This is a genomic window from Acidicapsa ligni, assembly GCF_025685655.1.
Lineage (GTDB): Bacteria > Acidobacteriota > Terriglobia > Terriglobales > Acidobacteriaceae > Acidicapsa > Acidicapsa ligni.
On the sequence record NZ_JAGSYG010000001.1, the window covers coordinates 980415 to 1037116 of the forward strand.

The window sequence follows — 56702 nt, forward strand, 5'->3', positions numbered from 1 at the left end:
ACTACGGGATTGACGAGGCGATCTTTACGGCGGGCGAGAAGCTGGCGCTGTTCAACGCGATCCAGGTGCTGGTGGAGCATGGCGATGAGGTGATTTTGCCGGTTCCTTATTGGGTGAGTTTCAAGGACATCATTCAATATGCCGGGGGCGTGGTTAAGTTTTTGGAGACGGATGAGGCGGAGAGCTTCAGGATCACGGCGGATGCGGTCGAGGCGTTGATTACTCCGAAGACGAAGGCGATTATTTTGAATTCGCCGTCGAATCCGGCGGGCAATGTGATTGCGGCTGAGGATCTGGAGCGGATTGTGCATCTGGCGCATGAGCGCGGGATCTACCTGATTCTCGACGAGTGCTATGTGTACCTGAACTATGAGTCGAAGCCGGTTTCGGGTGGCGCGTTTTCGTGGGCGAAGGAGCATTTGATCGTGCTGGGTTCGTTGTCGAAGACGTATGCGATGACGGGTTGGAGAGCGGGGTATGCGCTGGCTCCCAAGGCGATTATTGCGAATCTTTCGAAGCTGCAGTCGCAGTCTACTTCGAATGCGACGAGCTTTGTGCAGAAGGCGGCGATTGCTGCGCTGGCTGGTTCGCAGGAGTGCGTGAATGAGTTTCGGTCGGAGTTCAAGCTGCTGCGGGATCATATTATTTCGCGGGTGAGGGAGATTCCGAATGTTACCTGCACGGTGCCGGGTGGGGCTTTCTATGTTTATCCCAATGTGAGCGCTTATATCGGCAAGGGTGGGATCAAGACGGCCACGGAATTGGCTACTCGTTTGTTGCACGAGGGACATGTGGTGGCGGTGCCGGGTGAGGCGTTTGGTACTCCGCATCATATTCGGCTTTCGTACCCGGTTACGCGGGAGACGATTGATGAGGGTGTGCGGCGGCTGGGTGTGTTTCTTACAGATTTGAAATAGAACGTGTGAGTTGGGCATTGCTTGTTTTTGCGGACGGGGAGCGGTTTTTATGCGTATCCGATCTGTGACAGGCGGTGCCCATCTTTGTAGGAATGGCCGGGAGTTTTCGGGCCGTCCTGATCTTGTGCAATGCAAGATGTGGGCTTAATTATTTGTTTCAACTCTTCCTGATCTTTATCCAATCAAGACTGGTTTTTATCGGTGTATTTGCGTGGCTTGCATTTGCGGCAGGCGCCGATTTATATCACGCTTAGGCTTGCTTCGGCGAATGCTACTCTGTTTCGTCCCGACGCTTTGGCGGTGTAAAGAGCTTTGTCGGATGCGGACATGATGGATTCCAGGGATAGGGCCGATGGGCTGTACTGATAGGCTACGCCGATGCTGACTGTGATGTTCAGGGCGGTGCTTTTATCAACGGGGATGGAAGATGTTTCGACTTTGAAGCGGATTCTTTCCGCTACGTCTTTTGCTTCATCCAGAGTGATACTCGGGAGAATCACCGCGAATTCTTCTCCTCCCAGGCGTCCGAATAAATCACCGTCGCGCAGTGTGCTCCTGACGACCGAGGCGAAGGATACGAGGGCCTTATCGCCGACAGAGTGGCCGTACATGTCGTTCACCTTCTTGAAGTGATCGATGTCGAGCATCAGCACTGCGGCTGCCAGATCTACGGAAGCGTGAGACGAAAGTGAACTATCTCCGTGTTGCATGAATGCGCCTCGTGCCAGCGCCTGGGTTAGGTAATCGTGAGTGGCTGCGTGGTTGAGATTTTGCAGCAGCTCGTTTCTGCTTGCGTTGATGCATGCGACGGAGAGTGGGCCGATGGCCAAGAGGGCGATGCCGAGGCAGACCGACATCATCTGTTTCATCGCATCGCCGGAGAAAGAAAGGGCAAGTACGCTTGCGGTTACGTTGCTGATTTGCCACCAACTGAATAACAGTGTCATAGCAGCGGTTGAGAAAAGATCATAACTGAAGGCGCACCAGATTAAGGCGGGAACAGGGATGGCGATAGCTCCGGGGCCACCGACAATACTTGCCAGCACGATGGATAACAGGAAGATGCCGCCGGGGATCAGGCGTTTCTTCTTGATCCATGGTTGATCGCCGGAGCGTTGCCGTTTTAATACTTGAAGCGGCAGGCCTGGAGCTGCGAGAACGAGGGGGAGCATCATGATGCTGTTGGCGAGTTCTGTTGTGAACCACACGCCAAAACCAATCATGGGATTTCGTCCGTAGACGATTGGGGTTGCGCCCGCGCCGACCAAGGCTGTGACGCCAGCAGCCACTACGCAAATAACGAAGAGATACAGGACGGACTCGGGACGACGCAGGCGTCTATCGTCTGGTGTGAGTCGTTTGAACAGCGTCAAGCCGGTTAGGACTCCTGCGAGATTGGCTCCAGTTAGCCAAAGAGTAATCCAGATACTGTTGCCTACTAACTGGTCTGCGGCTACATAGGCCAGGAAGGCGCAGATCCACGCTAGTAGAGAGCTTCTTTCCGGTTTGCGAACGAGGAGTCCGAGGAGCAAGGCATTTGCCGGCCAAAACGCAGATAGAGGCCCCAGGGAACGAGTTAGAGTGCTGAAAGCGGCGGCCGCGAAGACCACGCCAAAGATCAGGGCTGCATGCCTGATCTGCCGGGGCGATCTGGATTGAAGTTTTTCCCCTTCTAGCTCTGCCATTCAGGGTAGTTACTCCTTGTTCGGTATTTCTATCCTTCGAGTTATATTTCGCAGCATCAAGAGCCTAGAAGCATGGCTCGTCCTTGTGCAAGGGCGAGCTATCTGCTGTCGCAGGCGGGAATAATCTGCCAGATGATCATGCCATAGTTTTCTCAAGTGAAAAACGTTACTGAGGGTTTGAGGGAGGTTATTTGTTTTGCTTGGGCGGGTGAAGCAGATTCCCTTCGGGAATGACAGATAGAAATGCAAGGGCTATGCGGCTGCTTGGCGTAGATTGGGTTCGCATTTTTAATTTGGCTTGTATGGTTGCGCTTGGGGGAGGGATTCTGTATTCTCCTGTCAATCACTGAGGGGAGACTTTGAGTGGCTTATGACTAAGTCGAATGAGCTTTTGCAGGGGACTTTGGATTTGCTGATTTTGAAGGTGCTGAGTCTGGAGCCTATGCATGGATGGGCGATTGCGCAGCGGATTCGGCTGCGGTCGAGTGATGTGTTGCGGGTGAACCAGGGGGCGCTTTATCCGGCGCTGCATCGGTTGGAGCATCAGGCTTGGATTGTGGCGGAGTGGGGCGAGTCGGAGAACAATCGACGGGCGAAATTTTATTCGCTGACGAAGGCGGGGCGGAAGCGGCTGGCGGATGAGGAAGAGTCGTGGGAGCGCTTGTCTGCTGGTGTTCAAGGGGTTTTGGGGACTATTTGAGGTAGCGGGCGGGGGCTGGTATGCGTTGGATGCAGAGTTTGTTGCGGCGGTGGAGATCATTGCGAACGAAGGATGCGAGCAATGCTGCGCTGAGTGAGGAGTTGCAGTTTCACCTGGAGCGGCAGGTGGAGGAAAACATTGCGAATGGGATGTTTCCGGAAGAGGCGCGGGCGGCGGCGCGGGCTGAGTTTGGCAGCGTGATTGTTGCGGCGGAGAAGAGCTATGAGGCGCGTGGCGTGAGGTGGCTGGACGATCTGTGGCAGGATCTTCGCTATGGTGTGCGGACGTTGTTGAAGCAGCGTTCTTTTACGGTGGTTACGGTGCTGACGCTGGCGCTTGGGATTGGTGCTTGCACGGCGATTTTCAGCGTGGTGAATGCTGTGATGTTGCGGTCGTTGCCGTATGGGGATCCGGAGGGGCTGGTGTATCTGTACACTCCGTATCCGCAGATGAGCCTGCCGGCGGGGATACTTGGGTCGGGAAATTCCGGTCTTCTTCCTGCGGAGGTTTTTGGGCCGAGTTATGGGGACTTTCTTGATTTCAAGAAGCTGAATCATTCTTATTCGGCGATGACTTTGTTCGATCAGGATACGTTCACTCTTGCCGGAGATGGGCGAGCGGATCGGGTGAACGCGGCGAAGGTGGATGAGGGGTTCTTTGGGACGCTGCAATCGATGCCGGAGATGGGGCGTGTTTTCAGCGCGAGTGATGAGCAGCCGGGGAACGACCATGTGGTGGTGCTGAGTTATGCGCTCTGGCAGCAGTTGTTTGGCGGCAGGGCGGATGTGCTGGGGCGAACGCTGCGGCTGGATGGTAGGTCGTACCAGGTTATCGGGGTAATGCCGCGTGAGTTTGGGTATCCGCACAAAAGCGAAGTGGCTTATGGGAATGGGCATATTCAAGTTACGCAGCTTTGGGTGCCTTTGGGGCTGACCTCGAAAGAGTGGGCGGATCGGGAGTTATCGAGTGGGAATGTTCTGGCGCGGTTGAAACCGGGGGTTACGGTGGCTGCGGCGCAGTCGGAGATAAGCGCACTTTCAATGCAACTGGGTAAGCTGCATAGCGCAGGGATGCAGGATATGACGGGGTTGGTGAGGCCGTTTCGCGAGATTTCGCTGGGGTCGGTGAAGCCGTTGATGGGGTTGCTGCTGGGGGCGGTGGGGTTTGTGTTGCTGATTGCCTGCGGCAATGCGGCGAATTTGCTGCTGGCTCGTGCGGCGAATCGGACGCAGGAGCTTGGCATGAGAGCGGCGCTGGGGGCGAGGCGAGGCAGGATTGTGCGGCAGATGTTGACGGAGTCTTTGCTGCTTGGTTCGGCGGCAGGGGCTCTTGGTGTGGTACTGGCGTACCTGTTTCAGCGGGTGCTTTTGAGGCTCGATCCGTCGGATATTCCGCGCATGCAGGATGCTTCGCTTGACCTGCGGGTGATGGGATTTCTGGTGGTGGTTACGATGTTGACGAGTGTGCTGTTTGGGCTGCTGCCTGCGCTCTCTGCGAGCCGGGTGAACCTGGTGGAGTTTTTGAAGAGCGGGGCTTCGCGGGGGATTGCGGGTGGGCGCAGCCGGGTGCGTAGCGGACTGGTGATTGCGCAGGTTGCGCTGGTGGTGATTCTGCTGACGGGCGCGGGGCTCTTTTTGCGGAGTTACGCGAAGATTCTTTCTGTGCAGACGGGGTTTTCTGCTTCGACGGTGGTGGCGAATGTGGGGCTGACTCCGAACTACGATACTTCGCCGAAGCGGCTGGCGTTTTTTAACCAGGTGATCGATCGGCTGAAGGCTTTGCTTGGGACTGAGGCGGTGGGTGCGGTGGATTATCTGCCGCTTACAAATTCGGAGAGCCTGACGTTTGTACAGGTTGAGGGCGATGCCGAGAAAAGGCAGAAGATGGTGGAGTCGCGGGCGATTACGGCGGACTATCTCTCGGCGATGCAGACACGATTGATCCAAGGGCGTGGGTTTACGAGTGCGGAGGAGGCGGGATTAAGGACGCCTGCGGTATCGAGTACGGCAGTGGGCGGGGCAGTGATTGTGAATGAGGCTTTTGCGAAGGAGTATTTTTCGGGGGCGAGTGCGATTGGGCATCGCCTTCGTTATTCGAAGAGCGAGCCGTGGGTGACGATTGTTGGAGAGGTGGCGGATGTTCGCAATGAAAGCCTGGAGATGTCGGCGGCATCGCAGATCTACACGCCGTTTGCGCCGGTGAATGGGGACAATGCTTACATCACGGTGCGATCTTTGCAGCCGAAGGAGGTTGTGGTTGCGGAGATTCGCGGGGTGGTGCGGAGCCTGGATGCGAGCCTGGCTGTTGCGGATGTGCATGGGATGAACGATCTGGTTTCGCAGGCGGTGGCTAGGCGGCGTTTTCAGACGACTTTGTTGACGGTGTTCTCGGGGATTGCGATGTTGCTGGCGATTGTCGGGGTGTATGGGTTGCTGGCGTATTCGGTGCGGCAGAGGACGGGGGAGATTGGCATCCGGATGGCGCTGGGTTCTTCGCGGGCGGGTGTGGTGCGCCTGATTCTGCGTGAGGGGCTGGGGTTGCTGGCGATCGGGTTGGTGCTGGGACTGGCGGGTGCGTTTGCTTCGACGCGGCTGCTGGGGAGTTTTCTGTATGGTGTACCGGCGCTGGATCCAATTACATTTGTGGTGGTACCGGCGGTGCTTTTTCTGGCGACGCTGGGGGCCTGCCTGATTCCTGGATTGCGGGCGGCGGCTGTTTCACCTGTGCAGGCATTGCGTCACGAATAATTCATGACAGATTTGGATAAGGGAAATTCCATCCACTGCCGGGCTACCTGTAAACTTTAATTTCTTGGCTTGGAATGTGTTCTGAAGATATTCGGAACATCTAGGCAAGTGCCTGGGTGGTGGGGTAGGATAGCGTCTCCATTACCCGAGAGGATGGTTACGTGACAATCGATTTTCGCCCTGTGATTCTGGCTGGAGGAAGTGGTACTCGCTTCTGGCCTCGTTCCCGTCGTGCCCGCGCTAAACAGGTGTTGGCGCTGGATGGGGACAGGTCTATGTTGCAGCAGACGGTGGAGCGGCTGCATCCGCTGGCTGGTTCGGAACAGGTTTGGGTTATTACGAACGAACTGTTGGCGGACGAGGTTCAGGCGCAGCTGCCGGGGGTTCCGCTGGGGCAGGTTGTAGAGGAGCCGGTGGCACGGAATACTGCTCCTGCGTGCGGGCTGGCGGCGTTCCTGGTGGAGAAGTCCAATCCGGATGCGGTGATTGGGGTTTTCCCTTCGGATCATGTGATTGGCGACGAGCCGCGTTTTTTGAAGGCGATTGAGCGTGGGATTGCGCTGGCTGCGTCGGGCGATGTGATGGTGGTGCTGGGGATTGAGCCGACGCGTGCGGAGACGGGCTACGGCTATGTCGAGACGGGCGATGTTGCTTCGGGTGAAGCGCTGCATGTGCGGCGGTTTACGGAGAAGCCGAGCCGGAATCGAGCGGAAGAGTTTGTGGCTGCGGGGAATTATTTCTGGAACTCGGGAATGTTTTTGTGGTCGGCCAGGACACTGGCCAATGCGGTGCGCGAGCATCTGCCGGAGACTGCTCCTCTGCTGGAGGAGATTGCTGCGGCGTTTGGGACAGAGCGGTTTGACGCGGTGTTTGCGGAGCTTTATCCGCAGTGCGAAAACATCTCGGTGGACTATGCGGTGTTGGAGCCGCGGTCGGCGAAGGGTGAGCATTTTTCGCGGCTCTACTGTCTGCCGGCGGAGTTTGGCTGGAACGATCTTGGCTCGTGGGAGTCGCTGTACGACTACCAGTTGGAGACGCGTTCGAGCGGGGATGAAACCGGAAATGTCACCGAGACGACGGGGGTAATAGCGATCGATTCAGATGACAATTATGTCTATAGTCCCAAGAAGTTTGTGGCGCTGGTGGGCGTGAGCGACCTGGTGATTGTGGAAACCGACGACGCGATTCTGATTGCGCATCGGAAGCATTCGCAGGATGTGGGGAAGATTGTGAAAGAGCTGCCCGGGTTGGGGCGGACGGATCTTATCTAATGGAGCTCACGATATATGCCGGGTGAACAGGGCGGTCAGATGGATGATCCGCGGGTTTATTTTGCGGCAGAGCGGACGTTTCTGGCCTGGATTCGCACCGGGCTGGGGTTGATGGGGGTCGGATTCGCGGTTTCGCGGTTCGGCCTCTTTTTGCGTGAGATGCGGGCGAGCGATACGCATGTTGTGGTTCACGCAACGGGACTCTCCGAGATCTCGGGAGTGGCGCTGGTGGCGCTGGGCGTGGTGGTCAATATCGCTGCGGTGAGCCATCATATCCAGACGGTGAAGCAGTTACAAACTGGAACCTGGGTGGCGAGTATTTCGCGGAATGCCGTGGTGCTGGCTTTGATTCTCGCTGCGTTTGGAGTGGGGATGGGCGCTTATTTAATTTATCTTCGGTGAGTTTTATTTCGGGTTAGATCTTATTCTGGCGCTTGATCGCATCCGCGTCAGGCATATTTTCAAGAAGATTTAAAGGCGGGATGGCGGCTGGCTTTCGTGAGGCGGTACGGCGGTGTTTTGTGCGCGATACACTGTCTGGAATGAGTTGAGTACCAGAGAGGACTAGCTGCTCGTATGGCGCATCCAGTAATCAAGTTTGGGACAGATGGTTGGCGTGGGTTGATTGCCAACGAGTTTACTTTTGAGAATGTGCGAATTGCTGCGGAAGCTGTGGCGGCTTATTTGCATGCGCAGACGGACGCGAAGCAGGCTGCGGCGAAGGGCATTTGCATCGGGTACGATTCGCGGTTTCTCTCGGCGGAGTTTGCGCGGGCGTGCGCGGAGGTGGTGGCTGCTACGGGTATTCCGGTGAAGCTGGCCGGGGAGATTACTCCGACGCCGGCGCTGAGCTACGGGGTGCGCGAGCTGGGTGCGGCGGGCGGCATCATGATTACTTCTTCGCACAATCCTTATCAGTGGAATGGAGTGAAGTACAAGGCGTGGTATGGCGGGTCGGGGAGTCCTTCGATCATTTCTGAGATTGAATCCTATCTTGGGAAGCCGGTGCCGAAAGTGGCGACGCCTGCGGCGATTGAGGAAGTGGATTTCATTGCGCCGTACATGGCGGCGATTGAGAAGTTTGCCGATCTCGATTTGATTGCGGGGTCGGGATTCAAATTTGGAATCGATTCGATGTTTGGGGCTGGGCGCGAGTTGATCTCGGGGATTTTCACGCGGCTTGGCGTGGAGCATACGCAGATTCGCGGGCATGTGGACCCGCTGTTTCCGGGGATCAATCCGGAGCCGATCGAGCCGAATATTCGGGCGCTGGGCGAGGCGGTTGTCGCGAACAAATGCGATGCCGGGCTTTGCACGGATGGCGATGCGGACCGCATTGGCGCGGTGGATGAGCATGGAGTGTTTGTCGATCCGCACAAGATTTTTTCGGTGCTGCTGAGCTGGGTGCTGAAGTACAAGGGATGGCCGGGGGATGTGACTCGCGCGTTCAACACGACGAAGATGCTGGATCGGATTTGCGCGAAGTATGGACGGACCATTCACGAGCATGGGATCGGGTTCAAGTATGTGGTGGATTACATGCTGGAGGGCGAGATTCTGATGGGCGGCGAAGAGTCGGGCGGGATTGGGTTTCAGCGGCATCTGCCGGAGCGCGATGGCTTGTTGAATGCCCTGCTGCTGGCGAATGTGATGGCGCAGGAGAAGAAGACGCTGGGGCAGTTGGTCGCGGATCTGCAGGCGGAGTATGGCGAGCACCAGTATGGGCGCATCGATCTGCATATTGCCGATGAGATCAAGAATGGGGCGATTGCGCGGGCGAAGGGACTGGCGGTGGGCGATGCTTCCTTTGCGGGGATGCCTATCCTGCGGATTGAGACTCTGGACGGGGTGAAGTTTTATCTGGATAATCCTGAAGCCAAGACTAAGCCGAATGCGGCTGAGACGTGGCTGCTGTTGCGGGCCAGTGGGACGGAGCCGTTGATGCGGATTTATTCGGAGAGCTGCTCGAAGGAGTCTGTGGCGAAGGTGCTTGAGGCTGGGCGTGGGTTTGCGCTGGGAAGCTAGGCGTTCTGCCGATTTTCAGCTTCGATCTTCTTTAGCAAATAGGCTGCGAGCTTGGGCTCACCTGGCATATTTGATTCTCGCAGCAACGAACGCCTGCGGAGTTGAAGGAACTCTTCGCATAGCGGATTGCTGTCGCCAAATACATGCCGAAGTGCCTGGATCTCCTCGGCTAGTTGATGTGTTCGGATAGCTTCAGGCCATGCAAGATAAGGGGCTTCTGCGTACAAGTGCTCATTTTGCCCGAACAGTCCATATCTGCCTTTGGCGCACCTTTGTAGGCAGAGAGTAAGAAGCTGCTCGAATTCTTCTTCAAGCTCTTCAAGACGTCGTTTTTGGATTCTGTCACTTCTGCTCATGGCTTCGATTGGGCTGTGTTTTTCTCATAGAAGCTTATCTCAAGGCTTGAAGATGTGTCTTTGAGGTCCGAGTCTGGACTACAGCAAATCAAGGCAGCACTTGGTGGAAAATTAACCTCATGATTTTCTGCCTGAGCAGGAACAAAGAGAGCCATCGCGTGTTCGAAGAGGAAGAGATCTTAATTCAATAAGTTCTGTGAGGTGTTTCTTGAGAAGACTTTGTGTTGCTTTGTTGCTTTGCTCTTGCTCGTTAGCGGTGTATGGGCAGAAGACGCGTTATGGGCAGTATCCACCTTATGCCAAGCAGGGTGTTGATTACCCGATACAAGTGCATGTTTCAGGACTTCGTTACCGTACGGAAGATATTGGCGGAGGGCAAATCGGAGACGTAATCTACGCAGATGCGGTCATAAACGGGAAAAAAGTAGAGTTGAGAGGGGATGGGGACGAGGTTCCTTTTCGGAAGTATCAATTGTCACTTGGAGATTTCCAGGCACGGCTGCTGAAGGACCTTAACAAAACGGGCGGGACATCCATATCTCAGGAATACGAAGTTGTTTTGCCGAACAGGATTGTTTGGCGTTGTGTTGTTTCTGGGCTTTTTGAATAGGATTTTGGGATGGTGGGTTCAGGCTAATGGCGGATTCACTTTGGGATGACAGATGGAAGGGTAAGGGTAAGGGCTAACAGTAGATTCCCTTCGGGAATGACAGACAGAAAGGCAAGTGCAAAGGCAACAGCAACTGCAAAGGCAACTGCAACTGCTAACAGCAGATTCCCTTTGGGAATGACAGACAGAACTGCAAGGGCAACTGCCACTGCAAAGGCAAGTGCTGGGCTGATTGAAAGGTGATATTGGGGTACCCGTTTGTTTTGGGGTACCCCTTTTGTTTTTGGTTTGTGGATTCTAGGTGGATTAAGCCATGCGGATTAGGCCAGACGGACCAGGCGGGCTTCCAGCAGGGCGTGGATGTTGCTTAGGGCCAGGACTACTTCCGGGCCTACGGGTTCATCTACCTGGACTACGGACAGGGCGCGGCCAGGTTGGGTGTTTGGAGGAGTTGGGGTTGCGCTGGAGCGTTCTCTGCCCAGGGCGAAGTTGGCGATGTTGACTCCGTGGCGGCCGAGGATGGTGCCGATGTTGCCGATTACGCCGGGGACGTCGAGGTTGCGGCAGACGAGCAGGCTGCCTTCGAGTGGGGCTTCGATATCGATGCCGTCGAGTTCGAGGAGGCGGGGTTGTTCGCCGTGCAGGACGGTGGCCGATGCGCGGCTTTCTCCGGCGGAGTCGTGCAGGGCGATGGTCAGGACGCTGGCTGTACCTCCGCGCGGAGATGCCTGCTTTTCTTCGTGGATGCGGATGCCGCGTTCCTGGGCTACGGTGGCGGCGTTGATGCGATTCACGTTCTCTGAGCCGGAGAGCAGACCGGCGATGGCGGCGTTGCGGATGAGCTCGGTTTTGCCTTCAGCGAGTGAGCCGGAGTAGGTGAGGTGAATGCTCTCGATGTTGCGCGTGGCGGCCTGGGAGAGGAAATTGCCGAGGCGTCCGGCTAGTTCGATGAAGGGCGAGAGTACGAGATACTCCTCGTGGGTGAGTGAGGTTACATTGACGGCGTTCTGGACGACGCCGAGCTTGAGGTATTCGCGGACCTGGCGGGCGATCTGGATGCCGACTGCTTCTTGCGCTTCTGCGGTGGACCCGGCGATGTGCGGGGTGAGGATGACGTTTTCGAGATTGAAGTAGGCGGAGTCTTTGAGCGGCTCCTTGGTGAAGACGTCGAGGGCTGCTCCGCCGACGTGGCCGGAGATGAGCGCGGCTACGAGGGCGTTGTCTTCAATGAGTTCGCCACGGGCGCAGTTGAGAATGCGGATGCCGGGCTTCATGGTGGCGATGGTGCGCTCGTTGATGATGCCGGTGGTTTGCGGGGTGAGGCCGACGTGGAGGGTGAGGTAGTCGGAGACGGCGAACAGTTCTTCGGTGGCTACGAGGCGGATACCGGCTTCGCGGGCGACGGCTGCGGAGACGAAGGGATCGTGGCCGACGATTTCGAGACCGAAGCCGCGGGCGCGTTTGGCTACTTCAAGGCCGATGCGACCGAGGCCGAGGATGCCGAGGGTCTTGCCGCGGAGTTCTACGCCTTGCAGAGACTTCTTTTCCCACTTGCCTGCGTGCATGGTGGAGTTGGCGAGGGGGAGCTTGCGGGCTAAAGCGAGCATGAGGCCGAGGGTGAGTTCGGCTACGGCTATAGCGTTGGCTCCGGGGGTGTTCATGACGACGATGCCGCGGCGGGTGGCTGCGTCGGCGTCGATGTTGTCGACTCCTACGCCTGCGCGGCCGATTACGCGGAGCTTGGGGGCGTGTTCGAGCAGGGCGTCATCGACCTGGACGGCGGAGCGGACGACGAGGGCGTCGGCATCGGCAAGGGCGTGTTCGAGGCCGTTGGGGAGCTGGTCGTGGGTGAGGATTTCCCAGCCGGGTTCGCTGTCGAGGACGGCCAGGGTTGCGGGTGAGACCTTTTCCGCGAGGATGATCTTCATTGGAACTCCTTTAACTTTTTCTACGGATTCGTATTCGTCGAAACGGATGTCGTTTTGATCGCAGAAGAGATCGAACATGCGCACGACCGAGGCCTGGGGCTTGCCTTCGCCCTGCTCGTATTTCCAGATGGAGTTGGGGTGGACGCCCAGCTTCTCGGCCATCTGGTACTGGTAGAGGTTTAGTTTTTTGCGGGCGATTATCAGCTTTTCGCCGAAGCTTAGGTCTGGCATTCGATTTACCTGGGGTGTTGAGTTAAGCCTCGCTGGAGAAGCAGATTTTTCGCTTCGCTCAGGATGACGACAGTTCTTAGCTGGATTTGGTAATCCCACATCTCCCGGCAAAAGCGCGGGAGATGTGGGCACCTAAGCATTGTTCCAATGCTGCTAGACGGTTACGGCGAAGGTTTCTTCGTAGGCTTGTTTGGGCTTGCGGGTGGCGAAAACCTGCTGTGCGGCAGCTACTCCCTGACCGAACTGGACGGGGAGTTTGAGGGTGTCGCGGGCGATGAGTTCGAGTGCGCCGAGCAGGGCTATGGTGTCCATGTAGTCGAAGAAGCCGAGGTGGGCGATGCGGAAGATTTTGCCCTTCATCTCGCCCTGACCGTTGGCGATGACGGCGCCGAAGCGCGACTTGAGTTCCTTGACGACGGCGCCGGAATCGAGGCCTTCGGGGACGGAGACGGCGGTGGCTGCTGCAGCGGGCGCGGTTGGCGCGAAGAGGGTGAAGCCGAGGGCGACGAGTCCGGCGCGGGTCATGGCGGCGCAGGTTTCAGCGTTTTCGATGAGGCTGATACGGCCTTCGGCGAGATCGCCATTGGCCTGACCGGCGATGTAGTCGAGGGCTGCTCCGAGGCCTGCGATGAGGGAAACGGAGGGGGTGTAGGCGGATTCGCCGAGCTTGGCGGACTTACGCTCCTTGCGGAGATCGAAGTAGTAGCGCGGATTCTTGCTGGTTTCCATGGCGGCCCAGGCGCGGTCGCTGACGCTGAGGTAGGCGAGTCCGGGTGGGATCATGACTGCTTTTTGCGAGCCGCCGATGAGGACGTCGATGCCCCAGGCGTCTACGTCGAAGTGGGTGGTGCCGAGGCCGGTGATGGCGTCGACTACCAGGAGAGCTTGTGAGTTCGCGGCTTTGAGAGCTTCGGCGATTCCGCGGATGTCGTGACGAGTGGCGGTGGAGGTTTCGGTGGCCTGGACGTAGACGGCTTTGTGCTCGGGCTTGAGGGCGGCCTTGATTGTGGCGAGGTCGAAGGTTTCGCCATAGGGGGCGTTGAGCACTTCGACGTTGCAACCAAAGGCTTTGGTGATGGCTGTCCAGCGTTCGCCGAACTTTCCGGCGGTCAGGACGAGGACGGGATCGCCGGGCGAGGTGAGGTTGCTGACGGCGGCTTCCATTGCTCCGGTGCCGGAGGAGGAGAGCAGGAGAACGTCATTCCTGGTGCCGACGAATTCTTTGAGCTGGGCGAGGACCTTGGTGTAGAGGGCGCGAAACTCGGCGGTGCGGTGATGGAGGTCGGCGGCAGCCATGGCGAACTGGGCGGCGGGGAGTAAGGGGGTTGGTCCGGGGGTAAAGAGGCGGGTTTTACGGAACATGATTGATCTCCTTCAAAATGTGGCCGGCGTCCACTGCGCGCCTGGGCTGCAATCACAGAATACACATAAATGTGATTTATGTGAACGATGTATTTGGAATTTTGGGGTGAAATGCGCGAATGGGTACAATCGTAGAGACCGAAAGTTGCAAGAGACAGAGGAGTTAAACGATGAGCGAGACATTGGAAGTACGGGTTAAGGCAGAGACGATTACGGCCATGAAGGCGCGGGACGGCGAGCGGACGACGACTCTGCGGCTGATTACGACGGCGTTGAAGAACAAGGCGATTGAGAAGCGCGAGGAGCTTTCGGATGCGGAGTCGCAGCAAATCCTGGCGTCGATGATCAAGCAGCGGCGGGACTCGATTGAGCAGTTCACCAAGGGCGGAAGGCCGGAGCTGGCGGCGAAGGAAGCTGTCGAGATTGCGGTGATCGAGGAGTTTTTGCCCAAGGCGCTGAGTACGGAAGAGTTATCGGTCCTGGTGGGGCTGGTGGTGGCCCAGATCGCTGAGGGTGCGGCGCAAAAGCCTGGTCCCAAGGAGATGGGGACGGTCATAAAGGCTGTTCAGGCGCGGTTGCAGGCGGATGGGCTGCGGGCTGAGGGACGGCTGGTGAGTGAGGCTGTGAAGGCTGCCTTGGCTTAGAGGCCGTTTTGCGCAGACTGTTTTTGCGCGAATGTGTGTTGGGTGAGGCCTTAGGATAGTCGCGAGGGATGCCATGATGCTTCGCCGTACTTTTCTCAAGAATGGATTGAAGACTGCCGGGGCTGCTTCGGCTTTGCTGGGGGCGAAATCCCGCGCTTTGGCGGTTGCCGGTGCGGGTGCTGCGCCGCTGCTGGAGTTTGGCTACGGGGATGTGCAGCTTGCTCCGGGGATTGCTCAGATGCAGTTTGAGCAGACGCAGTCGGTAATGATGGGTATGGACGAGGACTCGCTTTTGAGGCCGTGGAGGCTGCGGGCGGGATTGCCTGCTGCGGGCAGGCCGATGGGCGGATGGTATGACGAGGTTCCGCTGGTGAAGACGCCGAGCGGAGGGACAGGGTTTGCTCCGGCGCACTCCTTTGGGCAATGGATCTCGGCTCTTGCGCGGGGGTATGCGATCAATCAGGATCCTAAAACCAGGGCTAAGTTAGAACGGCTGCTGGCTTTGTATGAGCCGGCTATCTCGGATAAGTTCTATGCTAACTTCCGCTTTCCTGCTTATAACTACGACAAGATGGTGATGGGGCTGATTGATGCGCACCAGTTTGCGGGGATGCCGAAGGCTTTTGATCTTCTGAATCAGACTACGGATGCTGCGGAGATGCATTTGCCTCCGACGGCATTGGATCGCGATGAGCCGCAGCGAAAGTGGCGTGCTTCGGTTGGGGATAACACGACGGATGACTATACGTGGGATGAGTCCTACACGATGCCGGAGAACTTATATCTCGCGGCGCAGCGCGGTGCGGGTGATCGCTACCGGAATATGGCTCCGAGATATCTATTGAATGCGAGTTACTTCGATCCTCTATCGGAGGGCAGGAATGTGCTGCCGGGGCATCATGCTTACAGCTTTTGCAATGCGCTGAGTTCGGCGATGCAGGCGTACATGGTGGGTGGGAGCGAGAAGCATTTACGCGCCGCATCGAATGCCTTTGACATGATCGTGAATACGCAGAGTTATGCGACGGGCGGATGGGGTCCGGATGAGAGCTTTCGCGAGCCGGGAAGTGGCGCGTTGTATGCGAGTCTGACGAATTCGAAACATAGCTTTGAGACGCCTTGCGGGAGTTATGCGCATTCCAAGTTGACGCGCTATCTATTGCGGGTTACTCGCGATGGTAAATACGGCGACAGCATGGAGCGGGTGCTGTATAACACGGTGCTTGGCGCGAAGGAGCTGCAGCAGGATGGGCACTCTTTCTATTACTCGGATTACAGCAATACGGGGCATAAGTTCTACTTCGACGATAAGTGGCCCTGCTGCTCGGGGACGTTGCCGCAGGTGGCGGCGGATTATCGAATACTGAGTTACTTTCATGATACGGACGGGGTGTATGTGAACCTGTATCTTCCTTCTACTTTGAAGTGGACGGGAGGGAATGGTGCGCGGCTGGAGTTGACGCAGTCGGGCGGATATCCGCTGGAGGGCAGGACGAACCTGGTTTTGCGGGCCTCGAAGGCGGAGACGTTTGCGCTGCGGTTGCGGATTCCGGTGTGGGCCAATGTGGATGCGAGTGACCCTGTGATGATTCGCGTGAATGGGCAGCCGGTTGCGGCTCCGATTGCGACGGGTTTTGCTACGCTGCGGCGCAAGTGGAAGGACGGGGATCGCGTGGAGTTGAATCTTCCGTTGCCGATGCGGCTGGAGGCTATCGATCCGCAACATCCTGAGACGGTGGCGCTGGTGCGTGGGCCGCTGGTGTTGTTTGCCATGACGGATGAAGATCCGAGGGTGAGCCGCGATCAGTTGTTGAGCGCGAAACGCCAGCGTGGGCAGAGTGTGTGGATGGCGGAGAGTGGCGCGGGTCCGCTGCTGCTGACGCCGTTTACGGAGATACGGGAAGAGCGATATCGGACGTATGTGACGCTGACGTCAGCCTGATAAAAAAGCGTGGCGTTGCTGACTGGGTTAGAGTCGAGGCAGGCGGCATCCAATCCAGCAGCGGGGTTTTGCATGGCTTTCAGGTCGGGGCGTAGATCGGGTAAGGCGATGCCTGATGATGCTCGCCCGGGCAATTTGGGGGCTGGTAATTCCCGGACTGGCAATTCAAGGGCAAGTAATCATCTGAAGCGCATCCTGGGGCTTGGCTTTGGGGTTGCGGTGATCTTTGGCGGGACGGTGGGCGTGGGGATTCTGCGGCTGCCGGGGATGATTGCGGAGCAGTTGCAGAGTGAGTGGCTGATCCTGCTGGTGTGGGTGCTGGGTGGTATCTATGCGCTGCTGGGGGCAGTTTCCGTTGCCGAGTTAGGCGTGGCGATGCCGCAGGCGGGTGGATTTTATGTGTATTCGCGAAGAGCGTTTGGACCGGGAACCGGCTTTGCGATGGGCTGGACTGACTGGTTGAATAACTGCGCCGTGATTGCATACGGAGCGGTGGCGGCTGCGGAATATATAGCTTCTTTATTGCCGGGAGTTACCGAACAGGATACGACGCTGCAGAAGGGGATTGCGCTGGGGTTGCTGGCGCTGTTCTGTGGATTGCATTGGCTGGGGCTGCGGGTTAGCAGCGGCATTCAGAAGATCACGAGCGTTGTGACGGCGGTTACGTTTGTGGTGTTGGCTGTGGCTTGTTTTCTGCATCCGAGAGTGCCGCATGTTGCGCGTTTCTGGGGTGCTGGAACTGCGCCTGGCTGGGCGGGATGGATGGCTCTCCTGGTGCCGATGGTGGCCGCGTTGCGCGCGATTATGGTGACTTATGACGGGTGGTACGCGGCTATCTACTTTACAGAGGAAGATACAGATGCGGCGAAGCATTTACCCCGGTTGATGATTAGTGGCGTGTTAGTGGTGATGGGGCTGTACCTGTTGATGAACCTGGCATTTCTTCACGTGCTTTCAATTCCGGAGATGGCTAACTCCAGGTTACCGGCGGCGGAGGCGGCGCGGCTTGTTCTTCCTGCGTGGAGCGGCAAGTTTGTAACTGTGCTTTCGTTGCTGACGCTGCTGGGATTGATCAATGCGGTGTTACTGGGTGCGCCGCGTATCCTGCTTGCGATTGGGCGCGATGGGTTGTTTTCCAGGCGGGCTGCGTGGGTGAGCGAGAATGGAACGCCGGGGGTAGCGTTGCTGCTTTCGGCGGCGATGGCTGCGGTGTTTCTTGTGAGCGGACGGCTGGAAGAGATTATTGCCGTGGCGGCGATCCTGGTGGCTGGAATGTACTGCGTGAACTATATTGCGGTGTTTCGATTGCGAAGCCGCGAGCCGCGGTTGAAGCGGCCTTTTCGTGCGTGGGGATATCCGCTGAGCACGGGAGTGGTGCTGGCGGGGTCACTGGTGTTTCTGGTGGCGGCTATTCATGATGACCCGCTGAGTGCGGCCAAGGCGCTTGTGCTGCTGATGATCGCGGTGCCTGCGTATCTGTGGATGCGGGGACGCGCCAAACTTACATAGCGTACTCAGCTCACAGAGACTAAGCTCACATAGATTGATATTTATGTGAGAAGTTGCATTCCAGTGGCTTTTACTGCGTTTCGATCGAAAGTTACAACTGAATTACAGCCTGAGGCGCGAGCGCAGCCTGCGATGAGGCAGTCACTCAAGTCTGAGTTAGTCTGTTCGACAAGCAGGAGAGCGTCCCAGACGAGCGGCTCGGCTTCTATGACTAACTGCTGGCTGGCCAGGAGTGTCGCGGTTGCCTGGATGCACTGGGCCCGACTTAGTTTATAGCCACGACTTAATACCCACCAGAGCTCGACGATGGTCACGAGCGGGATAAACCCCGGCTTGTCTGCGGTGAGCGAAGCCATGAATGCATTGGCTATGGCTGATTGGTACGGATCATCCTGGGTAATGAAACGGACGAGGATGTTTGTGTCGATCCCGATCAAACAGCTTCCGTTTCTTCGTCCGATTTGTGGTGTTCGGCTCCGCTGCTGGCAATGGCTTCGTTCATTTCTTCAATGGATAAAGCGTGATGGAATTTGCCGAACATGCCTTTGAGTGCCTGGACACTGCCGTTTTTGGGAAGCAGGACGACTCTTCCTTGTTCGTTTCGTGCAAATTCGATTCGATCCCCGGCTTTTAAGCCCAGTTCTGTCCGTACCTCGATCGGGATGGTAATTTGCCCTTTTGAAGTCATGGTAGCGCTTGCCATGGAATCTTCTCCTTACATTTTAAACTTTATCTTACTTGATGAAGATTACAAGGAGAGCGGGCTTATTCGCGGACGATTTTTACGAAGATTCCGTCGGGGAGTTCGCCTTCGATCAAGTGGATTACGCCATTTTTTACGAAGCCTTCGAGGACCTGGCGGGGTTGGGAGAGTTTTGGCGGGGCGGTGCGTGCGGCTGGACTTGCTGCCGGACTTGCTGCCGGGCGGGCGGCTATGTGCGGTGTGGAGACGGACGGCAAGGAGGACGGCGATGGGGATGCTGAGGTGGCTGGGGTTCGGCCCATTCCGCGGTCCATGGCGTCGTTGGCTAGCTGGTCGGCTTCTTTGTTGCCGCCGCGCAGGGTGTGGGCGATTTCGAATTTTTCGAGCTTGCTGACGCGACGGCGGGCTTCTTCCCAGAGGGGGCGCAGGTCGGGGCTGTTGACTTTGTATTTGCCCTGCATCTGCTTGACCATCAGCTCGGAGTCGGCGACGACGCGTATGCGGGGCTGATTGTTTTCAATGCACCAGGCGAGGACGCCGAGCAGGGCGGAGTATTCGGCGTAGTTGTTGGTGCGCTTGCCGAGGTATTCGCTGAGGCGGGCGAGGACGCGGCCCTGCTGGTCTTCGATGACTGCTCCGTAGCCGGCTGGGCCGGGGTTGCCGCGGGAACCGCCGTCGCAATGGGCGATGAGGAGTTCGGAGGAGGATTTTGGCGTTGGATTGGAGCCTGGGAGGTCGGGAAAGAGGGTGGCGTTCATCGGATTCAGTGTATCGGGTTTGGGGTGGACTCTTAAACGCAGCTTTTTAACAGGTCGAAATTGCTCACCTCGCTGGTTTTATGTCGTCTATCTGGCACGCGGACAGGTGTTTTTCCCGGAGAACGAATACGTATGGCGACAGACGCAGTTCCTTTTGGTGATCCGTTGGTGACGGCATGGTCGAGTGTACGGAGCGTACAATCCTCCCAAGTGATGGAGACGAAAGCTACCAACGGGCGGGTCGGCCAGATGCGTCAGCAGGCCAGTTCTCAAAGCGAGACGGAAGATCGTCTGCGGGCGCGAGCCACGGAGATGGACCTGATTCGCGAGGCGCAGGCGGGTTCGCGGGCGGCTTTTGATTCGCTGGTGCGGCAGTATGAGCACCAGGTTCTGCGGCTGGCCCTGCATCTGACGGGCAGCGAGCAGGACGCGGAGGACATTTACCAGGAAGCCTTTTTGAAGGCTTACCGGTACCTGGGGAATTTCAGGTTCGAGTGCTCTTTCTATACATGGATTTATAGGATCGTTACAAACCTGTGTTTGGATATGTTGCGACGCAGGAAGACTCGGAAAGAGGATCAGTCGGTCGTTCTGGATCACTCGGGGGACGAGATTGATTTGATGGCTGCGGTGTCGGATGACCGGGCCTATTCCAATCCTGCGAAAGAGTTGGATCGCAAGGTGCTGGGCCAGCGGATCCAGGTTGCGCTGGAGACATTGACGCCGCGTGAGCGGACGGTATTTGAGCTGAAGCATTACCAGGGTCTCCGATTGAGGACAATCGGGGAGATGTTGAACACGACAGAAGAAACCGCCAAAAATACGCTCTTCAGGGCGACTAAAAAGTTGAGAAGTCAACTGGCGGGATTGCGGTAAACAGGTTGTCCGACGGATTGCTGGTGGGTGTTGACGCATCGATCAAGGCAATCGGGAGAGCCGAACTTTTGAGGCAGTACAGGACGTAAACATCATGAAATGTGCAGAGATTCACGAGAAGGTCGCACTCGCCGCCTATGGAGAGCTGCCAGATGACCAGATGCACGCGCTTGCGCAGCACCTGGTGAGTTGCCCGGAGTGTCGGGAGGAGCAGGAACAGTTGCTGGCTCTCAAGACGCTGGCGGGCGCATATCCGGTAATAGAGCCGAATGCCAACCTGGTAGCGCGTTCGCGGACGCGGCTGGAAGAGGCGCTGGATGCGCTGCCTCCGAAACGCTGGTATGACCGTGTGGCGGATTGGATGACGCGGACGGCGGCGGGCTTGCAGAATGCTCCGGTGGCGGCTTGCCTGCTGCTGGTAGCTGGGGCTGGATTGGGCAGTTTAGGCGGCTATGAGTATGCGGCTGGCCGGGCGGCGAATTCGGTGGTGGCTGCGGCTTCTGTTCGGAGCGATCGGCCGGTTGCGGTGGCTGAGCCTGTGGTGAGTCCTGCGGCTGCGGCTACGACTCGGGTATCGGCGGCGGAGATCTCGGGCGTTTCCAATATCTCCAATATTTCAAAGATCGTGCGCCAGCCGAATTCGAACCTGGTGGAGGTCAGCTATAACCAGGTGGAGCCGCGGCAGGTGCGCGGGACGCTGGAGAATCCACAGATACAGCAGTTGCTGATGCTGGCTTCGCAGAATGCGGCTAGTCCCGGGGTGCGCGATGACTCCGTTGGGTTGCTGGCGGCGGCGTGCAAGACGGGATCGGGTTGCCAGGGAGCGGATGCGCAGGGCACGGGGATTCGCGATGCGCTGATGGTGGCGCTGCGTTATGACCGGAGCGCGACGGTGCGGGAAAAGGCGCTGGCCGGGCTGGAGCCGTATGTGTCCGAGGATATGCAGGTTCGGAATGCGGTGCTGGAGGCGTTGCTGAATGATCCGGAGGCGAAGATTCGCTCGGAGGCGATCAGCATGTTGCAGCCGGTGGAAGCGGATACGAGTGTGCGTCAGGTGCTGTCGACGGTGGCGCTTTCGGATCAGAATTCCCATATCAGGACAGCTTCGCGGGCAGTATTGCAACGTGTCTCCGAAATTCAGTAACCTAAAGTAACCAAGGTCGGAGTAAGATCGTCTCACTTTCCCAACCCAGCATCGTCATAAGAATGCGGGTGGGATACGAAACACCGTGGGAGAAGCGCACGTGAAGTACTTTTTGAGGCCGTACAGAAGTTTATATTCGTTGCCGGGGGCGGTGGCTCTGGGGGCTCTGCTGGCTGTTGGCGGGTCGATGGCCGGTCTGACGGTTGAGGCGAGGGCGCAGGGTACGCAGGTGGGGCAGTTGGTGAAGCATGCCCGGTTGCTGCTGCATACTCCTTCTCAAAGTTATCTGGGCGTGGATGTGGGAGACATCGACCAGGAGCGCGCTGCGGCGCTGCACCTGAAGGATACCCACGGCGTTGAGATTACGGTGCTGGATCATGATGCTCCGGCGGGCAAGGTGGGTCTGAGGCTGCATGACGTGATTCTGCAGATGAATGGCCAGGTTGTGGAGAATGCGGAGCAGGCGAAGCGGATGCTGCGGGAAACTCCGGTGGGGCGCAAGGTGCATATTGTTTTTAGCCGGGATGGCGCGCAGCAGGCGTTGACGGTGCAGATGGCGAATCGGCGCAAGATGCAGGATGAGGCACGGGAGCAGATTGGGATGGTCGGCACGTCGGGGCCTTCGCAGGGGTTTTTGGCGAGTGGCGCGGATATTCCTTCTTCGGGTGGATTTCATTTCTGGGGAATGGGGAATTCGCTCAAGGTTGGCGCCCTGGTGGAGCCGCTGACGGCGCAGATGGCGGACTTTCTTGGTGTTTCAAGCGGGCTGATGATCAAGAGCGTGGCGCACAGAAGCGCGGCGGATGCTGCGGGATTGAAGCAGCATGATGTGATCCTGGGGATTGGCAGCGAGGCGGTTGTGACTTCGAGCGATTGGGAGCGGCTGCTGCGGACGAATGAAGGCAAGCCGGTTCAGGTAGAGATTTTGCGCGATCGGACGAAGCAGTTGGTGCTGTTGCAGGTGGATGGGAAGCGGCATAAGAGCTAGTCGCGTAGAAGCAGGACAGGAAAAAGGCGGAATGCTCATTGAGCATTCCGCCTTTTTATGCGTGCAGGATTTACTTGCCGGTTCTATTTGTTTAGAGGTTGCGCTTCAATTTGAATGTCAATCTTGTGGCCACTGACAGGATCGGTGGAGGAGTAGACATTGATCAGCTTACCCAACGGCAAAACCGGATTGACCGAATAGCGTCCCGTACGTCTTACCGGGCGAAGTTTGCCTCCCGGGTCGATAACAAAATCGTTGATTTCTATCCGCAGGCTGACTGCCAACTGAGAGCCTATGCTTTTAATGTCATTCAAATCGATGTTCGTGCCAGTTTCGATGGATTCAACATCTGTTCCGACACCAAATGGGACCTGAACGCGGCTGGAATCTCGTACAGAAGGATCGCCGCCTGAGGATCTGTTAGCGGAAGTAGCGATGGTGTAGCTCTGCTTGAGCGTGGTTTTGCCGTGGTCGCTTGCTTCGAGAGAGATGGTAAGTAAAAAGGGCTCCTGTTTAGGGCGTTCCTGGGCTGTTTTTTCCGCTGGTTGAAGGGACTCGTTGGATTGCGCATGTAGAAACGGCGCGGCGAGCAAGAGGGTGGCGACGACGAGACGGGCAACGGGGCGGGCAGCTAGGCGGGCAGCGGGCATTGGGTTCTCCTTCAAGGGGTGATGGGGTTCTTGGGGTCCATTTCAATGGGGTGAATGACGATTGAGTCGGTCTTAATTTGCTGTACCTTAATTTGCGGTACTGAGATGGGATTGTTGGGGATTGGTTTTTCCGAGTCGGCGCGCGATTTGATTGTGGCGAGAGCTTCCTCGGGGTGATAGGCGGCGAATTCTGCAAGCAGCCTTTCCTGGGCTGTGAATTGGGGCCTTGCGAACTGTTCCTCGGAGGGCTTGGGCGGCTTTACCTGAGGCCGCGAGGAGTTGGCCATGCGCAGCAGTCCAGAACGGTTATTGGGGTGGGCTGGTTGATGGGGTGTTGATGTGGACGATGGTGATTGGGCTGAAGTCTGGAGTTGAATGGGTTGTGGAGATTTAGAGGCTGCGGCGCTAGGGTTTTCGTCTCGATGCGAAATCGGGTGGTGCAGCAGGATTGCGCCGAGTGTGGCAACTGCGGCCAGTGTCGCTGCGATTGCAAATGCGGGCTGCCAGAGTGAGCGGCGGTGCGAATTCCGGGCGTTTTTGAGGGATTCGGCCTGGGCAATGGCTTCGGATGCGATTTGTGCGTGAATGCGCTGGGTCAGTCCGGGGCGCGGCTCGGCTGAGACGTAGCTGACGATTGCCTGGTCCAATATCTGGTCCAACATCTGGTCAGGTAATTGGTCCTGTACCCGGTCCAGTGAATTGCCTGTCGAGTTATTGAAATCGTCTGGTTCGTGATTCATTCCGTGCCTCCTTTTCTGTTTTGAAATCGCAGGTTTTCCCAGTGGTTTCGCAACAATTGTCTTGCGCTGTGAATGCGTCGGCGGACGGTGCCTTCAGGGATATTGAGAATTACGGCGATCTCGACGAGTTTCAGTTCGCCAAGGGCTGAGAGTGCCAGCGGCTGGCGGAGTTTTTCCGGGAGTTGGTCGATGAGGGCGTGAAGTTTGCGCTCCATCTGCTGGTCCATCACGAGATTTTCAGGGCTGGTGCCGGGCGCCTGCAGCGATGGGGACAGCTCCTCCTGGTGGGTTTGTGCTGGGGAACGCCGTTTGCGAACTGCGAGTCGCCATGCGGTGCGGGCGAGGTAGGCTTGTTCGTCGTCCAATTGCTGCCATCGGTCTCCTTTGTAAATTTGGAGGAATGTTTCCTGGACGACATCTTCGGCGTCCTGCGAGTCTCGCGTGACGGCGAGGGCGATCCTGAAGATCAGGCGGGAGTGCCGTTCAACGAGGGATGCGAACGCAGCCGATTTTTCCTCTGCCAGTTCCACGACTCGCGTCAACGGCTCTCCCAGACCTGCGATAGTGATCGCGTTTTGCATCTCTCAACAGTAAAGAGTGTTGGAGTGGCCGGAGCGTTCGGTTTGGGTGGGATTTATTTTTGGATGTCTGCCTGGCGGGGTAGAGATCGGTTCTCTTTACATAATCTTTTCGGCTTGCGGCCTAGAGTTGGTTGTCATGGGAGATCGCTCTGAGTTGTCTGTGTGGAAGGCTTTGCTGCTGATTCGCGTGAGAAGGTGGCGGAATTTTCTTGAGTCTGTTCGGCGTGAGGTTTTGGGTGGCCGGGGGGATTCTTGAGGTTTGTTGTTGTTTTTGGGTTGGGATTTTGGGGGCTTCTGTGCAGAGGGGTGGATGAAGCAGATTCCCTTCGGGAATGACAGCCAGAACAACAACTGCAAGGGCAACTGCTAAGGGCAAAGGCTAAGGCAGAAGCAGATTCCCTTCGGGAATGACAGACAGAACTGCAAGGGCAACTGCAACTGCTAAGGGCAAAGGCAAAGGAAAGGCTAAGGCAGAAGCGGCAGCGGCTTGGGCTGGGGTTGAGCTGGTATCTGGAAGAGGGTGGGATGGATGTGGATGCCTAAATGTGATTGAATAGTAAACATGGCTACACCCCGGAGATTATCGGTGCAGGGTCGCGCGAAGGCTGCGTCGCGTAAGGTGCGTGAGCTGGCGCTGGTAGGTCGGGCTTTGGCTTCGACCGGGCATCCGGTGATGGCGCAGATTGTGCCGATGCGGTTTTGCAATCTGTCATGCGGATATTGCAATGAGTATGACAAGGTTTCGAAGCCGGTGCCGATTGATGAGATGGAGCGGCGCATCGACCACCTGGGGCGGCTGGGAACAAGCATTATTACGATCTCCGGTGGAGAGCCGCTGACGCATCCGGAGCTGGATGATGTGATCCGGCGCATGCGCAAAGTTGGCGCGATGGCGGGGATGATTACCAATGGCTATCTGCTGAATGTGGAGCGCATCGAGCGGCTGAATGATGCTGGTCTGGACCACATGCAGATCTCGATCGACAACATCAATCCTGATGACGTGTCGATGAAGAGCCTGAAGGTGCTGGATAAGAAGCTTGAAATGCTGGCTGAGCATGCTGAATTTCATGTGAATATCAATTCGGTGGTGGGTGGCGGCATCAAGGATCCGAATGACGCGCTGGTGATCAGCAAGCGGGCGCTGGAGTTGGGGTTCAGCAATACGATCGGGATTATTCACGATGGCGACGGGCAACTGAAGCCGCTTGGTCCGGAAGAGGCGAAGATCTACTTCGAGGTGCGGAACCTGGAGCGGAAGAGCTATTCGCGCTTTAACCAGTTCCAGGAAGCGATTGCGCAGGGCAAGCCGAATGACTGGCGTTGCCGCGCGGGTTCGCGCTACTTGTATATCTGCGAAGACGGGCTGGTGCATTACTGCTCGCAGCAGCGGGGATATCCGGGTGTGCCGTTGTCGGAGTACACGACGGCGGATGTGAAGAGGGAGTTCCTGACGGCGAAGTCCTGCTCGCCGAACTGCACTGTGAGCTGTGTTCACCAGATCAGCTATATCGATCACTGGCGTGCTCCGCAGACTCGGCAGATTGGGCCGGGAAGTGGTTTGAGCGAGGGACATGGGGCGGGGCATGCGGCGCCAGAGCTGGTGACTATTCAGGGCGCTAATTAAAGTATTTCTCCGATTGCACTGCACCGGCCGAGACTCGCACAGCGTGACTTTTCTTAATGAAAAGCCACGCAATGCCCTTCGATTCAAAGCTGTACTCCCTGCCTGAGAACGCCTGTTCCTTCAAACTCACAGCAACTGGCTGAGTTTTGGTGTTGCTTTATAGCAGGATGTATTGCTTTGGTCCGGAGATGGGTTCGGGGACGCTTTGGCCTATCATTTCCTGCAGGGAATGCTCGATTCCGTAGGAGAAGTATTCGATGGCGAGGTCGTTGGGCAGGGTGCCGAAGGGTTCTTCGATCTCGTCGGCCAGGGTTTCGAGGGCGATGAAGGTGTAGGCGACCAGGACGGAGATGACCGGCGTCATATAGTCCAGCGTAGAGACCAGGCCGAAGGGCAGCAGCAGGCAATAGAGATAGAGTGTTCGGTGAATCATTACAGAGTAGGGATAGGGCAGTGGGGTGTTGGCGAGGCGTTCGCAGGCTCCAACTACCTCGGATAGATCGTTGAGATTGCGATCGAAGGCGACTGCCGTGATCTCGCCATATTCTCCTTTACGCAATCCGTCGGAGACCCACTTGCCTAATTCTGTGAGAAGGGCGATTGGGCGGAACTGTGTTTTCAGCGTTTGTGCGCAGATGTCGGGGGGAAGCAGGCGGTTGAGGTCCGGCTCCGGATTGGTGTTGCGGAGTTGATGGCGCAGGGCGTGGGCGAAGGCTGCGAGGAGGGCTACCCACTCCTTGTTACGCTGTTGGGTTTGCGGGGTGGATTGTTCGAGGCTGCCAATGGTGAGGGCCTGGCGAACGAGCGAGCGGCCTACGTTGAGTAGAGTGCCCCACTGCTTGCGTGCCTCCCAGTAGCGGTCGTAGCTGGCGCTGTTGCGGAAGCCGAGAAAGATGGCGAGGGATACGCCGAGCAGGGTGAAGGGAGCGACGGTCAGCTCGACCTGGTAGTGGTAGATGTAGCCGTGCGTCGCGGTGACGATGATGGAGATGACCAGCACGGTGAGGAGTTGCGGCAGGACGGAACGGATGACCGAGCCTCTCCAGATGAAGAGCATGCGGAGCCAGTTTAATTTGGTACGGACAATCATCTTTTCTCCGACATGGCAGCGATTTGCTGGCCGATGCTTTCAAGGATGAGATCTCTATGAGTGATTGTCGGCTATTCCGACGAAGCTGTCATTTTAGACGGGCCTGGTGACGAACTCATAGTTGGGATTATTTTCCAATATTCGATATCGCGGGATCTTCAGGGACGAAAATGGCGCAACCGGATTGGTTGCGCCATTTTTGCCTGAGAGGCCGGGGTGGTTATTTTGCGGATTTGGTGTCGGCTATGGCCTGGTCGATTATCTGGAAGAGCCGGGAGCGATCGACTACTTCTATGAAGGGAGCGCCTTTGGACTGGCTGGTGCTTATCCAGATGGTGGGGGTGTGCTGGATGCCGATGCGTTGACCGAGGGCGTAGTCCGCTTTGACGAGGGCGGCGAGGTTGCCCTGTGGATCGAGCGCGAATGGCAGCGGCGTTCCGTGGCTGGAGGCATAGCGCTGGGTGAACTGGAGCAGGACATCGAGGGAGGTAATGGAGCGCTGGTTCGCGAAGACTTCATCGCGGTAATCGTCGCCGAGCTTTTTGGACTTGGTGTCAAACCAGCGGGCATTGACCGCAGCCTGGAAGCTCCATGCGTGGAAGGCGAGTGGGAAGTCGTGGCGCACCCAGGGGATGTTGTATTTTGCCGCGGCCTGTTTGAGCAGAGGGTTGGCATTGGCGCAGTCGGGGCACTCCATGTCTTCAAATTCGACGATGGCGACGCGGGCTCCGGCGGGAGGCTTGATGGCGCTGGGGTCATGGACCTGGGTGGTGGGCGCGGAGTCCCCGAACTGGGCTTTTGCCGGCGTGACGAAGAGAACGGCGAGGGCCAGGGCGGCGGCGGGAAGCAGGACGCGGGAAGATTTCAAAATGGCGAGAGAGCGGGGCGTCGAAGAAATGTTCATGATGGTTGGACGTTGTCCTCGAAATTATTGTAACGGTCGGTCGGGGGAAGCTGCATTTTCTTGTTCAGGAGTCTGGGTTCGGAGCTTATTTTTTGGGGATTGATTCGTTGTCTCGATCGCGTTTGCGGGCGGCTATCCACTGTTTCCATTTGTAATCGGCGATTACGGTGAGGGTTACGAGGATGAGGGCGACGATGCCGAGGAGGATCTTCATGGCTGAGGATAGGATCGCATGGATGTGGTGGGGGAGATTCGCTTTGGGATTGTGGATGGAATGGTTGGGCGGAAGCAGAGGCAAGGGCGGAAGCAGATTCTCTTTGGGAATGGCAGACGGAACGGCAAGGGCAGCGGCAACTGCAGCGACAAAGGCAACTGCAAGGGCTAACAGCAGATTCCCTTCGGGAATGACAGACAGAAAGGCAGCGGCAAATGCAGCGGCAACTGCAAGGGCAAGGGCAACTGCAAGGGCAGCGGCAAAGGTAAAGGCAAAGGCGGGGCAAAGTATTTGAACCTGGATGCTGTATGCGGGCTGGGCTGCTGCCTGCTTTTGGCGGAGTATTGAGGGTTGAGGTTGAGTTGTGTTAGGCTTCGGGACCTCAAGAGACGACGCCGCGCGCTGGGACTGTGTTGAAAGATGCGCTGGCGCCTGCCGGGGTGATCCGTATGACGGGGATCGGCAGTAAGACGCGTTGGCTGCATCTTTGGGCGTGGTCTTCAACTCGGGAAGAGATACGAGGCGAGCAGGGAAATGTTCCTCGTATGACTCTCCTGCTTGGCTCTGTTACAAGCTGTCTTGCTCTGGCGTGCCGGGCGTATCTTTGCGCTCCGCTGGTGGATTGCGATCCGGTGAATGATCCGGACTGCGGGCCTACGGGGAAGAAGGTTCTGGTTTCGACGGCGGACGCTGGCGCTCGCTCTATGCCTGGCGATATGACGACTACGTTTGCCGGGGCTGGCAATTCTGAACCTGGCAATTCTGGTTCTGGACTTGCTGGCGCTGGGCTTGGCAGCTCTGGACTTAGCAGTTCGGGGCTCAAGGAGATTATGGATGAGAACTTATCTCGGAAGTGAGATTCGAAATGTGGCCGTGATTGGTCATGCGCACAGCGGTAAAACTACGTTGATTGCGGCTCTGTTGCATGCGGCGAAGATGACTTCGACGCAGGGCCGGGTGGCGGATGGTACTGCTGCGACTGCGTATGACGAAGAGGAAGTGGCGCGCGGGACGACGATGCAGAATGCGGTGGCTTTTGCGGAGTGGCAGGGGGTGAAGGTCAATCTTGTCGATACTCCGGGGTTTCACATGTTCAGCCACGAGGCTCGGTCGGCGATGCTGCCGGTAGAAGCGGCGCTGGTGCTGGTGAATGCGCAGTGCGGCGTGGAGGCGGTGACGGAGCGGGTGTGGTCGTATGCGGCGGAGTACAATCTGCCGCGTATTGTGGTGCTGAACCAGATGGATTCGCCGCGGGCTGGCGGGGGGCAGGGATTGTCGGCGCTGATGGAGGATCTGCATGAGCGCTGGGGGCGGACCTGCGTTCCGGTACAGTTGCCGATTACCGGGCCGGAGGGATTTACAGGTGTGGTGGACCTGGTGACGATGCAGGCTTTTTTTTACCAGCCGGGCGGGCAGGGCGCGGGCAAGATTGGCGAGGTTCCTTCGGGAATGCTGGCGTCTGCACGGGCGGCGCATGAGGCGCTGGTGGAGCTGGTGGCCGAGGGTAAAGATGAGTTGATGGAGGAGTTTTTTGAGCAGGGGACGATTCCGGAGCAGCACCTGATTACGGCGCTGCATGAGGCGATTCGCGAGGACCGGATTTTTCCGGTGTTGTTTACCAGCGGGCAGACGAATGTGGCGACGGATCATCTGCTGGATTTTCTGAAGGTGTATGCGCCGACGGCAACGGAGCGGGCTGCGATTGCGGTGAGCGATCCGGTGGTGGAGACTGCGGATGTGATGCAGAGCGTGGCGGTCAGCGGGGCGAATGGGAGTTCGAACGGGCATGGCGGCGACTTTGGGGTGGAAAAAGAGACGAGCATGAGCAATGGGCTGGAGCATTCTGAAAGCCGCCATTTATCGGGGATCGATACGGGGATTGTTTTGCGGGCGGTGACGGATTCTGAACCTGCGGCGTTGTTTGTCTACAAGACGATGGCCGATCCATTTACGGGGCGGGTCAGTTTTTTCAAGGTGGTGAGCGGGGTCGTCAGGACGGATGCTGTTGTGGAGAACTACACGCGCAAGGGGCAGGAGCGGCTTTCGCATCTGAGTGTGATGCAGGGGCGCAAGGCGGTTGAGGTTGCGGAACTGCATGCGGGCGACCTGGGTGCGGTGGCCAAGCTGCGCGAGACGTTTACCGGCGATACGCTTGGGCAGAAGGGTGCGGAGATTCGCGTGGAGTCGGTGCCTCGTCCGGAGGCGAGTATGACGTATGCGATTGAGCCGAAGACCAGGGCGGATGAGGATAAGCTGGCCGGCGCTCTGCATAAGGTGATGGAAGAGGACCAGATGGTGCGGTTCTTCCGGGATGCGGAGACGAACGAGTTCCTGGTGGCGGGCGCGGGACAGCAGCATATTGAGGCGATCGTTGCGCGGCTGAAGAGGCGATATCACACCGAGGTGACGCTGAAATCTCCGAAGGTGCCTTATCGGGAGACGATTCGGGGTAAGGCGGAGGCGCAGGGACGGCATAAGAAGCAGTCGGGCGGTCATGGGCAGTATGGGGATTGCAAGATCCGGCTGGAGCCGTTGCCTCGCGGGGCGGGCTTTCAGTTTGGGAATGAGATTTTTGGCGGGTCGATTCCGCGGCAGTATGTTCCGGCGGTCGAGAAGGGGATTCTGGAGACGGCTTTGCGGGGATTTCTGGCGGGGTATCCGGTGGTGGACTTCAAGGCGACGGTTTACGACGGAAGCTACCATGATGTTGATTCCAATGAGCTTTCGTTCAAAGTGGCGGGCCGGATGGCTTTCCGGAAGGCGATGGAGCAGGCGCGGCCATGCCTGCTGGAGCCGGTGATGCGGGTGGAGATCGAGGCTCCGGAGGAGTTTGCGGGGGCGCTGATGGGGGATCTCAATGGCCGTCGCGGGCGGGTGCAGGGGATGAATGCGCGGGGGAAGACTACGGTGATTGAAGCGGAGGTTCCGATGGCGGAGATGCTGAGCTATGGGGCGACGCTGACTTCACTGACGCAGGGGCGAGGGAGTTTTCGGATGGAGATGAAGCATTACGACGTGGTGCCGCCGGCGGTTGCGGAGAAGATTTTGGCTTCGGCCAAGCGGGTGGTGGTAGAGGATGAGGAGTAGGCTTCGGTTTTTTGGGGAGAAGCGGGTTTTTGGGAATTCGAGACGGAAGGGCAAGGGCTACTGCTAAAGGCAAAAGCTAGGGCAGAAGCAGATTCCCTTCGGGAATGACAGACAGAACTGCAAGGGCAACTACAACTACAACTGCATGGGCAACTGCAACTGCAACTGCAAGTGCGAGGGCAAATGCAAAGGCAAATGCTTGGGGTGGCTGCCAATTTTGTTGATTTTGTGCTGGTGGCGGAATCTTCGGGCTGGTTTTGACATCTGAGAGAATGATGTCAATGGATCGAATGCTAAAAACAGATTTTTGGCAGCGGGGAGTACCTGCACTCGGCCTTGTTTTTGCTGTATTGCTGGGTGGTGGGGCGTCTTCTGCTGTTGCGCAGTCGTCGGACCTGCCTTCCAGTCCGCAGGCGAATCCGAGTTCGCTGGCTAATCCTTTTTACGGTAGCGTCACGCTGCATCCGGCGACGGATGAGGTGTTGAGGCTGTCTTTGGACGATGCGGTGAATCGCGGTTTCCAGACGAATCTCGGTCTGAAGGAATCGGAGCAGGGAGAGCAGTCGCTGCACAGCCAGAAGCTTGAGGCGATGCAGCTATTTCTGCCGTCGATTACGGTAACGGGTGGGCCGGAGGTTCATCAGTACAACCTGGCGGCGCTGGGTTTTGGGCCGAGTCTACTGGCAAAGGCTGCTCCGCTTTTTCCGGAGTTCAACTTTGCGGATCTGTCGTTGATTACCAAGGCCGACGTGGTGACAGGGCAGGTGAATTACGAGCAGACGCTGTTTTCCGGTCCGGTGTTCAGCGGCTACAGGGCAGTAACGGCTGCCGAGCAGGTTGCCTACTATGCGAAGATGTCGGCGCGCGGCGAGGTTGTGCAGCAGGTGGCGACGGCGTACCTGGCGGTGATTGCGGCGCAGAGCGAAGTGGATAATGCCAAGTCGCTGCTGGAGGCGGACAAGGTACTTGCGGACCAGGCGCATGACAAGCATCTGGCGGGGACGATTCCGAATCTGGATGAGATTCGGGCGCGCGTGCAGTACCAGCAGCAGGAGCAGGTGATGCTGGCGGATGAGAACAAGCTGGATAAGAGCTTGATCCTGCTGAAGCGGGAGATTGGCGTTGCTCCGGGGCAGAAGATTACGCTGACCGATCCTGCTCCATATAGCGACCTGGCGGCGCTGACGCATGAGGAATTGAGGGCTGAGGCTTACGACAATCGGCAGGACTATCAGAATTTGCAGGCTCAGGAGCGGGAGCTGGCCATGGTGTTGAGCGCTCGCAGGCAGGAGCGGTTGCCGACCCTGACGTTCAAGGGGAACTATGGCGTTACGGGTGTGACGGGGGATGGCTATCACGGCACGATGTCCGCTGTCGGCACGTTGAAGGTGCCGGTTTTTCAGGAAGGTACGCTGCGCGGCGACAGGGATGTGGCTCGGGCGCAACTGGCGGCAACGAATCTGCAGCTTGGAGATCTGAGGAACAAGATCGATCAGCAGGTGCGTTCTGTGCTGATGGATGTACATGCCGACCGGCAGCTTGTGGATGTGGCGCGGTCGAATGTTGACCTGGCGGGCAGTGCGCTTTCGGATGAGATGGATCGCTTCAAATCCGGAATTGACGATACGCTGCCGCTGGTGCAGGCGCAGGCTTCGCTGGCCTCGGCGCAGAGCAACCTGGTGCAGAGTTTGTATCAGTACAACGTTTCGAAGTTGCTGCTGGCGCGAACGGCCGGAGTGTTGGAGCAGCAGTACAAGACTTATCTGGGTAAGTAGTTTTAACGGATAGCTCTTCGGATTGCTCTGTGCATTCCAGCCGGGATATTTCGTGGAAACTGGTGGATCTGTTTTCCCATCCTTTGTGCGCGTGAGGCTCACGAAGGATGGGATGGTGGATATCCGGAGAGTTGTTTTTTAGTCTATGTCTACGTCGAAGTTGTCTTCCGGCATGGATTGCTGGAGGTTGGTTCCGTGGGCTTCGCGGACTTCGCCGTTGGGTAGTGGATGCAGTTTAAATAGATAAAGCATGTTGCGATCGGGGTCGTCGAAGGCGGGAAACTGCGCGACCTGTTCCAGGGAAAAATGCACGTGGAGATCTTCCAGCGTGCCGGGGTCGAGATCGTTCCAGGTGGCATACCAGCCGGGCTGGTACTGGGCGAGCTTGGTGGGCAGTTCTTCTGTACCGAAATCATCACACAGTGTTTGCAGATGGGTTATGAGGGTGATGTCGTCTCCGCTGATGGAGACGAGCAGGCGATTGCCGTTGGGATGCTGATCGATGTAGCGGGTTAGATTTTCAGCGGCGGTGACGAAGGTGTATTGCGGATGCAGGACGTACTTGAGCGTCCAGATGCCGTTTACCGCTGCGTCGATGCAGATGAGCGCGACGAGGGCGAGCCCGATGCGGCGCAGGTTTGCGCGCTGGTAGAGAAGCTGGGCTGTGACTCGTACGACGACGAAAAAGCTGAAGAAGGCTACGACCGTGTAGTAGCGGGGCTGGGGGTGGTTCTGGTAGGTCATGAAGCCGAGGTAACCGGCAACGATCAGCACGGAGCCACCGAACATGGGGTCGAGCCAGAGACCTTCTGTCCAATCTCTGCGGCGTGCGTAGAGGGTGCTGAGGACGAGGAGGCCTGCGAGCGGGATGAGGAGCATGTCGACCCAGAGGCCGCCGTGGAAGGCCCACCAGAAGCTCATGAGCCGATCCCAGATGCCGTGGGGTTTGACGTAGTTGTTGATGAAGAAGAGGTATTTGTAGTCGGCAAAGAGATCGTTGTTGACGACGAGGAGCATCCACAGGCTGAAGGAGAGCACGGAGGCTCCGCCAGCGGCTACGAGGAGGCGGAAGAGTCTGCGCTTCTGGTGTTTCCAGAGCGGCAGGGCGATGACCCAGATCAATGCGGGAAGTAGAAAGAGCGCAGTGGTCTTGGTGAACATCATCATGGTGAAGAGCAGGCCAAGGAGGGCTGCGACTGCTTCCTGATGGCGGAAGCGCGGCAGGCGTACGGCGAGGTTGAGGGAGCCGAGAGTGAGCGCGAGCAGGAGTGGTTCCAGGATGGCGAGACGGCTGAAGCAATAGAGGAACGGACTTGTGACCAGCAGCGTGACGGCGAAGAGGCCGACCCAGGCGGGACCGCGTTCGCGAAAGAGCTTGTAGCTCAGGAGCAGGTTGAGGAAGAAGAAGCCGATGGCCAGACCGCGGGCGGCCTGGATGCTGACTCCGGTGAAGAAGAACAGGACCCACTCCAGAAACGGCCAGACGGGGACGGCGGGAGCGGGATTGAAATCGCCGGGGACATACCAGTTGCCGAAGAGATGGGCGCGGATGGCGGCGTTGCCGTACCAGCCTTCGTCGGTGTATTTGGACCAGTCCTGCCAGGGCGAGAAATTGGGGAAATCTGCGCGAAGATGCCATGCGTGCATGGCGGCAAAGAGCAGGATGAAAGCAATCCACAGGGGATAGATGAAGCGTTTGAAGGACATCAGAGGCGAGGTCTCCGGGGGCGATGAGGGCTATATCGAAAGGCAGTCGCCAGGGGCGTTCTTTAAGGGGAGTATATAGCCGAAGTTGTTGCTTTCATCCAGTATTCGGGAAGACAGCATTTGAGCGGGGTTGCATTCGTCGTATCGCGTGCGTGGAGAGATGTTGGGCAGGGTCAGGCGGCTGCCATTGCGATTCTCCTTCGCCGCCCGCAAGCCAGGGAAATCGCGAAAACCCAACGCCCTTGCCCGGTATGAAACGGCGCTGACTTTGAGGAAGTCTGCGTCGTTCACTTGATATAGAAGCGTGTTGGGGGCTGGATGTTGCCTTGGCTTTTGCGGATGGGAGTAGTCGCATGGAATTGGATAGAGAGTAAGGTAGAGGCCCAAGGAGGAATTATGGCGTCAGCAGTCAACTTTGTACCCGTTGAGGTTTATCTGGCCAGTTCCTTCGAGCCTGACGCCGACTATGTCGATGGTGAAATTGAGGAGCGAGCTTGGGGAGAGAACGACCACTCGGCATGGCAGGACGCGATAGCTGCCTGGTTTCGACAGCAGGCTCGCGAGGGCGGAATACGGGTGAGGCCTGAGTTGCGGGTGCAGGTGGCTCCGACGCGATTCCGTGTTCCGGATATTACTTTGCTGGATCGGAATCTGCCGCAGGAATCGATTGTGAAGATTGCGCCGGTGGCGGTCTTTGAGATTCTTTCGCCGGAGGATACTTTGCGGCGTGTGATGACCCGGTGTGCCGATTATGAGCAGATGGGAATCCGGACGATTCTGGTGATTGATCCGGCTGGGCCGAAGTATCGCTTTCTGGAGGGTCGATTGGAGCCGCTGGAAGCAAGAGCTTTTGATCTACCGGGATGCACGGCGCGGTTTGATCTGGATGCGATAGAGAAGCTGATCGATTAGTTTGTGGTTCCTGTTTTATAGCCCGTCAAAATTTTATAGCCCGAAAACAACCGGCCCTATCTCTCCAAATGCCGAGACGCGCTATGAGTGGGTTAGTCGAGTTCCCACTCATAGCGCGTCTCGGCATTTGGGGTTTGGGGCTTTATTGGCTCTTCTATTCGTAGGAGAGAGCGTCGATGGGGTCTTTACGGGCAGCCATGAGGGCAGGGTAGGCTGCTCCGAATATGGCTCCGAGGAAGGCGATGATCGAGGCTTTGATGATCCAGCCCTGGGTGATTTCGAAGAAGAGGGTTGGGAATTTTGCGTCGAGATAGGCATGGATGGTGTAGATCAGTCCAATGCCGAGGCCTACGCCGACGATGGCCATCAGGATCGATTCGCGAAGGACCATGCTGACGATAGCGCTTTTTGACGCTCCCATTGACTTGAGGATGCCGATTTCGCGCGTACGTTCGAGAACGGCGGTATACATCGACAGGAAGATGACCAGGAAGCCGACCAGGGTGGCGATGAGGGTGACGACGTTGAGCGCGATATTAAAGCCGGGGATATTGTCTGGGGCCATCATGGAGAGCCACTCGCGCATGGTGGCTACCTGGTAGCTTTGCAGGCCGGGGGTGTTGAGGATTTCCTGGCGGATGGCTTCTTCGTTGGCTTCGTTATCGCTCTTGAGGAAGAATTGCGAGGCTTTGCCTTCGGAGCCGATCAGTTCTCCGAGCGTCTCAATTGGAACCATCTTGCGACCGCCTTTGCCGTGTTCGACGACCCCGGAGATGCGGAAGGGATGGTTGAGAATCTTGATGGTATCGCCTGCGTGGAAGCCTTTGCCGGTCTGGGCGAAGACGTTGTCTACGATGACGTCGTTGGGGCCCTGGAATGGACCTCCCTCAAGGAAGGTAAAGGGGCGGAGGGCGTTGTAGCTGGCGTAGTCGATGCCAAAGAGGATTTCAGGGCCGCCGGTGAGATTGAAGCTTTGGATGACGGGCGAGGCGATGGCGACGTGGGGCAGCTTGCGGAAGGCTTCAACGTTCTTTGCCGGGATGGGCGCGCCGCCGACAGCGTTGATGAAGCTGGCGTTGGCGGGGCGCACGATCATGTCGGCGCCGATTCCGTTGGTGCGGATCTTCTGACCGTCGATCTGGCCGAGAAAGATGGCGGCTACGGAGATGATCATCACCACTTCAATGGCGATGGCTGCAGCCGAGATGATGGAGCGCATGGGACGGTGGATCAAGTTGGCGAAAACGAGTTTATTCATTGGATAGGGTGAGCCTCTGGCGCTTAGATGAGGTTAACAGGCGGAGCCGTGGAGAGCAGGAGCAAAGCGGATGAATTCACGGGCGGGGATGGCGTAAGCTGTGGTTCAGGCGTTAGTCTTGTGCGTTGCTCTTTGCGGTTACTTTTCGGAGCGTTACTTTTCGTGCCAGGAGGAAGCTTATGTTTTGCATCGCGGGCAGGCCTGCAGGGATGGCTTCCATCCGGACTTCGATATGCGCGGTTATTTCGGTAGCTGTTTTGGTATTCGTCACGATTGTTCCTGCTCATGCATTTGCCGCGGGTGGGATGGGCGATGACGATGAGGATGGAATTCCCACTCCGACGGTTGCGGGGGATTTTAACCGGGACGGTATTGCCGATATGGCCATGGCAAGTATGCCGGTGGCGGGCCGTACAGGTGTGGGCTCCGGACAGGCGTTTTTGACGGTTCTGCTGGGGCAGAAGGATGGTTCTTTCCGGCAGGCGGCTTCGAATCCTGCAATTGGGCTCGATCCTCAGTCGATTGTTGTGGGTGACTTCAATGGCGACGGTATTCCGGACTTGATTGTGGGCGACGCTGACGGTTCGTTGATTGAGTTGCTGGGCGATGGGACGGGCAACCTGGTTTCTGCGGGCGAGATCGCGCATGTGAGTTCGGTTGTTTCGATTGCGCGGGGCGACTTTAACCACGACGGCATACCGGATATGGCGGTCTCGGACTCGACTTCAGGTTCGATCACGATTCTGCTGGGGGAGAAAGGCGGTTCCTTCCACACGGAATGGTCTTTTTCCTATGAGAGGCTGGGAATGGCCGAGTATCTTACGGCGGCGGATTTCAATGGGGATGGTTTCACTGACCTGGCAGTTACCAATAAAGATGGCGAGATGATTGAAGTAATGCTTGGTAATGGTCATGGTACTTTTACTGCGTCCCCGGAGTTACGGTCGGTCAAAGACCCTTATTCGCATTGCGCGACTTGATTCCCGTTATGCATTTGGGTCCATTTTGGAATAAAATCGCTCCAGCCTACTGAAAAGAAAGACATGATTTGGTTTTCGCTTTGACCTGGACAGCGATTCCGTTTTATCTTGTCTGTGGAAATCTTTTTGGGAAAGTGTCCCGGGTTGCGATAAGCATTTTGCGATGAGCATGGGAAGCTTTGGAGAAGACCTGCGGATGGAGCGGTTGAACCGCGGCATCGCGCTGGAGAGGATTACCGAGGTTACCAAGATCAGCCCGCGCCACCTGAGGGCGCTGGAGGAGAACGAATTTCGTGTGCTTCCGGGCGGAATTCTGAACAAGGGGATTGTTCGCGGGTACGTGAAAGTTCTTGGACTGGATGAGCTGGATTGGGTATCGCGTTTTCAGCGGGCCTATGTCGCCTCTGGTGAATTGCTGGAAGATGACCGCAACTGGATCGAGTTTGCTGCAAATGTAGGCAGGGCGCGGGTGCGTCCGCGCGATGCGGCTACGGAGCGGTTGAAGTGGGCTGGCGCGATTCTGCTGCTGATGCTGGTTGGACTGGCGGGATTTTTCGCGGTTCGCTATTTTGGGTATCGTTCTGGCTGGTGGCCTACGGTGGTGCCGGGGCGGGAAGCGATGGCCAGTGTTCGATCCAGTCTTGGAATGTTCCTGAAACGCCCTTAGGCTTACGGGTTCAAGAGCGTGGCTTGCTGCTCAGTCCTCTCCGCTCACCCCTCTCATGGAACTGCTGAACCCGCTTTGCTCCCCGTTGAGCGTGGTTGACTTTGCCGCATTCCGGTTTGGGCGATTACCATAGGACGATGCAGTATTGGGCCTAATCCCTTCTCTGGCAGAAGTGCCTGCCGCGGTGACTGATTGTGGGTCATTTGGGTGGGGAGCGAGGCAGCCCGAGATGCACATTTGTATCGGGAGGAAAGAAATTTGAGCGATCGTTTTTTATTTACCTCTGAATCTGTGACGGAAGGCCATCCGGATAAGATTGCCGACCAGATCTCCGACGCGATTCTGGATGCCTGCCTCGAACAGGATCCTTACAGCCGTGTAGCTGCGGAAACGCTGACTGCTACCGGCCTGGTGGTTATCGCGGGCGAAATCACAACCAAGGCTTACGTAGATTTTCAAACGCTGGTGCGTGGCGTGGTGCAGTCGATTGGCTACGATAACGCGCTGTATGGGTTCGATTCGAACACCTGCGCGGTGATCTCGACGATCAACAGGCAGTCTGGCGATATTGCCCAGGGTGTGGATACTGGCGGCGCCGGTGACCAGGGCATGATGTTCGGCTATGCCACCAACGAAACTCCGGAACTGATGCCTGCGGCGATTTCGCTGGCGCATAAGCTGACCAAGCGGCTGAGCGAAGTTCGCAAGAGCGGCAAGCTCTCGTATCTTCGTCCGGACGGCAAGAGCCAGGTCACGGTGGAGTATGACGAGGCGGGCAAGCCGGTTCGCATTGACGCTGTGGTGATTTCGACGCAGCACGCGGAGCATGTCGGCAACGAGGAATTGCGTGGCGACATTCTCAAGCATGTTATCCAGGCTGTGCTGCCGGAAGAGTGGTTGGACGAGAACACGAAGTATCACATCAATCCGACGGGACGTTTTGTTATCGGCGGGCCGATGGGCGATACCGGTCTGACCGGGCGCAAGATTATCGTGGATACCTATGGTGGCGCGGGCCGTCATGGCGGCGGCGCATTCAGCGGCAAGGATCCGACAAAGGTCGATCGTTCTGCGGCGTATGTGGCCCGCTATATTGCCAAGAACATTGTGGCTGCCAAGCTGGCGGATCGTTGCGAAGTGCAGTTGGCTTACGCGATTGGAGTTGCGGAGCCGGTGAGCGTGCTGGTGGAGACGTTTGGCACGGGCAAGATCAGTTCGCAGAAGATCACGGAGCTGGTTCGCAAGAACTTCCTGCTGACGCCGAAGGGGATCATCGACAGCCTGAATCTGCGTCGCCCGATCTATCGCAAGACGGCTGCTTACGGGCACTTTGGACGCAACGAACCCGATTTCACCTGGGAGGCCACCGACAAGGCGGCTACCCTGGCGGAGCAGGCTGGGTTGGTAGCTGCGGCCAAGTAGGTACTTTGTATTTTTAAATTCAACATGGGTCTTTGCCTTCGGGTAAAGGCCCATTTTGTTTGCGGATAGAGGTTGCCTGAATACGACTGTCTCGATGGAGCGTCTATCTCGTAGAATCAGTTGCGTGAAGGTTTAGGAGAAGTCTATGCGTCGTGTCGGGATTGTTCTACTTGGATTGTGCATGGGAGCGCCGTTGCTGGCACAGCAGGCGGGTGCACCGTGGGGCTATGAGGGTAAAGAAGGTCCGCTGAACTGGGGCAAGCTGGACCCCGCTTACAAGGCTTGTGCGTCGGGCAAGGAGCAGTCACCGATCGATATTCGCGGTGCGCACCCGAACAGGAAGCTGCAGCCGATCGAGTTTCACTACATTAGCGGCACAATGGCGCTGGTGAATAACGGACACACGATTCAGATAACTCCGCCGGCGGGGAGTTACATTGTGGTCGACGGTGTGCGCTATGACCTGGTGCAGTTTCATTTTCACCATCCGGGCGAGGAAGCGGTGAAGGGCGCGCTGCCGGATATGTCATTGCACCTGGTGCATAAGAGTGCAGATGGCAGGATTGTGGTGGTTGCTGTCCGGTTGAATGAGGGCAATCCGAATGCTGTGCTGGCGGCGCTGTGGCAGCATCTGCCGAAGACGGTGGGCGCGACGGACAAGCTGACGGAGGAGATGAATCCGGCGGGCTTGTTGCCGGCTGATCGCGCTTATTGGACGTACGAAGGATCGCTGACTGCTCCGCCATGCACGGAAGGCGTGCGCTGGTTGATCTTCAAGCAGCCGGTGGAGCTTTCGCGCAGCCAGTTGCGCAGCTTTGCGACGCTTTACAAGGTCAACAGTCGTTTGATCCAGGCGACGCGTGGACGAAAGATTCAGGCCAGCGAGTAGGGTTGGGGTTTCTCTGGATCTCGGGATTGCCTGCTGTTGTGGGGCGGTCCCGGGATCGGATGATGTGAAATGAAGTTTATGAGTGTGGGTTATTTATCGTCTGTTCTTTAGAGCCAATTATTTATCAAAGATATACGGTTATCGATGTTGCCGAAGTTGGTGCGCTGTAAGGTCAACAAAGCACTACATCTAGTGGCTGGCACTTGACCTGCACCACCTGGAGCGGTATTTTTGCATCTGCGACAGAGTAAAGGCGCGATGCACGGGGTCGAGTTGATTGGGATGGTTTGCCGGGTTTTTCCCGGTGAATTGAGTGGCTCTTCCCTGGGAAATTTCTCGCAAAATTATGACTGTCACTGGCCTGAAATCGCGGCTCTTCCGAGGTGGATCTGGCTCTTTTTGCCTGCTGCTTCATCCAATATCTGGGGGTCTTTTCAGGGCCCTAACCGATTTTCCCTGACCAGTTTCCAGGTTCTGAACAGGTTCTGAAGGAGATTCAATGCCGGATATTTACTCCCCCTCATCCAATTCGCAGAATGCCAGTGGTAGTGCATCCCAGGGTTTTGCGCGTGGTGGCCTGACGTTTACGCGGCGTTTTTCGAAGGCGGGTTTTTCGCCTTACGAGGAAGTGCAGTGGGAAAAGCGTACGGCTTCGATTACCGACTCCAGCGGCAAGTCGATCTTTGAGCAGAAGGATGTGGAGGTGCCGGTCGACTGGTCGATGACGGCGACGAATATCGTGGCCTCGAAGTATCTGCATGGGCAGATGGGCACTCCGGAGCGGGAGACGGGGGTGCGGCAACTGGTGGCGCGCGTGGCGGAGACGATTCGCGACTGGGGCCTGGCGGGGGGATATTTTTCGAGCGCGCAGGATGCTGCGATCTTCCATGACGAACTGGTGTCGATGCTGGTGCAGCAGAAGGTGGCGTTCAATTCGCCGGTGTGGTTCAACGTGGGTTGCGATCGGTTGGAGCCGAATTCGGATGCGCAGAACTGGCATTGGGATTCGCATACGTGTGCTGTGCGTTTTTCGGTGACGGGTTATCGGAAACCGCAGTGCTCGGCTTGCTTTATCAACTCGGTTGAGGATTCGCTGGATGCGATTTTGACGCTGGCGAAGACGGAAGGAATGTTGTTCAAGTGGGGCTCGGGCACGGGGACGAATCTTTCTTCGATTCGCGGCTCGATGGAGCTGCTTTCGGGTGGTGGAACGGCTTCGGGGCCACTGAGTTTCATGCGCGGGTTTGATGCTTTTGCGGGCGTGATCAAGTCGGGCGGCAAGACGCGGCGGGCCGCGAAGATGGTGATCCTCAATGTGGATCATCCGGATATTGTTGACTTCATCGATAGCAAGTCGAAGGAAGAGGCGAAGGCTTTTGCGCTGATTCGCGAGGGCTATGACGGGTCTGGTCCTGACTCGGAGGCTTACTCTTCGATCTTCTTTCAGAATGCGAATAACTCGGTGCGCGTGAATGATGAGTTCATGCGGGCGTATGAGAAAGACGGCGAGTTTACGACCAAGGCGGTGAAGGATGGCTCACCGATCAAGACATACAAGGCGCGCGAGATCATGGGCAAGATTGCCGAGGCGACCTGGCAGTGCGGCGACCCTGGGATGCAGTTCGATTCAACGATCAATCGCTGGCATACGAGCAAAAATTCGGGGCGGATCAATGCGTCGAATCCCTGCTCGGAGTATATGTTTCTGGATAACTCGGCGTGTAACCTGGCGAGCTTTAATTTGATGAAGTTTCTAACTCCGGCGGGGACATTCGATATCCAGGCTTATCGTCATGCTATCTCGGTAGTTATCACGGCGATGGAGATCCTGGTGGATAACTCGGGTTATCCGACGGAGGCGATTGCGAAGAATTCGCATGACTATCGGCCTCTGGGATTGGGTTATGCCAACCTGGGTGCACTGCTGATGGCTTGCGGGTTGCCGTATGACTCGGATGCGGGGCGCGACTTTGCCGGGTGCCTTACGGCGATCATGTGCGGGCAAGCTTATCTGCAATCGTCGATTGTGGCGGCGACTTGCCAGCCGATTGCTTCGGCTACTCCGTTGACGGCTGAGGTTGATCGCCAGGGTGGGGCTTGCCCGGGGTTTTATGTGAATCGTGAGCCGTTCCTGGATGTGATTCGGATGCATCGTGCGGAGGTGAACAAGATAGGCAAATCCAAGCAGAGTGCGGAGCCATTTGTGGTGCCGCAGTTGGAGTCGCTGATTGAAGCGAGCCGCGAGTGCTGGGATATGGCGTTGATTTATGGCGAGCGCTATGGGTATCGGAATTCGCAGACGACGGTGCTGGCTCCGACGGGAACTATCGGCTTCATGATGGACTGTGACACGACGGGTATTGAGCCTGATCTGGCGCTGGTGAAGTACAAGAAGCTGGTAGGCGGCGGGATGATCAAGATTGTGAATCAGACGGTTCCGTCGGCGCTGTTCAAGCTGGGCTACAAGGATGAAGATGTCAACGCGATTGTGAGCTACATTGACGCGACGGGTACGATTGAGGGCGCGCCGGGCATCAAGGCGGAGCATCTGAACGTGTTCGATTGCTCATTCAAGCCGTCGAAGGGTACGCGCTCGATCAACTACATGGGCCACATCAAGATGATGGCGGCAGCGCAGCCGTTTCTTTCGGGAGCGATCTCGAAGACAGTGAATCTGCCGCATGAGGCGACTGCGGAACAGATCGCGGAGGCGTATACGGAAAGCTGGCGGCAGGGGCTGAAGGCTGTCGCGATTTATCGGGATGGTTCAAAGGGTGTGCAGCCGTTGAACACGAGCAACGAGGCCAAGAAGAACGAGGCCAAGAAGAACGAAGCCGAGAAGAGCGAGCTGACGGCGCTGGACGAGGCTGGAGCGCGGTTGCTGGAGGCGATAGCGGCCGGGGCTGCGCGGTCTGAGGCTGCGGAGGCGGATCTCAAGATTGTGGAAGCGCATCTCGCCAACAAGATCAGCGACAAGCTGGAGGTGAGCGCAAGGCAGTTGATTGCCGCGACTATGACGTTTCAGGCGACGATGGAGGCGCTGGCGAAGGCAGCAACGGCTCCAGTTGCGCCGACGCCCATACCGGCGCCAGCACGGGCGGCTGCGGCGTCTGGGAATCAGGATCTGAATGCTCCTCCGAAGGCGGTGCGGCATCGGCTGCCTGAGGAGCGTGCTTCAGTGACGCATAAGTTCTCGATTGCGGGGCATGAGGGCTACATCACTGTCGGCCTTTATCCGACGGGACAGCCGGGCGAAATCTTCATCAAGATGGCCAAGGAGGGTTCGACGGTATCGGGGCTGATGGATGCGTTCGCTACGTCGATTTCGCTGGCGCTGCAACATGGTGTTCCGCTGAAGGTGCTGTGTGAGAAGTTTGCGCACACGCGCTTTGAGCCATCGGGTTGGACGGGCAACGAGCAGATTGGCTATGCGAAGAGTTTGATGGATTACATCTTCCGCTGGCTGCAGTTGCGTTTCCTCTCGGGGACGCAGTTGCCGCTGTTTGCGGGGCTGTTGCCGCCGGTACAGCAACTGAGCGCTCCGCAGAGTCTTGCTCCTGAGGCGGAGCCGGAATCAGCGGCGGGTGTGTTGGGTGTTTCAGGCTCTGCGCTGACGAAGCTGGTTGAGGATATTGCGCGGCGGTTGAACCAGGTGAGCGGATCGACTGCGGGTTCGGTGATTGGCTCGGCCAGCGCGGGCGGTGCAGTTGACAGGCTGCCGGAAACAGCGGGGATGGATGTTCCGGGGCTTGCAGGGCCCGCAGGACTAGCAGGGCTTGCAGATCGTGGTCTGTATCACGCTGCGGATGCGATGCGTGAGATGTATGACATGGGGGATGCGCCGAGTTGCGGAACGTGCGGGGCGATCATGGTTCGCAGCGGATCGTGCTATCGGTGCATGAGTTGTGGTTCGACGAGCGGTTGCAGCTAAAGCGATTGAAGTTGAGGATGGATGGAATACTGAGGGCGCTCCGGTTGACGGAGCGCCCTTGGTATTATGCGGCCAGGTTATTTTGCTTTCGCTATTACTTAGCCTTCGCCGTTACTTGGCTTTTTCTATGTGTCCGCCGAATTCGAAACGCATTGCGGAGAGAAGTTTGTTGGAGAAATCGGCTTCGCCGCGTGAGCTGAATCTTTCGTAGAGCGATGCGGTGAGGACTGGTGTGGGCACGCCTTCGTCGATGCCGGCTTTGATGGTCCAGCGGCCTTCGCCGGAGTCTGAAACGCGGCCTTGAAAGTTGGACAAATCAGGGTCGGAGATCAGTGCGGAAGCGGTCAGGTCGAGGAGCCATGAGGCGACTACGCTGCCGCGACGCCAGACCTCAGTGACCTCGGGGAGATCGAAGTCGTATTGATAGTGCTCGGGGTCGCGGAGGGGGGTGGTTTCGGCGTCAATCTCGCCGAGGTGCTTGCCGATATTGGCGGCTTTGAGTACGCCAAGGCCTTCGGCGTAGGCAGCCATCATTCCGTACTCGATGCCATTGTGAACCATCTTCACGAAATGGCCTGCGCCGTTGGGGCCGCAGTGCAGATAGCCTTCTTCGGCGGTGCCGGAGTTCTTAGGCCGCTTGGGTGTTGGAGGTATGTCGCCGATGCCGGGGGCGATCGTTTTGAAGATGGGGTCGAGGTGTTCGACGGTTGATTTGGAGCCGCCGATCATGAGGCAATAGCCGCGTTCCACGCCCCAGACGCCGCCGCTGGTGCCTACGTCTACATATTCGATACCTTTGCCTGCGAGCATCTTGGCGCGGCTAATGTCGTCGATGTAATACGAGTTGCCGCCGTCGATGACGATGTCTCCCTGATCGAGCAGCGGGGTGAGTTCTTCAAGAGTTTCCTGGACAGCGCCTGCCGGAATCATGAGCCAGATTGCGCGGGGCTTTGCGAGTTTGCTTACGAGCTCCTGCAGGGAGGCTGTTCCGGTTACGCCTTTTTCCTTCGATAGCGTTGCAACGATCTCCGGCGTCTGGTTATAGACCACGCATTCATGACCGTGCGCGATGAGGCGGCGCACCATGTTCGCACCCATACGTCCGAGACCTACCATTGCTAGCTGCATGTTGTTCTCCTTTGACAGGCTGAATTGCGTGATGGATAAAGGTCGAATCTCGTTACCGTGACCCAGGCCGCTTAACGTTGAGATTCAGTTTATCGCGAAGAGGCGAGGGCTTTAGAGCGATTCATCTCATCTTCATTGAGCGGGCGGAATAAGACCGTATTGCGGGTTGTGGCCGGTGTGCGAGGTAACGGCGGCAGAATTAGTCGAGCTCGATCATGATTTTCGAGTAGGCTGCGGGATTGGCGCTCCAGGCTTTGAACAGGCCGGGGGCATCGTTCATGGAGACGATGTTGCTGATCGCTTCTTTGACCGGGAAGCGATGCTCTTCCAACATTCGGATGACTTCGCGGAAGTCTTCGGGGAGAGCATTGCGGGAGCCGAGGATGTCCAGCTCTTTTTGCACGAAGAGGCGCGTCTCGTAGGCGACTGGCTCTTTGGCGTAGCCGATGTAGACGACGCGGCCGGTGAAGGCTACTTCTTCAACCGCTGCGCTGAAGGTCGATGGCAGGCCGATGGCTTCGATGATGACGTCGGGGCCGCGACCGTCGGTCAGCTCGTGGAGCTTGTCGTGCATATTTTCGCGCGTGGTGTTGATGGTGTCTGTTGCGCCGGATTTTGTGGCGATGGCTAGTTTGGCGTCATCCACATCGATGGCGATGGTGCGGGCGCGGCGAAAGCCGGATGCTGCTACGGCGCCTAGTCCGACGCCGCCGCAGCCGATGATAGCGACGGTATCTTCGGGAGTAACTTGTCCGCGGGCAACGGCGTGAAAGCCGACGGTGAGCGGCTCGACGAGGCATAACTCTTTGAGGGCGAGGTTAGCGGTGTAGAGCTTGCCGGGTGCTATGGATAAGTACTGCGTCAATGCGCCATTTCGCTGTACGCCGAGGGTTTCGTTGAACTGGCAGGCGTTGGGGCGATTGCGCAGGCAGGATGGGCATTTGCCGCACTGCGAGTAGGGCGAGAGTGTGACGTTGGTGCCGATGGCCAGATGGGGATGGGATGGACTGCTCTCGACGATGGTGGCTGCGACTTCATGGCCGGGGATGCGAGGGAAAGTGACCATGGGATTTTTGCCGCGGAATGAATTGAGATCGCTGCCGCAAAGACCGACCATCTTTACCTGCAGCAGGATCTCGTTTTCGGCGCGGGTTGCATCGGGAACCGACTCTACTGAAATCTCGCCAGGGTGGCGCATTACCAGTGCTTTCATTTTGAGTGGGTTCCCTTCTGCGTTACTTCTGCTTGCTGCGATGTTCGGCGATGATGGCCAGGTATTTGCGGGCGTTTTCGGTGATGCTTTCAGGCTTGCCTGCGCGGATGGCTTTGTTATCGACGAGCTCGCCGCCGACGCCGAGCGCGATTGCTCCAGCTTCGAGGAACTCCGCTGCTGTGGCCAGCGATACGCCGCCGGTGGGGATGAGATCGATCTGCGGAAGAGGAGCTTTGAGGGCCTTGAGATACTTGGCTCCGCCCATTGCGGAGCATGGAAATACTTTGACTGCGTCGGCGCCAGCTTCCCATGCGGAGACGACTTCGGTCGGGGTAAGTCCGCCAGGAAATACGGCTACGTTATAGCGGCGGCATAGCTCGATGGTGCGCAGATTGAGTGCGGGGCTTACGATGAACTGCGCTCCGGCTAACATGCAGGCGCGAGCGGTTTCAGGATCGAGGACGGTGCCTGCGCCGATGAGTATGCGGTCGCCTGCTTCTGAGGCCAGGCGGCGAATTGCATCGATTGCGCCGGGGACGGTCATGGTGACTTCGAGGACGGTGACGCCGCCTGCTTCGAGGGCGTAGGCGATGGCGAGAGCTTCTTCTTCGGAATCGGCGCGAAGGACGGGCAGGAGGCCTACTTCGCGGATCTTTTGCATTACTTCGGACTTATGCATCTATAACCTCGGGGGCTGAGCCCCATTGCGTTGCTGAATTGATGTACGGGCAGAAGCCCGTACTCTCCAATTGCGATAGCGTGTTGAAGATTTCTAGCGCAGTACGCGGGCGGTGCCGCCCTTCATTACTCGTTCGACTTCGGGCAGTGTGACCATGGTGGTGTCGCCGGGAGTGGTCATGGCGAGAGCGCCGTGCGCACAGCCGCAATCGACGGCGTATTGTGGGCCTTTATCGGCGAGGAAGCCGTAGATGAGGCCGGAGGCGAAGGAGTCTCCGCCGCCTACGCGGTCGAGGATTTCCAGGCCGGGCATGGGACGCGCTTCATAGAACTGGCCGTCGGCGTAGCAGACTGCGCCCCAGTCGTTGATGGTCGCGGTGCGAGCGTTGCGCAGCGTGGTGGCGACTACTTTGAAGTTGGGATATTTGGCGACGGCCTTTTCGATCATGCGGCGGAAGTTCGCGGTGTCGAGGTCGGACATGTGTTCGTCGACGCCTTCTACTTCGAAGCCGAGAGATGCGGTGAAGTCTTCTTCGTTGCCAAGCATCACGTCAACTAAAGGAGCCAGTTCGCTGTTGACTTCAAGTGCGCGCTGCTTGCCGCCGATGGATTTCCAGAGGCTGTCGCGATAGTTCAAATCATAAGAAACGATGACGCCGTTCCGATGGGCGGCTTCAATGGCTTCTTTGGCGACGAGTGGTGTGGAATCGGAGAGTGCGGCGAAGATGCCGCCGGTGTGAAACCAGCGTGTGCCTTCGCTCTTGAAGATTTCGTCCCAGTCGATCTGGCCGGGAACAAGTTGCGAGATGGCGGTGTTACCGCGATCGGAGCATCCCAGAGCTGCGCGCATTCCGAAGCCGCGCTCGGTGAAGTTGAGACCGTTGCGGACGGTGCGTCCGACGCCGTCGTACTTGACCCATGAGACGTGCGATTGATCCACGCCGCCCTGGAACATGAGGTCTTCGACGAGGCGGCCGACGGGGTTATCGGCGAGGGCGGTGACGATGGAGGTGCGCAGGCCGAAGCAGCGCTTGAGGCCGCGAGCAACGTTGTATTCGCCGCCGCCTTCCCATACCTGGAACTGACGAGTGGTGGCGACGCGTCCGACGCCGGGGTCGAGGCGAAGCATGACTTCGCCGAGGCTGACTAGATCCCAGCGAATGGCTGACGCTGGTTTGAGATTCAACTTACTCACCGAATATTCTCCTGAAGCTTAGGGCTGTTTTGTGCTGATTCTTTACTGATTCACGCCGCTGGCAAGGAAGCCGCCATCGACGGTGATGATTTCGCCGGCGACGAAAGAGGCTGCGTCTGAAGCCAGATAGATGGCTGCGCCTACGAGTTCTTCGGTCTTGCCGAAGCGGGCCATGGGGGTGCGAGTGAGAAATTCCTGACCGCGCGGTGTGCTGTCGAGCAATTGCGAATTGAGTGCAGTGCGGAAGACGCCGGGAGCAATTGCATTCACCAGAACTCCGTGCTTTGACCACTCGACTGCGAGGGATTTGGTGAGCGATCCGACGGCGGCTTTGCTGGCGGCGTATGCGGCTACTTCATTAAGCGCGACGAAGGTGGAGAGGGATGCGATGTTGATGATACGCCCGTAATTGCGGGCGAGCATGGCTTCGCCAAAGACCTGGCAGCCGCGCAGTGTGCCGGTGAGGTTGGTGGTGAGGATGTGATCCCAATCGTCTTCGGCGAAGGTAAGTGTCGGGCCGCGTTTGGTGGTGCCTGCGCAGTTGATGAGGATGTCGACTTTGCCGAAGAATTCGAGGACAGCTTCGCGAAGTGTGATGAGGGACGCGCGATCTTTTACGTCAGATGTGAGTTGCAGGGTTTTGCGTCCGCGCTGCTCGATTTCAGCAGCGGTCTTCTGCACTTCATCCAGGCGGCGTGAAGAGGCGATAACGTCTGCGCCAGCGTCCGCGAGACCGAGTGACAAGGCATGACCGATGCCGGTGGTTCCGCCGATGACGACGGCTGTCTTTCCGCTTAAATCAAACAAGGACGAGGACATAGTTTTCTCCCAACACAGTCTAACAATCCTTGATGGGAGGCATGGGAAGCATCGGACAATTGCCCTATAGTAAACGTTAAAGTAGAGAAGATGCAATCAATTTGTGGCGAGGGATGTTCAGGAGCGGAGCGTGGAACGACGTGCGATGACCTCTGCCTCGACGATGATGTTGCGCGGGGGCAGGGGTGTTTTTGACTTGATCATCTGCAGGACGAGCTGGGCGGTGCATTCGCCGATTTGACGGCTGTGTTGATTGACGCTGGAAAGACTGACGCGCAGCGAGGTATTGAAATGCAGGTTGCCGCAGCCGATTACGGCAATGTCGCCTGGCACACGGAGACCGGCGTCGAGGATGCAGTCGATTGCGCCGATGGCTAACGGGTCGTTATAGCAAAAGACGCCGTCGGGGCGGGGTTCGATGGCGAGGAGTTTTTTCATGGCGGAGTAGCCTTGCTGCAGGCTATCCACATCGACGTTGCCGGGCGAGAGGAGATAGGCGGGATTGAATTTGAGCCCGCTGTTCTGCAGGGCGTGTTTGTATCCGGCGAGCCGTTGTACTCCGGGGGTGCTTTCGGGACCGCGCAGATGCGCAATGCGCTTTGAGCCGTTTTCGATCAGGTGGTTTGTTGCAAGGCGGCCTACGGATTCGTCATCGACACCGACAAAATTGGCTGGAAAGCCGGGGAACTGGCGGTCGATGAGGACGAAGGGCGTCTGCTGCTCCTCGATGCGGCGGAAGATGGCTGGAGAGGCGCTCGCGGACGCGATGATCAGAGCATCGAGGTTGCGGCCCAGGAGTTGGTCTATCTCGCGCTCTTCGAGGCTGGGGTCTTCTTCAGAGGAGCTTATGACGAGGTAATAGCCCTCTTGCCGCAGCGCATTGGATAGGAACCTGGCGACCTCGGCGAAGAAGGAATGAACGAGGTCGGGCACGATCAGTCCCACCAGAAAGGTACGGCCTGTGACGAGGCTTTGCGCGGTGAGATTAGGACGATAGTCCAGCTCTTTTACGCGTTTGAGTACGCGCTCTCGCGTTTCTTCGCCGATATCGGAATGGTTGCGGAGAACCTTGGAAACCGTCACCACGGACACGCCAAGATCTTTGGCGATGTCCTTCATCGTTACTCTCATGTCCGCACTATACTACGGCACAAATGAGGCAAATATCCCGATGTGTGGGACTGTTTGCAGAGGCTCAGACTCGGCCGCGAAAACGATTGATCTGACGCCGGTCGCGTTTGGATGGGCGGATGGCCGGAGCACCTTCGAGTAGCTGCAGAGCTTTCTGCTCGGCTGCGAGTTTGAGGCGCAGTTCGCGGCCTGCCTCGGTCTCGCGATAGAGTGTCTGGGCTACGGCGGCTGGACCGCGCGTCTCGCCCAGGAGCAGGACTTCGATTTCGAATTCGCCGGCATCGTTTTTGACGTGGAGCATGTCCCCGATGCGGACGTCGCGGGCGGGTTTGGCGAGATGTCCATTGGATGAGATGCGGCCCATCTCGCAGGATTTCTGGGCGAGGGCTCGGGTCTTGAAGAAGCGGGCGGCCCAGAGCCATTTGTCGATACGAACGCTAATGGCGGTCATGCTTATATTTTCTTACATTGGATCAGCGAGCAGTGGGATGGCAGGTCATGGTTAAAGTTCAACTGTCAACGTATAAGAGGGGAAAGGTGCGTATTTTGAGAAGGTATCGTGCAATGGCGAGTAAAGACGCGCAAGACAGGCGCCAAAGGCGATACCCTGAATAGGAATGCTTTCTCTACAAAATGCGGGTAAACGGTTTGGGCCGCGGATCTTGTTTCAAGATGCGAACTGGCTGATCACTTCTCAGGAAAAGACTGCGCTTGTCGGCGCCAATGGCACTGGCAAGTCCACGTTGATGAAGGTGCTGGCGGGGCTGGAAACGCTGGACTACGGCATGATGCAGCTTACGCGCGGCATGTCGATTGGTTACCTGCCGCAGGAGGGGTTGCGGCTGAGCGGCCGGTCCGTCTTTGACGAGTGCCTGTCGGTCTTTGACGAGCTGCGCGAGATGGAGATGGAGATCGAGCGGCTGGCCGGTCAGCTCGCCACGCTGGATCATGCGAGCCAGGAATATACGGCTGTGGCTGAGCGCTACTCCACGCTGCAGGGGCGATTTCATGCGCTGGACGGCTATGCGCTGGATGCGCAGGTGGGGTCTGTTCTAACTGGCCTGGGCTTTAGCAAGACGGACTGGGCGCGTCGAACGGAGGAGTTCAGCGGTGGCTGGCAGATGCGGATTGCGCTGGCGAAACTGTTGCTTGCACGACCGAACCTGCTGCTGCTCGATGAGCCTACGAACCATCTTGATCTGGAGACGCGCAACTGGTTGGAGAACTATCTGCGCAGCTATCCCTTTGGCTACATTCTCATTTCGCACGACCGGTATTTTCTCGATGTAACGGTGGATCGCACGGTTGAAATCTGGAACAAGCGATTGCAGATTTATGCGGGAAACTACACGAAGTATCTGAAGTCAAAAGAGGAGCGCAAGGCGCAGCTTGTGGCTGCTTACAAGAATCAGCGTGAGCAGATCGAGCACCTTGAGGCATTCATTACGCGGTTTCGCGCGCAGGCTACGAAGGCCAAGCAGGTGCAGTCACGCATCAAGGAGCTGGAGAAGATTGAGCGTATCGAGATTCCTGAGGAGGAGCCGGTTATTCACTTCAGTTTTCCGCAGCCTCCGCCTTCTGGAAAGACCGTGGTTACGGCGCAGAACCTGGGCAAGTTCTATGGAGAGAAAGAGATTCTGAAGGGCGTTAACTTCACCATCGAGCGGGGTGACCGCGTGGCGTTGGTGGGCCACAATGGCGCGGGTAAATCCACGCTGATTCGATTGCTGACGGGCATGGAGATGCCGAGTTCAGGATCGGTGCAGTTGGGGCATAACGTGATTGCGGAATATTTTGCGCAGGATCAGTACAAGGTGCTCGATCCTGAGGCGCGGATGCTGGACGATATCAGCAAGGCGGCGATCAAGGTTCCGGAGCTTGCGCTGCGGTCGCTGCTGGGCTGTTTTTTGTTTTCCGGCGAAGATGTTTTCAAGCCGCTTGGGGTGCTGTCGGGCGGAGAGCGCAATCGGTTTGCGCTGGCGAGGATCCTGGTTTCGCCATCGAACTTTTTACTGCTGGATGAGCCTACGAACCATCTCGATATGCGGGCAAAGGATGTGCTGCTGGAGGCGATTGAGTCGTTCACTGGTACGGTGATTTTTGTTTCGCATGACCGCTACTTTCTCGATCGCCTGGCGACGAAGGTTTTCGAGATCAAGGATGGCGGGCTGATGGTTTATCCGGGGAATTTCGCGGAGTATATGCGGGATCAGGAAGAGGCTGCCGAGAGTCCGAAAGGGATTGCCGCTTTGCCTTCAACACCTGCAAAGGCCGCGGTCAGCGCGGTTGCGACGAGGCAGGGGACGGTAAACGAGCCGGTTGTTTCGCCTGCGGATGCTGTGGCGAAGGACGATGCGAAGGACAAGATCAAGCGGTTGAATCCGATCAAGCTGAAGCAGATGGAAGAGCGATGCGCGTTTCTCGAAGAAGAGGTGCCGCGCATCGAGGCCTCTATCGCGCACACGGAAGGCCAGCTTGGGAGCTTTGTTTCTGCGGAAGAGACGCAGCGGCTTTCTGCATTGCTCGATCAGTTGCGAGAGCAGCTTGCGCAGTCCACGGAAGAGTGGGAAGAGCTTATGCTGGCGCTTGAGGAGCAGGCTGCGCACTCCTGATTTATGCAGTGGAACAGGTGACTCAGGAGGCTTGTTGCTGGCGCTTGCGGAATGCGGCGACCTTGTTGCGATTGCCACAGGCAGCCATGCTGCACCAGCGTCGATGATGCGATTTGGTGCGGTCGTAGAACCACAGCACGCACTCGGTATCTTCGCAGCGTCTTACGAGATTGAAATCAGCGTTGGCCATCAGATCTGCTGCAGATTCAGCCAGTGGGGCCAACAGTTCTTCAGCTGTTTTGTGTTTCCATTTCCGCTCCACTTGCAGGCTGCCATCCTGTTGTATTGACAGCTTGAGGTAGGTTCGAGCGTGCGCCAGGAATTCATTGAGCGCCTGTGGGTCGGGCCGCTTGCCGGCCTTTCGCTGCTCTACGAGGGTGCGGATGGTGCTGCGTAGGCTGCGTGCGGTCTTGAGCAGGGATGAGCGCAGAGGGCGGGCGAGCTCGTTTGCCGCTTTCTCTGACAACCAGCCGAAATGGATGATCCATTGCAGGACGTCGCGGTCACTTTGCAGGGAATCTGTCAGCTCTCCGTCAATTTTCACAACGGTGTTCAGGAAATCGAGTGCGGGATGATCGCCCCAGAGGGTGGGTTCATTGCCTGTTGCTTGTGAAGTTTGGCTCGACATTTTTTCTACCTTTTCGATGTAACCACTATAAATAAATTTGACAGGTTACGCAAATGATGTAACTATCAAAATCGTAAATAGGCGGTGTTGTCATGGCGCTGTTGCATGCGCTCAGGCTGTGGAGGTTTCATGAACAGGCGAAATTTTATGGCGGGAAGCAGCGCTCTGGCTGTGGCTAGTATGATGCCGGTGATGTCCGCGCAAACCAGGATGCAAGATCCAAAAAAAGGCGAGTCTGTGAAAGGCGAAATCATGAGTAATGGCACGGGTATTCCGCAAACTTTTGTCCGTCGAGTTGAGGCGGATGGTGTCAACGTTTTTTATCGTGAAGCTGGGCAGGCTGATGCGTCGGTTGTGTTGTTGCTGCATGGCTTCCCAACGTCTTCTTTTCAATATCGTGAGTTGATCCCTCGGCTGGCGGATAAGTATCGGGTGATTGCTCCAGATCTGCCGGGGTTTGGTTTTACCGAAGTGCCTGAGAAGCGTGGCTACAAATACAGCTTTGACTCGTTGGCAAAGACGATCGAGGCCTTTACCGATGCGCTGGAGTTGAAGCGTTATGCGCTGTATGTTTTCGATTATGGTGCGCCCACGGGCTTTCGTTTAGCGATGGCGCGGCCGGAGAGGGTTACGGCGATTGTTTCGCAGAATGGGAATGCGTACGAGGCCGGGCTGGGCGATGCGTGGGCTCCGATTCGACACTACTGGAGCGAGCCTACTGCGGCGAATCGCGAAACGGTTCGCACGGCAGCGTTGAGTCCTGCGGGAATACGCTATCAGTATTTCGAAGGCGTGCCTCACCCGGAGAGAATTGCTCCAGAGGGATACACGCTGGATGAGGCGCTGATTGCGCGACCGGGCAACATCGATATTCAACTGGATCTGTTTTTGGACTACCGGAATAACGTGAAGCTTTATCCGGCGTTTCAGGAGTATTTTCGCAAGTCGAAGCCGCCGTTGCTGGCTATCTGGGGCAAGCATGATCCGTTCTTTATTCCGGCTGGCGCGGAGGGATTCAAGCATGACAATCCCAATGCTACGGTGCAGTTTTTAGACACGGGGCATTTTGCGCTGGAGACGCATGTGGAAGAGGTTGCAGAAGCGATGCGGGAACTGCTGGCTAAGCATATTGGGTGAGCATCTGTGAGGAACGAAGGCGGAAGCGAAAGGGCGGCGCGGATCATTACAGGTGCGGATTCTTGCAGGTGCGGATCCTTGTATGACGGCTACGAAATGCGTCTTGAGTGCGCGGTAACGGGCCTTTTCGCTTCGCTTCGGTTGTGACTACATCTTAATCAAGTGCGTGATTTCACGCAGCGGCTTGATCTGAAGCGGTAAGGGTTGAGTGGTTGTCGTTCTTTGCGTGGGCGTTTTCGACGCCGGGAAGAATCTCCACAATTTCGAAATAGCGATCCCATATTGGCGTGTCGCGGAGTTCTTCTACGAGTTGTTCGTAGGCCTGGTGGCTTGTCGCTTCCCACATCCATAGATCTGTGATTCGCGCGGAATAAAACTCTACATCGTAGAAGCGCAACGTCACGTTTGTGCTGTATTTGCGAAGGATCGGCGCGACGTAGGTCTTGAACTCGGAGATGCGTTGATCAGAGGTGAAGCCGAGCCACTCCGGGGTGGTTTTTACCAGCATGAAGATCGTAAGTGCGATCGGAGGGGTAGGGGATTGTTCCTGATAGGTCATGGTTGGTTATTCCTTGTTGCTGGATTCTGTAACATTGTTAGAATATGAGTTAAAGCTCATGTTTTCTACTCGCATTCTGCTATGACAAAATCCACTCGGAAAAAGCGTTTAGACCCTCGTAAAACACCAGCGCAATCGCGTTCTGCAGCCACGGTAACGGCTGTGCTGGAGGCGGCTGCTCGCATTCTCGAACGCAAGGGTTTTGCTGGATACACGACGAATGCGGTCGCTGAAGTGGCTGGTGTGAGCATTGGCTCGCTGTACCAGTATTTTCCAAACAAGGATGCTTTGACTGTGGCTTTAATCGAGCGCGAGTCTGAAGCGCTGCTTGCAGATATCGTTGCGGGCGACTCCATTACTGAGGGCAGGAGTGGGCTGAAGCACCTGATTGGCGCGGCAGTCGCTCACCAGATGCGGCGCCCGAAGCTTGCGCGGCTGCTGGATTTTGAAGAAGACAGGTTGCCGATTCGCGCGCGGATCAGGCGGGTTGGAGATCTGCTGCATGCGGCGCTGGTTCGGTCGCTGACTGCGGCTACTTCTCTGAGCGCGGAGGAGATCGACATTGCGGCGCTGGATATTCTTGCGATGGCTCGGGGGATTATCGATGCTGCGGGGGATCGGGGTGAGACGGATGCTCGTGGTCTGGAAAAGCGGGTGGGGCGGGCGGTTTTTGGTTATCTTGGCATTTGACGCGGGGCTTCGTTTAGAAGGCAAGGGCTCAAGGGCAGAAGCGGATTCCTTCGGGAATGACAGGCAGAGCTGCAAGGGCAAC

General features: G+C 57.3%; 49 protein-coding genes (1 of these 49 only partly in view). 26 read left to right on the top strand and 23 right to left on the bottom strand.

The window, feature by feature from the left end; all coding sequences use genetic code 11:
- A protein-coding gene (locus OHL19_RS03825) for a pyridoxal phosphate-dependent aminotransferase (RefSeq protein WP_263356259.1) crosses the window boundary here: on the top strand, positions 1 to 917 show its 3' portion. The gene continues 286 nt to the left of window position 1, outside the view; the window shows 917 of its 1203 coding nt (coding positions 287–1203); its start codon lies off the left edge, out of view; it ends in the stop codon at positions 915 to 917.
- 239 nt (positions 918 to 1156) lie between these two features.
- Here OHL19_RS03825 and OHL19_RS03830 read toward each other — a convergent pair whose 3' ends face one another.
- Positions 1157 to 2602: a GGDEF domain-containing protein gene (locus OHL19_RS03830; protein ID WP_263356260.1), complete on the bottom strand. Its 1446-nt coding sequence runs from the start codon at positions 2600 to 2602 to the stop codon at positions 1157 to 1159.
- A 370-nt stretch (positions 2603 to 2972) separates the two neighbouring features.
- Between OHL19_RS03830 and OHL19_RS03835 the strand changes: the two genes are divergently transcribed.
- The 6 genes from OHL19_RS03835 (at position 2973) to OHL19_RS03860 (ending at position 10311) form a co-directional block, all read left to right on the top strand.
- Positions 2973 to 3302 (top strand): PadR family transcriptional regulator, encoded by a 330-nt coding sequence (locus tag OHL19_RS03835; protein WP_263356261.1) that lies wholly within the window; start codon positions 2973 to 2975, stop codon positions 3300 to 3302.
- 59 nt (positions 3303 to 3361) lie between these two features.
- Positions 3362 to 6049 carry an ABC transporter permease gene (locus OHL19_RS03840; protein WP_263356262.1) on the top strand — a complete coding sequence of 896 codons (2688 nt, stop codon included), beginning with the start codon at positions 3362 to 3364 and terminating at the stop codon, positions 6047 to 6049.
- 161 nt (positions 6050 to 6210) lie between these two features.
- Complete coding sequence (locus OHL19_RS03845; protein ID WP_263356263.1) at positions 6211 to 7320, top strand: mannose-1-phosphate guanylyltransferase; 1110 nt, start codon at positions 6211 to 6213, stop codon at positions 7318 to 7320.
- 15 nt (positions 7321 to 7335) lie between these two features.
- Complete coding sequence (locus OHL19_RS03850; RefSeq protein ID WP_263356264.1) at positions 7336 to 7722, top strand: YidH family protein; 387 nt, start codon at positions 7336 to 7338, stop codon at positions 7720 to 7722.
- Positions 7723 to 7896: 174 nt separating this feature from the next.
- Positions 7897 to 9345 carry a phosphoglucomutase/phosphomannomutase family protein gene (locus OHL19_RS03855; protein ID WP_263356265.1) on the top strand — a complete coding sequence of 483 codons (1449 nt, stop codon included), beginning with the start codon at positions 7897 to 7899 and terminating at the stop codon, positions 9343 to 9345.
- Positions 9346 to 9909: 564 nt separating this feature from the next.
- The gene (locus OHL19_RS03860; protein WP_263356266.1) at positions 9910 to 10311 is read left to right on the top strand and encodes a hypothetical protein; all 402 of its coding nucleotides are present in this window, start codon (positions 9910 to 9912) and stop codon (positions 10309 to 10311) included.
- A 320-nt stretch (positions 10312 to 10631) separates the two neighbouring features.
- Here OHL19_RS03860 and serA read toward each other — a convergent pair whose 3' ends face one another.
- Positions 10632 to 12470 (bottom strand): phosphoglycerate dehydrogenase, encoded by a 1839-nt coding sequence (serA, locus tag OHL19_RS03865; protein ID WP_396126622.1) that lies wholly within the window; start codon positions 12468 to 12470, stop codon positions 10632 to 10634.
- A 153-nt stretch (positions 12471 to 12623) separates the two neighbouring features.
- Positions 12624 to 13832: a pyridoxal-phosphate-dependent aminotransferase family protein gene (locus OHL19_RS03870; RefSeq protein WP_263356267.1), complete on the bottom strand. Its 1209-nt coding sequence runs from the start codon at positions 13830 to 13832 to the stop codon at positions 12624 to 12626.
- Between the two features lie 170 nt (positions 13833 to 14002).
- Between OHL19_RS03870 and OHL19_RS03875 the strand changes: the two genes are divergently transcribed.
- The 3 genes from OHL19_RS03875 to OHL19_RS03885 all read left to right on the top strand — a co-directional run bounded on the left by OHL19_RS03875 (position 14003) and on the right by OHL19_RS03885 (position 17927).
- A complete protein-coding gene (locus OHL19_RS03875) occupies positions 14003 to 14476 on the top strand; it encodes a GatB/YqeY domain-containing protein (RefSeq protein WP_263356268.1) in 474 nt (157 codons plus the stop codon).
- Between the two features lie 73 nt (positions 14477 to 14549).
- A complete protein-coding gene (locus tag OHL19_RS03880) occupies positions 14550 to 16418 on the top strand; it encodes a glycoside hydrolase family 127 protein (protein ID WP_263356269.1) in 1869 nt (622 codons plus the stop codon).
- A 108-nt stretch (positions 16419 to 16526) separates the two neighbouring features.
- Complete coding sequence (locus tag OHL19_RS03885; RefSeq protein ID WP_263356270.1) at positions 16527 to 17927, top strand: APC family permease; 1401 nt, start codon at positions 16527 to 16529, stop codon at positions 17925 to 17927.
- A gap of 41 nt (positions 17928 to 17968) precedes the next feature.
- Here the strand turns inward: OHL19_RS03885 and OHL19_RS03890 are convergent, their stop codons facing one another.
- The 3 genes from OHL19_RS03890 to OHL19_RS03900 all read right to left on the bottom strand — a co-directional run bounded on the left by OHL19_RS03890 (position 17969) and on the right by OHL19_RS03900 (position 19388).
- Entirely contained in the window at positions 17969 to 18364 is a 396-nt protein-coding gene (locus OHL19_RS03890; protein ID WP_263356271.1) for a PIN domain-containing protein, read from the bottom strand.
- A complete protein-coding gene (locus OHL19_RS03895) occupies positions 18361 to 18630 on the bottom strand; it encodes an AbrB/MazE/SpoVT family DNA-binding domain-containing protein (RefSeq protein ID WP_263356272.1) in 270 nt (89 codons plus the stop codon). The genes OHL19_RS03890 and OHL19_RS03895 overlap by 4 nt, the downstream gene beginning before the upstream one ends.
- A 62-nt stretch (positions 18631 to 18692) precedes the next feature.
- On the bottom strand, positions 18693 to 19388 hold the full coding sequence (locus tag OHL19_RS03900; protein WP_263356273.1) for a ribonuclease HI family protein: 696 nt from the start codon (positions 19386 to 19388) through the stop codon (positions 18693 to 18695).
- A gap of 132 nt (positions 19389 to 19520) precedes the next feature.
- On the opposite strand from OHL19_RS03900, the gene OHL19_RS03905 reads away from it, so the two are divergent.
- The 3 genes from OHL19_RS03905 to OHL19_RS03915 all read left to right on the top strand — a co-directional run bounded on the left by OHL19_RS03905 (position 19521) and on the right by OHL19_RS03915 (position 22396).
- The gene (locus OHL19_RS03905; protein WP_263356274.1) at positions 19521 to 20264 is read left to right on the top strand and encodes an RNA polymerase sigma factor; all 744 of its coding nucleotides are present in this window, start codon (positions 19521 to 19523) and stop codon (positions 20262 to 20264) included.
- Positions 20265 to 20358: 94 nt separating this feature from the next.
- Complete coding sequence (locus tag OHL19_RS03910; RefSeq protein ID WP_263356275.1) at positions 20359 to 21408, top strand: anti-sigma factor family protein; 1050 nt, start codon at positions 20359 to 20361, stop codon at positions 21406 to 21408.
- 100 nt (positions 21409 to 21508) lie between these two features.
- Entirely contained in the window at positions 21509 to 22396 is an 888-nt protein-coding gene (locus OHL19_RS03915; RefSeq protein WP_263356276.1) for a PDZ domain-containing protein, read from the top strand.
- An 83-nt stretch (positions 22397 to 22479) separates the two neighbouring features.
- On the opposite strand, the gene OHL19_RS03920 is transcribed toward OHL19_RS03915, so the two are convergent.
- From OHL19_RS03920 to OHL19_RS03930, 3 genes are read right to left on the bottom strand one after another with little or no spacing between them, the layout of a single operon-like run.
- Positions 22480 to 23046, bottom strand: coding sequence for a hypothetical protein (locus OHL19_RS03920; RefSeq protein WP_263356277.1), 567 nt, complete (start codon positions 23044 to 23046; stop codon positions 22480 to 22482).
- A gap of 11 nt (positions 23047 to 23057) precedes the next feature.
- Positions 23058 to 23786 (bottom strand): hypothetical protein, encoded by a 729-nt coding sequence (locus OHL19_RS03925; protein WP_263356278.1) that lies wholly within the window; start codon positions 23784 to 23786, stop codon positions 23058 to 23060.
- Entirely contained in the window at positions 23783 to 24367 is a 585-nt protein-coding gene (locus OHL19_RS03930) for an RNA polymerase sigma factor (RefSeq protein ID WP_263356279.1), read from the bottom strand. Before OHL19_RS03930 ends, OHL19_RS03925 begins: the two co-directional genes overlap by 4 nt.
- A gap of 562 nt (positions 24368 to 24929) precedes the next feature.
- On the opposite strand from OHL19_RS03930, the gene OHL19_RS03935 reads away from it, so the two are divergent.
- Positions 24930 to 25994, top strand: a complete 1065-nt coding sequence (locus OHL19_RS03935; RefSeq protein ID WP_263356280.1) for a radical SAM protein — start codon at positions 24930 to 24932, stop codon at positions 25992 to 25994.
- Positions 25995 to 26151: 157 nt separating this feature from the next.
- On the opposite strand, the gene OHL19_RS03940 is transcribed toward OHL19_RS03935, so the two are convergent.
- The 3 genes from OHL19_RS03940 to OHL19_RS03950 all read right to left on the bottom strand — a co-directional run bounded on the left by OHL19_RS03940 (position 26152) and on the right by OHL19_RS03950 (position 28706).
- Positions 26152 to 27084 (bottom strand): bestrophin family protein, encoded by a 933-nt coding sequence (locus OHL19_RS03940; protein ID WP_263356281.1) that lies wholly within the window; start codon positions 27082 to 27084, stop codon positions 26152 to 26154.
- 220 nt (positions 27085 to 27304) lie between these two features.
- Positions 27305 to 27988 (bottom strand): DsbA family protein, encoded by a 684-nt coding sequence (locus OHL19_RS03945; protein WP_263356282.1) that lies wholly within the window; start codon positions 27986 to 27988, stop codon positions 27305 to 27307.
- Between the two features lie 85 nt (positions 27989 to 28073).
- Positions 28074 to 28706: a hypothetical protein gene (locus OHL19_RS03950; protein ID WP_263356283.1), complete on the bottom strand. Its 633-nt coding sequence runs from the start codon at positions 28704 to 28706 to the stop codon at positions 28074 to 28076.
- Between the two features lie 41 nt (positions 28707 to 28747).
- On the opposite strand from OHL19_RS03950, the gene OHL19_RS03955 reads away from it, so the two are divergent.
- The 3 genes from OHL19_RS03955 (at position 28748) to OHL19_RS03965 (ending at position 33064) form a co-directional block, all read left to right on the top strand.
- A complete protein-coding gene (locus OHL19_RS03955; RefSeq protein WP_263356284.1) occupies positions 28748 to 29059 on the top strand; it encodes a hypothetical protein in 312 nt (103 codons plus the stop codon).
- The gene (locus tag OHL19_RS03960) at positions 29037 to 31289 is read left to right on the top strand and encodes an elongation factor G (RefSeq protein WP_263356285.1); all 2253 of its coding nucleotides are present in this window, start codon (positions 29037 to 29039) and stop codon (positions 31287 to 31289) included. Before OHL19_RS03955 ends, OHL19_RS03960 begins: the two co-directional genes overlap by 23 nt.
- Before the next feature lie 281 nt (positions 31290 to 31570).
- Positions 31571 to 33064 (top strand): TolC family protein, encoded by a 1494-nt coding sequence (locus OHL19_RS03965; RefSeq protein WP_263356286.1) that lies wholly within the window; start codon positions 31571 to 31573, stop codon positions 33062 to 33064.
- 138 nt (positions 33065 to 33202) lie between these two features.
- On the opposite strand, the gene OHL19_RS03970 is transcribed toward OHL19_RS03965, so the two are convergent.
- The gene (locus OHL19_RS03970; protein WP_263356287.1) at positions 33203 to 34771 is read right to left on the bottom strand and encodes an ArnT family glycosyltransferase; all 1569 of its coding nucleotides are present in this window, start codon (positions 34769 to 34771) and stop codon (positions 33203 to 33205) included.
- 396 nt (positions 34772 to 35167) lie between these two features.
- On the opposite strand from OHL19_RS03970, the gene OHL19_RS03975 reads away from it, so the two are divergent.
- Positions 35168 to 35683, top strand: coding sequence for a Uma2 family endonuclease (locus tag OHL19_RS03975; RefSeq protein ID WP_263356288.1), 516 nt, complete (start codon positions 35168 to 35170; stop codon positions 35681 to 35683).
- A gap of 154 nt (positions 35684 to 35837) precedes the next feature.
- On the opposite strand, the gene OHL19_RS03980 is transcribed toward OHL19_RS03975, so the two are convergent.
- Positions 35838 to 36941 carry an ABC transporter permease gene (locus OHL19_RS03980; RefSeq protein WP_263356289.1) on the bottom strand — a complete coding sequence of 368 codons (1104 nt, stop codon included), beginning with the start codon at positions 36939 to 36941 and terminating at the stop codon, positions 35838 to 35840.
- 179 nt (positions 36942 to 37120) lie between these two features.
- On the opposite strand from OHL19_RS03980, the gene OHL19_RS03985 reads away from it, so the two are divergent.
- The 5 genes from OHL19_RS03985 (at position 37121) to OHL19_RS04005 (ending at position 44830) form a co-directional block, all read left to right on the top strand.
- Positions 37121 to 37921 carry an FG-GAP repeat domain-containing protein gene (locus OHL19_RS03985; protein ID WP_263356290.1) on the top strand — a complete coding sequence of 267 codons (801 nt, stop codon included), beginning with the start codon at positions 37121 to 37123 and terminating at the stop codon, positions 37919 to 37921.
- Positions 37922 to 38084: 163 nt separating this feature from the next.
- Entirely contained in the window at positions 38085 to 38588 is a 504-nt protein-coding gene (locus tag OHL19_RS03990) for a helix-turn-helix domain-containing protein (protein WP_263356291.1), read from the top strand.
- A 258-nt stretch (positions 38589 to 38846) separates the two neighbouring features.
- A complete protein-coding gene (metK, locus tag OHL19_RS03995; protein WP_263356292.1) occupies positions 38847 to 40010 on the top strand; it encodes a methionine adenosyltransferase in 1164 nt (387 codons plus the stop codon).
- A gap of 145 nt (positions 40011 to 40155) precedes the next feature.
- Positions 40156 to 40899: a carbonic anhydrase gene (locus OHL19_RS04000; protein ID WP_263356293.1), complete on the top strand. Its 744-nt coding sequence runs from the start codon at positions 40156 to 40158 to the stop codon at positions 40897 to 40899.
- Between the two features lie 499 nt (positions 40900 to 41398).
- Complete coding sequence (locus tag OHL19_RS04005) at positions 41399 to 44830, top strand: vitamin B12-dependent ribonucleotide reductase (protein WP_263356294.1); 3432 nt, start codon at positions 41399 to 41401, stop codon at positions 44828 to 44830.
- A gap of 111 nt (positions 44831 to 44941) precedes the next feature.
- On the opposite strand, the gene gnd is transcribed toward OHL19_RS04005, so the two are convergent.
- The 7 genes from gnd to OHL19_RS04040 form a co-directional block, all read right to left on the bottom strand.
- On the bottom strand, positions 44942 to 45958 hold the full coding sequence (gene gnd / locus OHL19_RS04010; protein WP_263356295.1) for a phosphogluconate dehydrogenase (NAD(+)-dependent, decarboxylating): 1017 nt from the start codon (positions 45956 to 45958) through the stop codon (positions 44942 to 44944).
- 199 nt (positions 45959 to 46157) lie between these two features.
- Positions 46158 to 47171, bottom strand: coding sequence for a zinc-binding alcohol dehydrogenase family protein (locus OHL19_RS04015; protein WP_263356296.1), 1014 nt, complete (start codon positions 47169 to 47171; stop codon positions 46158 to 46160).
- Positions 47172 to 47193: 22 nt separating this feature from the next.
- Positions 47194 to 47850 carry a bifunctional 4-hydroxy-2-oxoglutarate aldolase/2-dehydro-3-deoxy-phosphogluconate aldolase gene (locus OHL19_RS04020; protein ID WP_263356297.1) on the bottom strand — a complete coding sequence of 219 codons (657 nt, stop codon included), beginning with the start codon at positions 47848 to 47850 and terminating at the stop codon, positions 47194 to 47196.
- 93 nt (positions 47851 to 47943) lie between these two features.
- A complete protein-coding gene (locus OHL19_RS04025) occupies positions 47944 to 49044 on the bottom strand; it encodes a sugar kinase (RefSeq protein ID WP_263356298.1) in 1101 nt (366 codons plus the stop codon).
- Positions 49045 to 49086: 42 nt separating this feature from the next.
- Entirely contained in the window at positions 49087 to 49863 is a 777-nt protein-coding gene (locus OHL19_RS04030) for an SDR family oxidoreductase (protein ID WP_263356299.1), read from the bottom strand.
- A 117-nt stretch (positions 49864 to 49980) separates the two neighbouring features.
- Complete coding sequence (locus tag OHL19_RS04035) at positions 49981 to 50982, bottom strand: LacI family DNA-binding transcriptional regulator (protein WP_263356300.1); 1002 nt, start codon at positions 50980 to 50982, stop codon at positions 49981 to 49983.
- A gap of 76 nt (positions 50983 to 51058) precedes the next feature.
- Positions 51059 to 51445, bottom strand: a complete 387-nt coding sequence (locus OHL19_RS04040) for an RNA-binding S4 domain-containing protein (RefSeq protein WP_263356301.1) — start codon at positions 51443 to 51445, stop codon at positions 51059 to 51061.
- Between the two features lie 166 nt (positions 51446 to 51611).
- Here OHL19_RS04040 and abc-f point away from each other — a divergent pair, with 166 nt between their 5' ends.
- Positions 51612 to 53606, top strand: coding sequence for a ribosomal protection-like ABC-F family protein (gene abc-f / locus OHL19_RS04045; protein WP_263356302.1), 1995 nt, complete (start codon positions 51612 to 51614; stop codon positions 53604 to 53606).
- 22 nt (positions 53607 to 53628) lie between these two features.
- Here the strand turns inward: abc-f and OHL19_RS04050 are convergent, their stop codons facing one another.
- Positions 53629 to 54234: a CGNR zinc finger domain-containing protein gene (locus OHL19_RS04050; protein WP_263356303.1), complete on the bottom strand. Its 606-nt coding sequence runs from the start codon at positions 54232 to 54234 to the stop codon at positions 53629 to 53631.
- Between the two features lie 129 nt (positions 54235 to 54363).
- Between OHL19_RS04050 and OHL19_RS04055 the strand changes: the two genes are divergently transcribed.
- Positions 54364 to 55371 (top strand): alpha/beta fold hydrolase, encoded by a 1008-nt coding sequence (locus tag OHL19_RS04055; RefSeq protein ID WP_263356304.1) that lies wholly within the window; start codon positions 54364 to 54366, stop codon positions 55369 to 55371.
- A 172-nt stretch (positions 55372 to 55543) separates the two neighbouring features.
- Here OHL19_RS04055 and OHL19_RS04060 read toward each other — a convergent pair whose 3' ends face one another.
- A complete protein-coding gene (locus tag OHL19_RS04060) occupies positions 55544 to 55930 on the bottom strand; it encodes a darcynin family protein (protein ID WP_263356305.1) in 387 nt (128 codons plus the stop codon).
- Between the two features lie 81 nt (positions 55931 to 56011).
- Between OHL19_RS04060 and OHL19_RS04065 the strand changes: the two genes are divergently transcribed.
- The gene (locus OHL19_RS04065; protein WP_263356306.1) at positions 56012 to 56620 is read left to right on the top strand and encodes a TetR/AcrR family transcriptional regulator; all 609 of its coding nucleotides are present in this window, start codon (positions 56012 to 56014) and stop codon (positions 56618 to 56620) included.
- Positions 56621 to 56702: the final 82 nt, after the last annotated feature.

What these genes read in the sequence shown, in the direction of transcription:
- OHL19_RS03830 (WP_263356260.1), bottom strand. Translation starts at nt 2,602, where the DNA reads ATGGCAGAGCTAGAAGGGGAAAAACTTCAATCCAGATCGCCCCGGCAG.
- OHL19_RS03835 (WP_263356261.1), top strand. Translation starts at nt 2,973, where the DNA reads ATGACTAAGTCGAATGAGCTTTTGCAGGGGACTTTGGATTTGCTGATT.
- OHL19_RS03850 (WP_263356264.1), top strand. Translation starts at nt 7,336, where the DNA reads ATGCCGGGTGAACAGGGCGGTCAGATGGATGATCCGCGGGTTTATTTT.
- OHL19_RS03855 (WP_263356265.1), top strand. Translation starts at nt 7,897, where the DNA reads ATGGCGCATCCAGTAATCAAGTTTGGGACAGATGGTTGGCGTGGGTTG.
- serA (WP_396126622.1), bottom strand. Translation starts at nt 12,470, where the DNA reads ATGCCAGACCTAAGCTTCGGCGAAAAGCTGATAATCGCCCGCAAAAAA.
- OHL19_RS03870 (WP_263356267.1), bottom strand. Translation starts at nt 13,832, where the DNA reads ATGTTCCGTAAAACCCGCCTCTTTACCCCCGGACCAACCCCCTTACTC.
- OHL19_RS03875 (WP_263356268.1), top strand. Translation starts at nt 14,003, where the DNA reads ATGAGCGAGACATTGGAAGTACGGGTTAAGGCAGAGACGATTACGGCC.
- OHL19_RS03880 (WP_263356269.1), top strand. Translation starts at nt 14,550, where the DNA reads ATGATGCTTCGCCGTACTTTTCTCAAGAATGGATTGAAGACTGCCGGG.
- OHL19_RS03885 (WP_263356270.1), top strand. Translation starts at nt 16,527, where the DNA reads ATGCCTGATGATGCTCGCCCGGGCAATTTGGGGGCTGGTAATTCCCGG.
- OHL19_RS03895 (WP_263356272.1), bottom strand. Translation starts at nt 18,630, where the DNA reads ATGGCAAGCGCTACCATGACTTCAAAAGGGCAAATTACCATCCCGATC.
- OHL19_RS03900 (WP_263356273.1), bottom strand. Translation starts at nt 19,388, where the DNA reads ATGAACGCCACCCTCTTTCCCGACCTCCCAGGCTCCAATCCAACGCCA.
- OHL19_RS03905 (WP_263356274.1), top strand. Translation starts at nt 19,521, where the DNA reads ATGGCGACAGACGCAGTTCCTTTTGGTGATCCGTTGGTGACGGCATGG.
- OHL19_RS03910 (WP_263356275.1), top strand. Translation starts at nt 20,359, where the DNA reads ATGAAATGTGCAGAGATTCACGAGAAGGTCGCACTCGCCGCCTATGGA.
- OHL19_RS03920 (WP_263356277.1), bottom strand. Translation starts at nt 23,046, where the DNA reads ATGCCCGCTGCCCGCCTAGCTGCCCGCCCCGTTGCCCGTCTCGTCGTC.
- OHL19_RS03925 (WP_263356278.1), bottom strand. Translation starts at nt 23,786, where the DNA reads ATGAATCACGAACCAGACGATTTCAATAACTCGACAGGCAATTCACTG.
- OHL19_RS03930 (WP_263356279.1), bottom strand. Translation starts at nt 24,367, where the DNA reads ATGCAAAACGCGATCACTATCGCAGGTCTGGGAGAGCCGTTGACGCGA.
- OHL19_RS03935 (WP_263356280.1), top strand. Translation starts at nt 24,930, where the DNA reads ATGGCTACACCCCGGAGATTATCGGTGCAGGGTCGCGCGAAGGCTGCG.
- OHL19_RS03940 (WP_263356281.1), bottom strand. Translation starts at nt 27,084, where the DNA reads ATGATTGTCCGTACCAAATTAAACTGGCTCCGCATGCTCTTCATCTGG.
- OHL19_RS03945 (WP_263356282.1), bottom strand. Translation starts at nt 27,988, where the DNA reads ATGAACATTTCTTCGACGCCCCGCTCTCTCGCCATTTTGAAATCTTCC.
- OHL19_RS03955 (WP_263356284.1), top strand. Translation starts at nt 28,748, where the DNA reads ATGACTCTCCTGCTTGGCTCTGTTACAAGCTGTCTTGCTCTGGCGTGC.
- OHL19_RS03960 (WP_263356285.1), top strand. Translation starts at nt 29,037, where the DNA reads ATGAGAACTTATCTCGGAAGTGAGATTCGAAATGTGGCCGTGATTGGT.
- OHL19_RS03965 (WP_263356286.1), top strand. Translation starts at nt 31,571, where the DNA reads ATGGATCGAATGCTAAAAACAGATTTTTGGCAGCGGGGAGTACCTGCA.
- OHL19_RS03970 (WP_263356287.1), bottom strand. Translation starts at nt 34,771, where the DNA reads ATGTCCTTCAAACGCTTCATCTATCCCCTGTGGATTGCTTTCATCCTG.
- OHL19_RS03975 (WP_263356288.1), top strand. Translation starts at nt 35,168, where the DNA reads ATGGCGTCAGCAGTCAACTTTGTACCCGTTGAGGTTTATCTGGCCAGT.
- OHL19_RS03980 (WP_263356289.1), bottom strand. Translation starts at nt 36,941, where the DNA reads ATGAATAAACTCGTTTTCGCCAACTTGATCCACCGTCCCATGCGCTCC.
- OHL19_RS03985 (WP_263356290.1), top strand. Translation starts at nt 37,121, where the DNA reads ATGTTTTGCATCGCGGGCAGGCCTGCAGGGATGGCTTCCATCCGGACT.
- OHL19_RS03990 (WP_263356291.1), top strand. Translation starts at nt 38,085, where the DNA reads ATGAGCATGGGAAGCTTTGGAGAAGACCTGCGGATGGAGCGGTTGAAC.
- OHL19_RS04000 (WP_263356293.1), top strand. Translation starts at nt 40,156, where the DNA reads ATGCGTCGTGTCGGGATTGTTCTACTTGGATTGTGCATGGGAGCGCCG.
- OHL19_RS04005 (WP_263356294.1), top strand. Translation starts at nt 41,399, where the DNA reads ATGCCGGATATTTACTCCCCCTCATCCAATTCGCAGAATGCCAGTGGT.
- gnd (WP_263356295.1), bottom strand. Translation starts at nt 45,958, where the DNA reads ATGCAGCTAGCAATGGTAGGTCTCGGACGTATGGGTGCGAACATGGTG.
- OHL19_RS04015 (WP_263356296.1), bottom strand. Translation starts at nt 47,171, where the DNA reads ATGAAAGCACTGGTAATGCGCCACCCTGGCGAGATTTCAGTAGAGTCG.
- OHL19_RS04020 (WP_263356297.1), bottom strand. Translation starts at nt 47,850, where the DNA reads ATGCATAAGTCCGAAGTAATGCAAAAGATCCGCGAAGTAGGCCTCCTG.
- OHL19_RS04030 (WP_263356299.1), bottom strand. Translation starts at nt 49,863, where the DNA reads ATGTCCTCGTCCTTGTTTGATTTAAGCGGAAAGACAGCCGTCGTCATC.
- OHL19_RS04035 (WP_263356300.1), bottom strand. Translation starts at nt 50,982, where the DNA reads ATGAAGGACATCGCCAAAGATCTTGGCGTGTCCGTGGTGACGGTTTCC.
- OHL19_RS04040 (WP_263356301.1), bottom strand. Translation starts at nt 51,445, where the DNA reads ATGACCGCCATTAGCGTTCGTATCGACAAATGGCTCTGGGCCGCCCGC.
- abc-f (WP_263356302.1), top strand. Translation starts at nt 51,612, where the DNA reads ATGCTTTCTCTACAAAATGCGGGTAAACGGTTTGGGCCGCGGATCTTG.
- OHL19_RS04050 (WP_263356303.1), bottom strand. Translation starts at nt 54,234, where the DNA reads ATGTCGAGCCAAACTTCACAAGCAACAGGCAATGAACCCACCCTCTGG.
- OHL19_RS04055 (WP_263356304.1), top strand. Translation starts at nt 54,364, where the DNA reads ATGAACAGGCGAAATTTTATGGCGGGAAGCAGCGCTCTGGCTGTGGCT.
- OHL19_RS04060 (WP_263356305.1), bottom strand. Translation starts at nt 55,930, where the DNA reads ATGACCTATCAGGAACAATCCCCTACCCCTCCGATCGCACTTACGATC.
- OHL19_RS04065 (WP_263356306.1), top strand. Translation starts at nt 56,012, where the DNA reads ATGACAAAATCCACTCGGAAAAAGCGTTTAGACCCTCGTAAAACACCA.